Below are 57,671 nucleotides of genomic sequence, written 5' to 3' on the forward strand. Positions count from 1 at the left end.
GCCTGCTTGGGCGTCAGCGGGGTGCTGGTCTGGCTGAAGATCACGTCCAGGGTCGGCACCAGCGGCGCCTCGTCGTCGATCGCGAAGCCCACGCCCAGGATCAGCAGGCCGTGCACGATCAGCGACAGCACCAGGGTGGCACTGAGCCGTTCGCGCTCGCCGATGCGCGGCGCGGGCGTCGCGGCGGCCGCGCTCATCGCGCCGGGTAGGCCTCGATGGCGTCGAACAGCAGCCCGGCGATGTTGAGCCCGAACTGCGCGTCCAGTTCGCGCACGCAGGTGGGACTGGTGACGTTGACCTCGGTCAGGTAGTCGCCGATCACGTCGAGGCCGACGAAGCGCATGCCGCGCCGCTTCATCTCCGGGCCGACCTGGGCGGCGATCCAGCGGTCGCGCTCGCTCAGCGGGCGGCCCTCGCCGCGGCCGCCGGCGGCCAGGTTGCCGCGGAACTCGTCGCCCTGGGGAATCCGCGCCAGGCAGTAGTTCACCGCCACGCCGTCGACCAGCAGGATGCGCTTGTCGCCGGCGCTGATGTCGGGGATGAAGCGCTGCGCCAGGGCCAGCTTGCGGCCGCCGTCGGTCAGCGTCTCCAGGATCACGTTGAGGTTGGGGTCGCCGGTGCCGCTGCGGAAGATCGAGCGCCCGCCCATGCCGTCCAGCGGCTTCAGCACCGCCTGCCCATGCTCGAGGACGAAGGCCTTCAGCGCGGCGGCGTCGCGGCTGACCAGGGTCGGCGGGCAGCACTGCGGGAACAGCAGCGCGGCCAGCTTCTCGTTGAAGTCGCGCAAGCCCTGCGGATCGTTGACCACCTGCGCGCCGGCGCGCTGGGCCACGGTCAGCACGTGGGTGTCGTACAGGAACTCCGAATCGAACGGCGGGTCCTTGCGCATCAGCACCACCTGCCCGGGGCCGAACGCCAGTTCGGCGAAGGCGCCCAGTTCGAACCAGCCGGCCTTGTCGTCGCGCACCGTCAGCGGCGTCGCCTGCGCCAGCGCGCGGCCTTCATGCAGCGACAGCCCGCCGGGCCGCACATAGTGCAGACGGTGCCCGCGACGCTGCGCTTCCAGCAACATCGCGAAGGTCGTGTCTTTGGCAATCTTGATGCTGGCGATGGGGTCCATCACCACGATGACATCGAACGGCATGGCGGCACCTGGGGGGTCGAGCGGAGGATGGTAGCGGGTCGGCGGCGCGCGCGCGCAAGGGCGCGGCGACGGGGCCGCGCGGCGCGCTGCGGCGGCAATCAAACTGTGACATAGTTAGCGCTGGAAAGTAGCCCAGCGCAGCGCCGTGGCGGCGGCCTTGACAGGCTGGGCGGGTCTTGGGATACATGTCGTTTCGCAGCGACGTCGGATCCGATGAAGCGTCGCGCGCCTGGGGGCAAGTGAATGAGTGAAAACACGACTGCGGGTGGGGAACTCGCAGGACTGAGAGTCATGGTGATCGATGACTCGAAGACGATCCGCCGTACCGCCGAAACGCTGTTGAAGCGCGAGGGCTGCGAGGTGGTCACCGCCACCGACGGCTTCGAGGCGCTGGCCAAGATCGCCGACCAGCAACCGCAGATCATCTTCGTGGACATCATGATGCCGCGGCTGGACGGCTATCAGACCTGCGCGCTGATCAAGGGCAACCAGCTGTTCAAGGCGACCCCGGTGATCATGCTGTCCTCCAAGGACGGCCTGTTCGACAAGGCGCGCGGGCGCATCGTCGGCTCCGAGCAGTACCTCACCAAACCCTTCACACGCGAAGAACTGCTGGGCGCGATCCGTACATACGTCAACGCCTGACCAGGGGGAAAGGCAGCATGGCTCGAATCTTGTTGATCGAGGACTCACCGACCGACCGGGCGGTGTTTACGCAATGGCTGCAGAAGGCCGGGCACGAGGTGCTCGCCACCGACAATGCCGAGGATGGGCTCAAGCTCGTCCGCGAACAGGCGCCCAGCCTGGTGCTGATGGACGTGGTGCTACCGGGGATGAGCGGCTTCCAGGCCACCCGCGCGCTGTCGCGCGACGAGGCCACCCGGCACATCCCGGTGCTGATCATCAGCACCAAGAGCATGGAGACCGACAAGGTCTGGGGCATGCGCCAGGGCGCCACCGACTACATCGTCAAGCCGCCGCGCGAGGACGAGCTGATCGCCCGCATCAACCAGCTGGTCGGCTGACGTGCGCTCGCCCTTCGACATCCTCGAGGCCTACGAGCGGCGCAGCCTGGCGCACGCGGTGCAGATGCCCGAGCGCGAGTTCGACGAGAACATCTGGCGCGGGGTCGGCTTCCGCGTCGGCACCCGCCATCTGGTATCGGATTTCCGCGAGGTGGTGGAAATCGTGCGCATGCCGCCGATCACCCCGGTGCCCGGCGCGCAGCCGTGGCTGCTGGGCGTGGGCAACCTGCGCGGCAACCTGTTCCCGGTGGTCGATCTCAAGCAGTTCATGGAAGGCCAGCGCACCTCGCTGCTGGAAGGCCAGCGCGTGCTGATCATGCGCCAGAGCGGCGGCGACGTGGCGCTGACCATCGACGAACTGTTCGGCCAGCGCAGCTTCACCGAGTCGCAGGCGGTGGAGCCGGGCGAACTGGCCCAGGGCCGATACGCCCACTTCGTCGACCGCGCGTTCCGCGGCGACAGCAACGACTGGGGCGTGTTCTCGCTGTCGCTGCTGTCGCGCACACCCGAATTCCGTCAAGCCGCCGCCTGAGCGCGCGGCCTGCCTCCGCATCGAAGACCGAGGTCGCATCATGAGTACTGCTCCGGACGCCCGCAAGGCCAGCAAGCTCGGCAGCGTGGGCACCAGTTTCTGGCTGGGCCTGCTGGCATTGTCGCTGATCGTGTTCGGCGCCAACACCGGCGTGGCCACCTGGCAGGGCAATCGCCTGGCCGGCGCCAGCACCGGCGCGGCCGACCTGCAGGTGCTGTCGCAGCAGCTCGCCAACCAGGCGCGCGACGCGGTCTCCGGCAACGCGGCCACCTACAAGCAATTCAAGCAGACCAAGGCGCGGGTGGAGAGCACCGTGGCCGAGCTCAATGCGCGCTACGCCAACGAGGCCGGCATCTCCGGCCCGCTGGAGGCGCTCAACCGCACCTGGGCGCCGCTGGGCAAGAACGCGCAGCAGGTGGTGGACAGCGAGCCGGCGGTGCTGGCGCTGGCCGGCAACGCCGAACGCTTCGTCGGCGGCGTGCCGCAGCTGCAGGCGCAGTTGAACGAGGTGGTGCGCGCGATGACCGTCAGCGGCGCGCCCGCCGCGCAGATCTACAACACCCTGCAGCAGGTGGTGGTGGCCGGCACCATGGCCCGCCGCGTCACCGAGATGCGGGCGGGCGGCAGCGGCGCGGCCAGCGCCGGCGACGCGCTGGCGCGCGACTCGGTGGTGTTCGGGCAGATGCTCGACGGCCTGCGCAACGGCAACGAGGAACTGGGCATCGCGCCGGTGCGCAACGCGGCCGCGCTCGGCGCGCTGGAGCAGTCGCAGGCGCAGTGGGCGGAGATGAAGAAGGACCTGGACGCGTTGCTGGCCAGCTCGCGCAGCCTGTTCGCCGCGCAGTCCTCGGCCGCGGCGCTGACCGCCGGTTCGGACAAGATGCTGGACGACAGCAAGAAGCTGTTCGATGCCTTCTCCGCGTTCGGCTCGGTCCGCGATACGCGCCTGTTTCCCAACTTCTGGCTGGGCGTGGTGTCCGGCGTGCTGGCGCTGCTGTCGATCATCGGCTTCGTCTGGACCTCGGTGCGCAGCCGCGCGCGCGAGCAGGAAATCCGCTACCAGACCCAGGTCGAGTACAACAGCCGCAACCAGCAGGCGATCATGCGCCTGCTCGACGAAATCAGCTCGCTCGGCGAAGGCGACCTGACCGTCAAGGCCTCGGTCACCGAGGACATGACCGGCGCCATCGCCGACGCGATCAACTACGCCGTGGACGAACTGCGCCACCTGGTCACCACGATCAACGACACCTCGGCCAAGGTCGCCGTCTCCACCGAGGAAACCCAGGCCACCGCGCTGCAGCTGGCCGAGGCCGCCGGCCACCAGGCCGAGCAGATCGGCTCGGCCTCCGAGCGCATCAACGAAATCGCCGCCAGCATCGAGCAGGTCTCGCGCAACTCCAGCGAGTCGGCCGAGGTGGCGCAGCGCTCGGTGGTGATCGCCGCCGAGGGCGCCGGCGTGGTCCGCGAGACCATCCAGGGCATGGACCAGATCCGCGACCAGATCCAGGAGACCTCCAAGCGCATCAAGCGTCTGGGCGAATCGACCCAGGAGATCGGCTCGATCGTGGAACTGATCAACGACATTTCCGAGCAGACCAACATCCTGGCGCTCAACGCCGCGGTGCAGGCCGCCTCGGCGGGCGAGGCCGGCCGCGGTTTCGCGCTGGTCGCCGACGAAGTGCAGCGCCTGGCCGAACGCACCTCCGGCGCCACGCGCCGGATCGAAGGCCTGGTGCAGACGATTCAGGCCGATACCAACGAAGCGGTCAGTTCGATGGAGCAGACCACTTCCGAAGTGGTGTCCGGCGCGCGCCTGGCCGAGGACGCCGGCACCGCGCTGACCGAGATCGAGCGCGTCTCCAACGCGCTCAACAACCTCATCAAGAACATCTCCATCGCCGCGCACCAGCAGTCCGCGGCGGCGACGGACATCACCCAGACGATGGACGTGATCCGCCGCATCACCGGACAGACCTCGCAGGGCGCCGGCCGCACCGCCGAGTCGATCGGCCGCCTGGCGCAACTGGCGGCGGACCTGCGGCGCTCGGTCGCCGACTTCAAGCTGCCGGCGTGAGCCGACCGGACCCGGGTGGAAGGACAGCGCACATGACGTACCGTGATCACTCCCTGCTCACCACCGCGCCGTCGTGGCGCGGCGCGTGGCCGTCCGCGGGAGCGCCGCGATGAGCGCGCTGCGCGATGCGATGAGCCACGCCGCCCTGGGCTGGGTCAAGCCGGAGCTGGACGAGACCCTGCGCCAGGTGCGCGGCGAAATCGAGTACTTCGTCGAGGACCCGGCCGACACCAGCCGCATGCGCTTCTGCGCCGGCTACCTGCACCAGGTGCAGGGCACCTTGCGCATGGTCGAGCTGTATGCGCCGGCGATGGTCGCCGAGGAACTGGAACTGCTGGCCACGGCGGTGCAGAACGGGCAGGTCGCCGATCGCGACGAGGCCTGCGCGACGCTGATGCGCGGCACCGTGCTGCTGCCCGATTACCTGGAACGCCTGCAGGACGGCCATCGCGATATCCCGATCGTGCTGCTGCCACTGCTCAACGAGATCCGCGCCGCGCGCGGCGAGCCCGGCCTGAGCGAAGGCGCGTTGTTCGCGCTGTCGCCGGACGCGGCCAGTGTCTCCGAGGCCGAACTGGACCATGCGCGCGGCAGCCTCAGCGGCCGCAACCGCGAGTTGCTCGACACCGTCGGCACCGCGATCAAGGAGGAGCTGCTGCGGGTCAAGGACGCGCTCGACCTGCACCTGCGCACCGGCGGCGACGTCGCCGCGTTGCAGACCCAGGTGGACGAACTCGGCAGCGTCGCCGACACCCTCGGCGTGATGGGTCTGGGCGTGGCCCGCGGTGTGGTGGTGCAGCAGCGCGATGCGCTGCGCAGCATCGTCGAGGGCGAACGCCAGGCCGACGAAGGCTTGTTGCTGGATATCGCCGGCGCGCTGCTGTACGTGGATGCCTCGCTCGACGACCAGGTCGCCTATCTCGGCGCCAGTGCCGGCGTGCACGACGATGCCAGCGCCGCCGAGGCGCGGCGCACGGTGGAGGTGCTGGCGCACGAGGCGATCGCCAACTTCGCCGCCGCGCGCGAGCATTTCGTCGCCTTCATCGAGACCAACTGGGACCACGAACGCCTGGCCGACGTACCGCGCCTGCTCGGTGACGTCGCCGGTGCGTTGCGCATGCTGGAGTTGCCGCAGCCGGCCGATTACCTGGAAGGCGTGCGCCGCTACGTCGCCACCGAACTGATCGGCAAGCGGCGCGTGCCCAGCGGCCGCCAGCTCGACACCCTGGCCGATGCGATGGCCAGCCTGGAGTACTACCTGGAGGCGCTGCGCGAGCGCCGCCCGGGCCGCGAGGAAATCCTCGACATCACCCGCAGCAGCCTGGAGGCGTTGCGCTACTGGCCGTTGCCGAGCGAGACGCCGGCGCCGCAGGGCGTGGTGCCGGAGACGGCCGCGTTCGCGCCGTCCGCGCCTGTCGCGGTAGGGCTGGCCGCGCCGAGCGAGGCCGCGGCGCCGGTCGCGCTGCCTGCGACCCCGCCGCCGGTGCCGTCCTGGGACCTGGCGCCGGTCGCGGATACGCCGGTTGTCGCAAGCACGCCGCCGCCACTGCCTGCGCAGACGCCACAGGCGCCGCAATGGACGCTGGACGGTGGGAACGACCTCGCCGCGGACGCTGGCGACACCGCGCTGGGCGAGGGCAACGGCGCCGACGCGGATGTCGCGCCGCTCGCCGCCGAATCCGATGCCGCCGATCGCGAAGACACCATCGTCGTCCCATCCGCCGCTGCCAGTTTCGATCCGGTCGCCGCGGAGCAGGACGCATGGTCGACGAACTCCGAACCGCTGCACATCCGGATCGATCCCCTGGCGTTGGAAGGCGATGCGTTTCGCGCCGAGCAGGCCGATGCGGCGCCCACGCACGCCGAGACGCATGACGATGCCGAGCCCGATGGCGAGACGGCGGCGCCGGCCGGCTATGGGTTCGACCCGGTGGCCGCCGAGTACGCGACGTTCGAGCCGGGCGCTGGCGGCGCGCATGACGATGCCGCCGTGGCGCCTGCCGCGGCCGACACCGAAACCGCGGCGCCGGCCGGCTACGGGTTCGACCCGGTAGCCGCCGAGCACGCCGCGTTCGAGCCAACCATTGGCGACGTGCACGACGATGCCTCCACGTCGCCTGCCGACGCCGCCGATATCGGCATCGCCACCTGGGACGGCGACACGTTCGACCCGATGGCCGCCGAACCCGTTGCCGGCGATGCGCACGACGACGCATCCCTGGTCATCGTCGACGAACCGGTCGCCACGCGCGTGGACGCTGCCGACGCCGACGTCCTGGTGATCGAACTGGAAGACGCGCCGGTCTTCGCCGACGTGCCGCTGAGCGCATCCGACGACGACCACGGCATCGTCTGGAACGACACCCCGGCGACCCTGGTCGATGACGAGGGCGTTTCGGTCGCCGAGCCGTCGCACGCCGATGAGACGACCGCGCATGGCGTCGCCGACGGCGACACGCCGCCGGTCCGCGCCGGCGTCGAGGAACACGCCGAGAGCGACGCCGGGCACAGCCCGTTCGTCGATCTGGACTGGCCCGAGCCGATCTCTGCGCCGGAAGCGCCGGTGCCTGGCGTGCACAAGGCCAGCATCCAGCCGATCGAACTGGACGAGGCGTCGGCGGCCTTCCTCGCCGAACTCGATGCCGCTGCCGCGCAGTTCGACGTGGAGGCCGTGCCCGCCGCGGCCGACCCCGTCGTCGCCGCGGCCGGCACCCCCCAACCGCAGCCGGTACACGAGGCAGGCGAGCCGAGCGGGACGACCGCGCCAGCCACCCTCGATGGCGGCTTCGTCGACGATGGCGAGATCGACGCCGACATCCGCGAGGTGTTCCTCGAGGAATTCGACGAGGAACTGGTCAACCTCGGCAACCTGCTGCCGGCATGGCGCGCCGCGCCCGCGCACATGGAAAGCCTGCGCCCGATCCGCCGCGTGTTCCACACCTTGAAGGGCAGCGGCCGGCTGGTCGGCGCGCGCGTGCTCGGCGAGTTCAGCTGGAAGATCGAGGGCATGCTCAACCGCGTGCTCGACGGCACCCGCCCCGCCAGCCCGGCTGTGGTGACCATGGTCGAACTGGCCTACGAGGTGTTGCCGCAACTCAATGCCGCCTTGCGTGGGCACGGCGCCATCCATGCCGACCTGGACGCGATCCAGGCGATCGCCGAGCGCATCGCCGCGGGCGAGGACGCCTACTACTTCGCCGCCGCATCGGCGCCGGCCGCCGCCGCGCCGCGCGCCGGCACGCCGGCCTCGGTGGACAGCGTGCTGCGCGAGATCCTCGAAGCCGAGGTCGCCACGCACCTGGAGACCGTCCGCGACTGGCTGCAGCATGCGCCGCAGCCGGCCACCGAGGCGCTGCTGCGCGCGCTGCACACGATGAGCGGCGCGTTCGCGATGACCGATGTGCCGGAGATCACCGCGGTCACCGGCCCGGCGGAGAGCTACGTCAAACGCCTGCTGGCTGCCGACGCGACGCCCGGCGCCGATGGCGTCGATGCGCTCGACGCCGCCGCCGGCGCGATCGCCGCGACCATCGAGGAATTGCAGGCGCCGTCGCCGGTGATTCCGCCGTTCACCGAGTTGGCGCAGCGCCTGCAGGCGCTGGTCGCCACCTTGCCGGAAGTGCAGTGGCCGGTGGTCGGCCACGACGAGGACGACGAGGACGCGCCGACAGGGTCTGTCGACGCGCCGCTGGATCCGGCCTTGCTGCAGGCGGTCGAACTCACCGCGGCCGACGACCTGTCCGCGTACCTGGGCGATGCCAGGCATCTGGATGCCGCCGGCACCGACGCGGCGCACGCGGATAGCGCGTCCGACGCCGCGGCGGCCGACGCGGTTGGCGCTGCCGAGACTGCGGACGCCGTCGAGTTCGGCGAGCCTCTGAACACCGATGCACCTGCTGCACAGGTGGATGGCCTCCCGTCGTCGTTCGACGCTGCGCAGTTGCGCGACGACCGCGAAGCCGATGCCGAAGATCGCCTGTCGGCAAGCGCTGCCGACGAGACCGCGATGGCGCCCGACAGCGATGGCGCTGTGGAACGCGAGGACGCCGCGGAACCCGGCGACACACTCACCACGCCGTCCGCCGACAGCGACGATGCGGCGGCCGCGACCGATGCCGAAGAGCAGGCGTTCCTGGCTCAGGAGGGCAAGCTCGACGAACTGACCGTCGAGGCGCCCCTGGCCGACGAACGCGTGTCCCCGGACAGCGCACTGCCGCCGCCGGAATCCGTGGCCGACGTGCAGGGCGAGATCGCCGACGCCGCGCCTGCGCACGGCGCATCTGGCGAGGGCGAGGGCGAGGGAGAAGTGCTGCAGGACGCGCACGACGCGGATGCCGGTCAGGATGCACTCGCCGAGCATGCGCACGATCAGGAGCAGGATGCGCAGGGATACGCGTTCAGCACCGACGCCGCGCAGCCGTCCGCGCATTGGCATGGCGCCGAACCGGCGTCGGCGAACGACGATGCCGAGCCGCCGACCGCGGACGACATCGCGCCGAACGCGCAGGATGACGCAAACGCCACGGCCGACAGGGGGCCGGACGCCAGTGCCGACGGCGAACGCCACGCCGCGCAAGCCGATCTCGAATCGCATTCGGCTACTGCCGTCGACGCCGCGCAGCCGCCCGCCGACGTGCTGTCGGATGCTCGCGAAGGCGCCGGCATCGCAGCCGACCAACGGGCCGACGCGGTGGCCGACGATACCGGCCATCACGCCGCACAGGTGGATGCAGAAGCGCATCCGGCCGATGCCGATGCGTTCGACGCAAGCGACCATCTGACCGCGCCGAACGCCGAGGACGAGCCCGTCTCGTTCGACACCGCTGCTGCAACTGCAACGGATAATGCCGAGGCAACGCCTCACATCGAGACCGGCGATGCGTGGCGCGACACTGCCACCGACGCCGAAACCACAGCATCGTCGGATGCGCACGCGCCTTCCGCGGAAGCCACGCACGCCGATCCGGTGGGCGCCGCACACGCTACCGATGCTGATCCCGTGCATGCAGATGCTGCACATGCCGCGGATGCAGAACCGGCGCATGACGAGGCCACATCTCCTGCGGATGCGGATGCGGATGCCGCACAAGCTGCGGATGCCGATCCTGCGCATGCAGACGCCGCACACCCGGCGGATGTCGAGCCTGGGCTTGGAGATGCCGCACATCCAGCGGATGCCGGCCTCGACCACGCGGACGCCGCACACTCTGCGCATGTCACGTTGGCGGACGAAGACGTCGATGCCGCTGCCACCGAAGCCGCGCCGCAGGCCGACTTCGACCTGGGAGCCGCAGACGCACCCGCCGACGAGGCGATAGCCCACGACGTCCACCACGTTTCCAGCGAGACCGCGGCCCCGGCCGCGTTCGCCGATCCCGTCCAGCGCGACGCCAACGCCGACCTGGCCGCCGTCGATATCGGGCCGCTGGATTTCGCCGATCTGGACCGCGAACTCGTCGATATCTTCGTCGAGGAAGGCAAGGACCTGCTCGACCATTGCGACCGCCTGATCGCAGAGCTGCGCGCCGCGCCGCAGGACCGCGACGCGCTCGCCGGCCTGCAACGCGACCTGCATACGCTCAAGGGCGGCGCGCGCATGGCCGGGATCAACGCCATCGGCGACCTCGGCCACGGCATCGAGTCGCTGCTGGAAGCGGTGGCCGCCAATCGCACCGAACTCGATTTCGGCGACGTGCAGTTGCTCGAACGCGGCTTCGATCGCCTGCACCAACTGCTCACCCTCACCGGCGACCACCGCGCGGTGGCGATGCCGGCCGACCTGATCGGTCGTTTCGACGCGCGCACCCACGGCCGCAGCGTGCCGACGGAAATCGGTACCGAGGCGCACGAGGACGTCGCCGCCATGATCCAGGCCGTGGTCGACCCGGCCTCGGTGCCCGCTTCGGCGCCGGCGCCGCTGTCGGCGCCGTTGCCGGTGGACGGTGCCCTCGACGAGGAGTCGATGATCGCGCGGCCGATGCAGGAACAGGTGCGCGTGCGCGCCGACCTGCTGGACCGCCTGGTCAACCACGCCGGCGAAGTGGCGATCTACCGTTCGCGGCTGGAGCAGCAGCTTGGCGCGTTCCGTGGCGCCATGGCCGAACTCGATCGCACCAACGCGCGTCTGCGCGACCAGTTGCGGCGTCTGGACCTGGAGACCGAGGCGCAGATCGTCGCCCGCTACCAGCGCGAACAGGACCAGGCCGAGCAGAGCTTCGATCCGCTGGAACTGGACCGCTTCTCCACGTTGCAGCAGCTCAGCCGCGCGTTGAACGAATCGGCGGCCGACTTGGGCGGCCTGCAGGGCGTACTCGACGACCTGGCGCGGCAGTACGACGGCCTGCTGCAGCAGCAGTCGCGCGTCAGCTCCGAACTGCAGGACGGCCTGATGCGCGCGCGCATGGTGCCGTTCGACGGCCTGGTGCCGCGCCTGCGCCGCGTGGTGCGGCAGGCCGCCAGCGAGACCGGCAAGCAGGTGCATCTGAGCCTGGAAGGCACCCACGGCGAACTGGACCGCAACGTGCTCGATCGCATGATCGCGCCGCTGGAACACATGCTGCGCAACTCGGTCGCGCATGGCCTGGAAACGCCGGAACAGCGCCGCGCCGCCGGCAAGCCGGAGGAGGGCAGTATCGCCATCCGCCTGCGCCGCGAAGGCTCGGAAATCGTGCTGGAAGTGGCCGATGACGGTGCCGGCCTCAACCGCGAGGCGATCCGCCACCGCGCCGAGCAGCGCGGCCTGATCGCGATCGGCGCCGCCCTGTCCGACGAAGAACTGGATTCGCTGATCTTCGCCCCGGGCTTCAGCACCTACGACCAGGTCAGCCAGCTCGCCGGCCGCGGCGTGGGCATGGACGTGGTGCGCAACGAAGTGCGCCAGCTCGGCGGCTCGGTGGACATCCACTCGGTGTGGGGCCAGGGCGTCACCTTCACCCTGCGCCTGCCGCAGACGCTGGCGGTGACCCAGGCGGTGTTCGTGCAGATCGGCGAGACCACCTTCGCCGTGCCGGTGGCCTCGGTCAGCGGCATCGGCCGCATCAGCCGCGAGCGCTTCGAAGCCGCCGCCGGTGGCTACCACTACAGCGGCGAGGAATACGCGCTGCACGACCTCGGCTCGCTGGTCGGCCAGGCGCCCGCACGCGCCGAAGGCCAGGCGCAGGTGCCGCTGCTGCTGGTGCGCGCCGGCGACCTGCGCGCGGCGGTGGCGATCGACCAGGTGCTCGGCAACCGCGAAATCGTGGTCAAGCCGGTCGGCCTGCAGATCGCCTCGGTGCCCGGCATCTACGGCGCCACCATCACCGGCGATGGCCGCGTGGTGGTGATCCTCGACGTGGCCCCGCTGGTGCGCCGCTACCTGGCGCAACCGGCGCGGCCGGTGGTGGAGGCAGCGCCGACCGAACAGCGGCGCGTGCCGCTGGTGATGGTGGTCGACGATTCGCTGACCATGCGCAAGGTCACCGGCCGCGTGCTGGAGCGCCACAACTTCGATGTGATCGCCGCGCGCGACGGCATCGAAGCGCTGGAGCGCCTGGAAGAGCGCGTCCCCGATCTGATGCTGCTGGATATCGAAATGCCGCGCATGGACGGCTACGAACTGGCGACCGCGATGCGCGCCGACCCGCGCTACGCGGCGGTGCCGATCGTGATGATCACCTCGCGCAGTGGCGAGAAGCACCGCCAGCGCGCCTTCGAGATCGGCGTGCAGCGCTACCTGGGCAAGCCTTACCAAGAGTTGGATCTGATGCGTAACGTGTACGACCTGCTGGGGATCGCCCGTGTTCGTGAGTGACGGCGAAGCCGGCGGCACCCCGGTCGCGCTGCTGGCGCGCCCCGGCCAGGCGCGAGAGCGCCTGCGCGAGGCCCTGCACCTGGCCGGCGCGGCGATCGTGCTCGAGGACGACCCGGGCGCGATCGACGCGCAGACCCTGGCCGACGCCGCGCCCGGCGCGGTGCTGATCGCGCTGGAGCCGGCGATCGAGGATGCGCTGGAGCGGCTGGATGCCGCACTCGACCTGCCCGGCGTCACCGTGATCTTCGACGAGGCCGAGCTGGCCGCGCGCCGCGAGGGCTGGGAGACGCAGCGGTGGGCGCGGCACCTGGCCGCCAAGCTGCAAGGCCACCAGGACGTGCTGCCGCCCGGGCGCGAGACCGACACCGGCCTGCACCCCGAACCGGGCCTGCCGGCCACCCCGGCGCAATTGCACGACGGCGCGCCGATCGGCTTCCACGTGGAGGAAGCGGCCAGCTTCGCCAGCACCGTGCCGGGCGACAGCTTCTATGCCTGGCAACCGCCGGCCGATGCCGCGCCCGGATTCGAGGACCTGCAGTTCGCACGCGACGAAGCCGCCGCCGGCGCTGCGCGATCGCAGGTTGCGGTGACCGAGCCCGCGCCGGACACCGCTGCGGCATCCAGTGCCACGCCAGCCAGCACGCCACCGCCGCTGCCGGCCAGCGCCTGGTCGCTGGTGGACGACGACGCGGCGTTGGTCGTGCAGGCGCGCGCGCCGCTGAACCAGATGCAGATTTCCACCGAAGGCCTGTCGCTGGTCGCGCTCGACGGCGACGATGCCGCCGCCATCGATGCACCTGCGGCCGCGGCATCCGTCGCCGCACAGGGCGCGGTCCTGGTCATGGCCGGCATCGGCGGCCCCGATGCCATTCGTCGCCTGCTCGCCGCCTTGCCGCCTGACTTCCCGCAGCCGCTGCTGGTGCAGTTGCGCCTGGACGGCGGCCGCTACGGCAACCTGGTCAAGCAGATCGCGCGGGTGTCCACCTTGCCCGTTCTGCTGGCCGAAGCCGGCGAACCGGTGAGCGCCGGCAACGTCTACATCCTGCCCGACGATGTCGGCGTGCGCGGCCATGACGGCGCCGGCCTGCGCTTCGTCGCCCAGGACGCCGGCACGGCGGTGGTGGGCGGATTGCCGGCCGCTCACAGCGCCGTGCTGCTGCTCAGCGGCAGCGACCCGCAGCAGGTCGACGACGTACTGGCCCTGGCCGCGCAAGGTGCCTGGGTCGCCGGCCAGACCGGCGACGGCTGCTACGACCCGGCCGCCGCCGTGCAACTGATCGGCCGCGGCCATCCCGGCGGCGACCCGTTGCAACTGGCGCAAGCCTTGTCCGCGCGATGGGGCGGCTGAGCCGTCACGTTCGCGTTTTCTCCGATTTCAGGATGACGTAAATCCATGAGCAGCTACGCCAGCAACGACGAACTCCGCGGAGTCCTGATCCAGGCCGGCAGCGAGCGCGCACTGCTTCCCAACGCCACCGTCGCCGAAGTGATGTCGCGCGTCCCGGTCGAACCGTTGCCCGACGCCCCGCACTGGCTGCTCGGCCAGGTCGCCTGGTATGGCTGGAAGGTCCCGCTGCTCTCCTTCGCCCGCTTGACCGGCCTTGGCAGCGAGACCGTGGCCGCCAACAACAAGATCGTCGTGCTGAAAGCGCTGGGTGGTAATCCCGACCTGCCGTACTTCGCCTTGCTGACTCAGTCCTTCCCTCAGTTGATCTCGGTTCCGCGCGATGGTTTGCTCGCCGACGCCTCCGAGGAAACCTTGCCGGCCGGTGTACACATGCGCGTGTTGCTGGGCGAGCAGAGCGCGTTGCTGCCGGATATGGAGGCGATCGAAGGGATGATTGCGGAGCGGTTTTCGGCGGTCGGTTAGTTCTGCCCCCCGTCTTTCGACGGTCTTCCGCTTGACTGCGGATTGCAACCGTCCTGGTCGATGCTATGTATGCCTCAGCGAAATGGGCCGCGTCCGATTGCCAACGGCTGTTGCGTGGTCTAGCATCTGACTCAACGATGACAAGGATGGTCATATGCGCAACGTGCGTTTCCCGTTTGCGGTAAGTGCTGTCAACTTGCAGGCGCAGCCACATGGGCTTGGCGACAAGCTGCTGGGGCGACCAGCGATACAGAACCAGATCGCCACGTACGCTCTGAAACAGAGTACTGCCCTCTACGAGCCTGGGCTTGCGGCCTTAGGCGCTACGACACTGCCAATAGCGTTTGCCCGAGAGGCTGGCAGTGTACGCAGACCCGTTCTAGCCCAGCCCTTCATTCGACAGGGTGAACGTACTTCGTCCGAGTCGATGTGCAATACGGTGGACGTTCACACTGTCACCGAGCTGGAACTGCAGAAACGCGCGTTCATCGGAACTCGTGATGACTGTCGTGCTTTTTCAAGCCTACACCCTGTGTAATCGCAGGTGTCGCACTTTAAAACTGAGCCTAAGGAATAGGTTCCGTATTTTCATTCGCTTCTGGCGTTATGTGCTTATCTGGAAAGGAGAGCAGGGATGTTCGAGCGGTTGCTGAGAATTCTATCGTGCGGCGCGCTGGCGTTGTTTGCGCTCGGCTGCATGGGCTTTGCGGAAGCGCAGGAAGTGAAGAAGGAGTGGGCCGTCGTCGCTTCCAGTTCTCAGAAGCTCGCCACCGAACGTTTGGCGCAGGAGCATATTGAGTCGAACCTTTCCACATATCAGGAGTATGGTGCTTTCGAGTGGACGGTGCGAAGCACGACAGTGCTGCCCGATAAGGTGATCTATGACTACAGCCTAAAGCCCGCCAAGCTTGTCAAGACGGATTGGGAATACCAATACGATGGTCAGTACTATGACTCTGAAGAGGCACTCTTCTCGGCGATGAAGGCTGGAGCCACACAGGATCCACCTTGTCCGGCCACGGAGTTTCCGGTCACTCAGCCGTGGACGGGGATCCCTGGCGGGGGAACTGGTGATGATGGGAGCGATCTCGATGAGGACATTCTTATCGGGGTTGTCAATTTTTACTTCGATCCGTCTACATCCCAGTGCCATTCTAGAAATGATGGCAATCTATATGCTCAGCGCAGCCGTCAGGCGCACTGCCCGAATCCGATTGTCATGGAGTGGCAGGATGATCTGGGTATGTGTGTTATGTCGCATTTTTTTGAATCCAGTGGGAATCAGTACTTCAGTAGCGTATTGCCAAAACAGTGTGACGCTGCCGGAAACCCCTGCGACCCCACCACCGGTGACAAGCTGCAGCCCGAGCCCGACTTCGATCTGGGATGGATCAGATTCGACCGCACCTATCATTCTCTGACCAGTACGGCTGGTGGCGCTCTGGGGGTAGGCTGGACGCATTCGCATAATCTGCGTCTGAGTCTTGGCGTAGACAGTACATCCTCTTCGCCGGGAACAGAGCTGAAGGTGGGGCTGATTGGGACGGATGGCACCCAGACTGCCTTCGAAAAAATTGGTGGCTACTACGAAGCAAATGATGGTAGTGGCGACAGGTTGGTGCAGCAAGAGACCGGTTGGCAGCTGTCGCGTGCTCAGGAACGGATTCTCTTCAGCGCATCGGGTTTGATGCAGCGCCGCGATTTCGAGGATGGAACATCGTTGGCTTATGCGTACGATCGCCGCGGGCGTCTGCTCAGTATTACCCATTCGACCGGTCGCCGACTGGACTTCCAATACCTTGCGTCTGGTGATGACTCCCTGATATCGGCAGTTCTGGTGGGCGGCCAGGCATTAGCGGCCTATGCCTATATGCAGACCGGAGAACTTGCTAGCGTCACCTACGCCGATGGTGGCGTCAGAACTTATCACTATGAGGACACGCGATTCCCGGGCTTCCTGACCGGAGTGACCGCCGAAGACAATCGCCGCTATAGCTGGTTCGGTTATGACGCAGCGGGGCGTGTGATCTGTAGTCGCCATTCGGGCGATTGCGCCCAAGCCGATGTCGGCGTCGATGGCGTGCGCCTGGAATACACTCAAACTGGTACGACGATTGTTACCGATGCGTTGGGCAAGCAGAGTACCTATGCGCTGACCGATAGCGGTGCAAGCGGTCTTCCACGCAAGGTCAACGATATCGCCGAAAGCAATGGCAGTATCAGCCGGACCTATCTTCCTGAAGGCACCGACTTCCGTCGACGGCTGCAATCGGTGACGGATCGTCGCGGCATTGTGACGAACTACGCTTATGCCGAGGCCGACGATCCGATCGCAGGTGCTATCAGCATAACCAGCACCACCGAGGCAACCGGCACTGCTGGGCAGCATGTCACTGAGAGGCGTGTGGCGGTAGAGAGCAACCGCTTGGTAAAAAGGACCGTAGGTAATCGGGAAGCCAGCATCGCCCGTAATGCACGTCTCCAGCCCAGCAGCATTACGGTGCGGGACAACGCCACCGGCGACACGCGTGCCACCACGCTGACCTACTGCGAAGCTGTGGGGCAAGACTGCCCGCAGGTGGGCCTGCTGCGCAGCGTTGACGGACCGCGCTCGGATGTAGCGGACACTATTACGTACGCCTGGTACACGGCGGACGACGCCGGCTGTGCCACCGGCGGGATCTGTGCTTTCCGCAAAGGCGACCTGCACAGCATCGCCAACGCCTCGGGTCATGTCACCGAATATTTGGCCTATGACGGCGCCGGACGCGTGCTGTCGGTGAAGGACGTCAATGGCGTGATCACCGACTACAGCTACCATCCACGCGGCTGGCTGACGGCCAGCAAGATCCGCGGTGCCGACGACGGCGGTGAAAGTGACGACCGCATCACCCTGATCGACTACTGGCCGACTGGCCTGGTCAAGCAGGTCACGCAGCCGGACGGTGCGTTCATACGCTTCACCTACGACGCTGCGCAGCGACTGACCGATGTCGCCGACAACGCTGGCAATATGATCCATTACACCCTGGACAACGCTGGCAATCGTGCCAAGGAAGACACCAAGGACGCATCGGGCACGCTCAAGCGTACCCTCTCGCGCGTGTACAACCAGCTCGGCCAGCTGGCCACGCAGGCTACCGCCCAGGGCGATCCGACCGACTTCGGTTACGACGCCAACGGCAACACCAAAACCGTGACCGACGCGCTCGGTCACATCACCCAGAACGACTATGACCCGCTCAACCGCCTGGCGCGCACGCTGCAGGACGTGGGCGGCATCGCGGCGGAGACCAAGTTCGGCTACGACGCGCTGGACAACCTGACCCAGGTCACCGACCCCAAGGGCCTGGACACCACCTATGCCTACAACGGACTGGGCGACCTGACCAAGCTCACCAGCCCGGATACGGGCGTCACCACCTACACCTACGACAGCGCCGGCAACCGCGCGACCCAGACCGATGCGCGCAACGTCCAGACCACCTACGGCTATGACGCGCTGAACCGGTTGACGCAGGTCACCTATCCGACCAGCAGCCTCGACGTCACCTACACCTACGACGTCAGCCAGGCTACTTGCGCCAGCGGCGAAACCTACGCGGTCGGCCGCCTGACCCGGATGCAGGACGGCAGCGGCAGCACCGACTACTGCTACGACCGCTTCGGCGACCTGGTGCGCAAGGTGCAGACCACCAACGGCAAGATATTCGTGCTGCGCTACGCCTATACCAAGGCAGGACAGCTGAGCCGGCTCACCTATCCCGATGGCGCGGTGGTGGATTATGTTCGCAATGCGCAGGGCCAGGTCACGGAAGTGGGTGTGACCCCGGCCGGCGGCACCCGGCAGGTGCTGCTGGGCAATGCCACCTACTATCCGTTCGGCCCTGTGGCGAATTGGACCTACGGCAACGGCCGGCCGATGCATCGCGTGCTGGACCAGGACTACCGTCCGCTGGCGGTCAGCGACATGCGCAACGACGGCCTGAGCACCGGCTTCGCGTTCGACCCTGCGGGCAATCTCAGCGCCCTGACCGCGGCCGGCAACACCGCGCCCGTCGTCAGCCTGGACTACGACGCCCTGGGCCGGCTGACCGCGTTCAAGGACGGTCCGACCGGGGCGGTGATCGACGGCTATAGCTACGATCCCACCGGCAACCGGCTCAGTGCCAAGGTCAACACAACGACGCAGACGTATACCTATCCGACCACAAGCCACCGGCTGGATGCGGTGGCGGGGACTGCACGCACCTACGACGCGAGCGGCAACACCGCCTCCATCGGTGGTACCGCACTGCAGTTGGTGTACGGCGCGAGCGGCCGGCTTGGGCAGGTCAAGCGTTCCGGCACCGTCGTGATGAACTACGCCTACAACGGTCGAGGCGAGCAGGTGCGGCGGGTCGGTACGACTGATATCTACACGGTGTACGACGAAAGCGGCCACTGGATCGGCGACTACGACGACGACGGCGCCCCGCTGCAGCAAGCGATCTGGCTGGACGACCTGCCGGTGGGCGTGCTGGCCAAGAACAGCCTGCGCTACGTGCAGCCGGATCATCTTGGCACGCCGCGTGCGGTGATCGATCCGGTGCGCGACGTGGCGATCTGGACGTGGGATATGAAGGGCGAAGCGTTCGGCAACACGTTACCGAATCAGGATCCGGACGGCGACGGCACTGCGTTCGTGTTCGACATGCGCTTCCCGGGGCAGCGCTACGAGGCCGCAACCGGATTTAACCAAAACTACTTCAGGGATTACGACCCAAGCACAGGACGGTATGGGCAGAGTGATCCGGTTGGGCTGGCTGGCGGCATATCTTCCTATGCTTATGCTGGAGGTAACCCTGTTTCGTTTGTTGACCCGCTTGGCCTGCGACCAGGCGATTGCTATCCAACGATAGACATCGCAGGCGCCAATGCAGTTAATGACATCAATTATACTTCAATTGTAGAAGGTGCTGAATACGCGGGCAGAATTTTCCGTAATCCCAATGGAACTTTTTCATATACGGCTCCACGAAAAGGCTCTATGGCTGGGTCCAATCCAGGGCCTATCGGGCCAAATAATGTCGGCGATTACCATACTCACGGCGCCAATGATCCTGGCTATGATAACGAAAACTTTTCGGGTCAAGGGGGGGGGATATAACGGGAATTGCGGCGGATAATGCTTTATCTCCAGGTGGTAACATTGGTTATCTAGGTACCCCAAGAGGGGTTATTAAAAAATATGATCCTAACTCTGGCAAAGTCAGTGTTTTGCCATACCCAAGTCCTAATAACGGCGATGCTTGTGGATGCAAATGACTAATGGAGTTCCTATGTTTAAATTAAGGCAGTGCGCAGTCTGCAAAATTTTTCTTGCTGCGGCGATCGGAGTTATAGCTGGGGGGGGCATGGCGAGCGAAAGTAAAAGCTCGTTGTCGCTTAAAATTTTCTCTGCCGGCGAAGTCGCGTATCGTGATTTTTCGCAGAGCATCAATGGGCGAGTTGATATATCTTCTGAATTATCTATCTATCTTGCGGATATAGATAATTATAGGATCACTCTTCTGGCGGGGGATGGGGATTACTATGTAGTAGAGTTTCTGCCGAAGCCATACAAAGGGCAAACTTTGCGTGGCGGTGGCGTGCAGTACAAGATCGCCAACGAAGACCTTCATGTGATCGACATAGTTAAATACAAATAAAAATTACAGATCGATTTAGCCAAAATGCCGAAGTAATGGCGTGCCGCTACGACAGGCCATCTGGCTGGATGATCTGCCGATGGGTACTGGCCAAGAACAGCTTGCACTATGTGCAGCCGGACCAACTTGGCACCCTCGCGCGGTGTGCGTGACGTGGCAATCTGGACCTAGAACCTGAAGTGCGAAGCTTCGGGCAACACCCGCGAACCAATACCGGGACAAGGACGGAACCGCCTTTGTGTTCGACAAGCGCTTCCCGGGGCAGCGCTACGATGCGGCGACAGGTTCAATCAGAACTATTTCAGGGATTACGACTCAGCACAGGGCAGTATGGGCAGAGTGATTCAATTGGGCTGGCAGGGGGGGGCAGCATATTCGAATACGTTAGTATGGAATGCGTTCGGTGCAGTTGATCCATTTTGGATTGGCACATAGCTCATTCCCTTGGTCTGTAGGCTTCGGGCGGCGCACTAGCTTTAGGCTTCGACACCATTGCATCGCTGAAGGTCATAAGGGCCAATGTCTGAAGTAACCCATATGTTTGACTTGAAGTTTGACTTGTCTCAATGCGGATATGAGAAATGAGGAACTTATTTGCCTTTATCGCTATTGGATTGATTTCTAATTGCGGAAGGTCTGGGTCGGGGGATAGTATTTCTGGAGTCTGGAGTAGTAAGCAGTCAAGTGCGAAGACCAGGGAATTAAAACTTGGCGTCGATGGAAAATTTGAGGCCAAAGGATTTCCGTCATCTATAGCGTGCTCTGATTCCGCGGCGGTCGGCGATGTCGATGGCATTGGTAAGTGGGAGTATGAGGCGGAAGATGATCGTGTATTTATTAATTTTTATAGGATAGCGAATGGGAAGTGCTCAACTCCATATGGGGTGATGATTTTTCATCATCCTGGAAATAAATTGGTGGCTTTCCCAGACGTCGAAAAGCCGTCGGGTGCCGTGGTTTTCGATTTTGTGGCCGATGGTAAGGGTCGGTGATTTGCAGTTTCTTGCATCGTCTTTGGGTTTGTGCATGACGATCTAGTGTGGCGTTCCGCATGTAACTTTTCTTATCTGGCATTGTCCAAGGATGACCTTTGGAAGCTGGAGCGCTCGCTCATGGGACGACCCGCCAAACCGTTGGTTGTCAGCGCCGACGATCGTGTGCAACTGGAGTCGATAGCCCGATCGCAAAGTTTGCCGGCGGCCTTGTCGCGCCGCGCACAGATGATCCTGCGCATGGCCGACGGTGAACCGCAGACGACGATCGCGCATCGCTATGGCGTGAGCCGTCCGACGGTCACGTTGTGGCGTACCCGTTATCGCGAGCGCGGCATTGCCGGCCTGCATAACGAACTCAAGCCCGGCCGGCCGCGCACGACCAGCGATGAGAAAGTGGCTGAACTGGTCAACACCGCCCTGACGCGCAAGCCGAAAGGTCACACGCACTGGTCGCGCCGCACGCTGGCGGTGGAGACAGGACTTTCCACCACCACCGTCCACCGCTACATGACGCTGTTCGGCCTGCAGCCGCATCGCTCCAAGAGCTTCAAGCTCTCCACCGATCCATTTTTCATCGAGAAGGTGCGTGACATCGTCGGCCTGTATCTGAACCCGCCGGATCATGCGTTGGTGCTGTGTGTGGACGAGAAGAGTCAGGTACAGGCCTTGGAGCGTACCCAGCCGGTGCTGCCGATGGGGTTGGGGTACGTCGAAGGCATCACGCACGACTACGTGCGCCATGGCACCACGACCCTATTTGCCGCGCTGGACATCGCCAACGGCAGCGTCATCACCCAGTGCAAACCCCTGCACCGACATCAGGAGTTTCTCTCATTCCTGCGACATGTAGACGAGCAGGTGCCGCAGGATCTGGACGTGCATCTGATCTGCGACAACTACGCCACCCACAAGCACGCCAGGATCAAGGCATGGCTGGCCAAGCGGCCGCGCTACCACATCCACTACACGCCGACCTACGGCTCCTGGCTCAATCAGGTCGAGCGCTGGTTCGGCCTGATCACCCAACGCGCGATCAGGCGCGGCTCTTTCGACTCGGTGGCCGATCTAAAGCGCAAGATCAACGCCTTCGTGGAGCACTACAATCAAAACCCGCGACCGTTCAAATGGACTGCGACCGCCGCCTCGATCCTCGCCAAGATCGAACGGCTCTGCAAAGTTATCAACGGAACGCCACACTAGAGGCTGTCTGAACCATAGCTCGTAAGAGGTTCAGTCTCGAGAGCGGTGCCCCTGAAGTATGCGGCGATATAGAGACAAATGCTCCGTCAAATGGTTTGCCTTAATTTTTACGTCTGCTCTGCCGCTTGATGCAATGCCAAGCGTGCGCTACTTTGTGGTGCTCGCTCCTCCCGCGCCGTAGGCCCCTTTCATGTCGAACTAAGTGAATCTGTTACGCCAGTGCGAATGCAAAGCGCAACCTTCTTGAAGCAACCAGGCGCCGGGAGGATAGAGAGTGCGAAGCCTATGGATTCTAATATTTTTGGCGTCAATGATTTCAGCCGTTTTTGCGGGGGAGCCTTGCAAGCATTTTCCTGGAGTAGATCACAAAGTGCCGGCCGTAGTTAAAGAGAAGCTTAGGGGGGAGGGGATGGAGGGATTTCAGCTGGTTAACCGAGCCGTGTGCGGTGCCAATGTAACTTGGTATGCTTTGCCGCCGGATTTTCCGCCTTCGCAAACCTGGCCGCCCGGTGTTATGAAGCTTGTTTCATGGGATGTAAAAAAGAACGAGGTGGAACTTCTTTAGTGTTCAAATTCTGCTTCGATAGATAAAAGCCTTATCAGTGGCAATGGTGGAAAGTAGTTGCGTAGGTTTTTCTGACAGCGCTGGCGAGGCCGGAAAGCTACCCGACTGAATGGCCCAGGCAATCGGGACCAACCTGTATGTACATCTTTGCTGGGCCACGATACATCGGGTGATGTGCGGCCCGACCTCCGTCTGCTGGAATATCTACCTGATGGGCGGTGCTGGACCGCGCCCGCACGATTCGGCGACCGTTCTGGTACTGTGACCTGGATCTGGAGCTTCCACACCGCTAGATCGTTTAAGTAAAGTTGTAGTGACGTGGGGGACAGAAAATGCGATGCTTTTGGATATTGATTCTATCGACAAGTCCGACTCTTGCTCTTGCAGAAGACTGTAGGATTAGTCTTGGTGTTGATAGAAATCCTCCGGCTGAAGTCAAGCTTCAGATGGAGGTGCGTGGGTTGAGTGATTTCCAGCTTATTGATCGGAAGGATTGCAAAGATACGACTAGCTGGTTTGCTATATCGAAAAAGTATCCGGCAAATGCCCCTCGGCCCCCGGGGGTAGAGCATTGGTTAATTCTTGATTTAAAAAGCCGGGTCGTTGACTTCATTCCGGCACCTGGCTAGGGTGTGCTTTATCTGGATGCCGAAATATAAAGATTGGCCTTGCCCGCCTCGCGGAGGAAGAAATATGGCTGCGAAAATGAGTGCTAAATTCATCGCTGTCGTCGGTGCTTTGCTAATTTCGGTCATCGCAACAATGGCGAAAGGAGAGCCTCTTGCACCTGCTCCAAAATGCCAGGAGGGGGGAATAGTCCGAGCTATCGATCAGTCTTATCAGGACTTTTCTACGTTCTTGTCCAAGGTGTCTGCGCAGCCTGAAAGTAAGCCGATGAGGGAATTTTTAAGGAAGATAGAGAGTTACCAGGTGATCGCTGTTTTGGAGCGGGATAACTATACGGTTAAGTTCTTGCCGTACAATTACCCTGGTGGGACTATAAAGGGTGCTGGTGCTAAGTATTCGGTCAATAAATGCACTTTTCGGATCGAGGATATTCAGGGGCGAGCACCGCTGGAGTAGCTACAAGCCATCCTCTGAACGCGTTGGGGGACCTCGCTGACCTACGACGCGATCAACAGTATGAGCTTCAGCCGTGGTAGAAGTATTGATGGAATTCGGTATGCCTATTGGTGCGTTAATGACTGCTTCGATTAATCTGGCGGGAAAGTCGTTTGATGAGTTGATGGGCTTGTTCTTTTGTGAAGTAATAGATGACGACGATTTCTATGATGTGGTCGCTGCTGAGCTGGCAAATGATTATCGGCATGCATTGGAGGCGATGTTGGATGTTCTCTCCAGTAAACGTTTGCGTGCCGGGATCTGCGGCTTGGGAATGGCCTCCTCTGCTGATAGTGGGTTGGTGATCAAAAAGTTTCTTCATCATGATGATGCACTAGTTGTCGCTGCTGCTATTGATGGGCTGAGATGGATCGGTTCACTGGAGTGGCCGATCATTTCCTCACAGCTCAATCATCCTTCCCCCTATGTCAGGGGGCAGCTCTCAGGTACGCGAAAAGTGCTCTTGGTAAGGGCGCGCTTTCGCTGTTGCTGGCTAGTCTAGATGACGAAGACTCAATTGTTCGAGAAAACGCAATCGACGAACTGGATGGGCTTATATCCGTTGATAATTCTTATCTGGTAGCGCCTTATCTCGATGATCCGGCTGCGCATGTCAGGCAGGCAGCCCAAGCGCTGTTTGATTCACTTCGATAGGCTGCTTCTACACCTGGCCGGCGCCATGATCGAGCCCGACTCAGAGCAACGCAGGTAATGTAGTTCACCGTCACTCTTACCATCCCAACATGCTCTGCCGCATGATGTAAGGCCGGCCGCGCTCTTCCTTGCGCGGCATCCATCCTTCCCTGCGCCGGAGCCACTCATGCACGAACGCCGCCACTTCCTGAAGACTGCCGCTTTCGGTGCCATCGCCACTGGCCTGGCTACCGCGTTGCCGCGCGCGCGGGCGGCCGCCAGCGGTGGCGTCGCACCTCTGCCACGCGGCGCGGCCCGAGTGATCTCCACCTGGGACTTCGGCATCGCAGCCAACCAGGCCGCGTGGCAGGTACTGGCGCGCGGTGGTGCGGCGCTGGATGCGGTGGAGGCCGGGGTGAAGGTGCCGGAAGCCGACCCCAACAATCCCACCGTTGGGCTCGGCGGCTATCCCGATCGCGATGGGCGGGTCACGCTGGATGCCTGCATCATGGATCACACCGGCGGCTGCGGGTCGGTGGCGGCGCTGGAGGACATCGTGCATGCGATCTCGGTGGCGCGGCGGGTGATGGAGAAGACGCCGCACGTGATGCTGGTCGGCGACGGCGCGCTGCAGTTCGCGCTGGCGCAGGGCTTCGAGCGCACCCGCCTGCTCACGCCAGCGTCGGAAAAGGCGTGGAAGGAATGGCTGAAGACTTCCGAGTACAAGCCGGAAGCCAACATCGAGAACCGCGCCTACCAGAAGGGCACGCTACCCGGCGGCAAGGACAACCACGACACCATCGGCATGCTGGCGCTGGACGCGCACGGCAATCTGTCCGGGGCCTGCACTACCAGTGGCATGGCGTGGAAGATGCACGGTCGGGTCGGCGACAGTCCGATCATCGGCGCCGGGTTATATGTGGATAACGAGGTCGGTGGCGCGACCTCCACCGGCGTCGGCGAGGAAGTGATCCGCAATGTCGGCAGCTTCGCGGTGGTGGAGATGATGCGCCAGGGCAAGAGCCCGGCCGAAGCCTGCCGCGAGGTGGTCATGCGCATCGTGCGGCGCAAGCCGGAGTTGACCCGCGACCTGCAGGTCGGGTTCCTGGCGATGAACAAGCGCGGCGAGGTCGGCGCGTTCGCGATCCAACCCGGTTTCAGCTATGCGGTCTGCGATGCGCAGCGGCAGGATCTGCTGCTGCCCGGGCAGAGCCATTTCGCGAAGCCCGCCGCATGAGCAAGGCGATGACGATGGGCCTGGAAGTGGCCGCCGATTCGATCGGCTCGGCGCTGGCGGCGCAGGCCGGCGGGGCGATGCGGGTGGAGTTGTGCGGCGGCCTGGATGGCGGTGGCCTGACGCCGTCTTTCGGCACGCTGGCGGTGGTGCGCGATCGTCTGACGATTCCTCTGTACGTGCTCATCCGCCCGCGGGTCGGCGATTTCGTGTTCGACGCGGCGGAAGTGGAGGCGATGCGCCGCGACGTGGAGCAATGCGTGCGGCTGGGCTGCGACGGGGTGGTGCTGGGCGCGCTGGATCCGGCCGGCGAGGTCGATATGGCGACGATGCGCGTACTGATCGCGGCCGCCGGGTCGCTCGGTGTCACCTTCCATCGCGCCATCGATGTCAGCGCCGATCCGCGGCGTGCGTTGGAGGATGCGATCGCGCTCGGTTGCGAACGCGTGTTGACCTCGGGTGCGCGGGAGACCGCGGAAGAGGGAGCCGGGCTGATCGCCGAATTGGTGCGGCAGGCCGGCACGCGCTTGAGCGTGATGCCGGGGTCCGGGGTGTCCGATGCCAATCTCGCGCGGCTGCGTGCGCTGACCGGTGCGCGCGAGTTCCATGGGTCGGCGCGTGGGGCGCTGGCATCGCGGGCGCTGACGTCGCATCCGCATGTGCGCAGCCTGGGGGGCGATCGCATGCAGACCGATGTGGAGCGGGTGCGGCGGATGGTGGCGTCGCTGGCGGAGTAGCGGATGCGGGCGGTTTTGTGTGATGTGTTCGCGGTGATGGTATGGCGCTGGAGTGGTCGTGGGTATCGCTGGCAGTGGGTGCAGTAGGTGCGATGTTGTAGGAGGATTCCGTCCCCGGTGGTGCGCAAGTTGGGGAGGTGGGCGGGTTCGCTCGTCGCGACCGAAGTCGTTCCCACAGGTGCATGAGGTCGGGTTGCCTGTGTGTTGTGGCAGGAGTTCCCAATGCTGCTGGAGTTCGCTATCGCGTTGTGGGTTGTGTCGCGGCTGAAGCCGCTCCTACAGGGGGCGGGCCATGCCTGAGGGCGTGCTGTGGTCGGGGCTTTAGCTCCGAGTGCCGTTGCGGATGTCGCCTGTCTTGGCGCAACCTTTTCGCCTACGCCAACTGGAGCATCGTGGGTGCCTGCGCTGTCGGGCTAGGCATTCACTCCAGGCACGAATCCGATACGACGCCGCAGTGAACGTCGCAGCAGCGCCGCGGTCCCTGGCAACGCCTCAGCGCTTGCCGTCAGGCGCAGCCACGGCGGCGCTCAGCCGCTTCGGGTCCAGCACCACGTGCTTGATGCGGGCGCGTTTCCAGGTGTAGCTGATGTGCACCAGGCCGTCGCGAGTCTGGATCACCGCCGGGTAGGAGAATTCGTATTTGGGGCTGTCTTCCAGGGTCAACACGCGCGTCCAGTGCGTGCCGTCGTCGGACAGTGCCACCGCCAGCGTGCCGCGGCCGTCCCACCAGTCCTTGCCGGACGCGGTGGGGTTGTACACCAACAGCGCACGGCCGTCGGCCAGCATCACCGCGTCGGTGCCGGAGTTCGGGTTGGCCAGGTCCAGCAAGGTCATCGGTTCCCAGTGGCGGCCGCCGTCGCGCGACCAGGTGCTGAACACGTGATTCTGCCGGCTGCGGCCGATCGCCTGGATGCGACCGTCGCGGTGCACGAGCAGGCTGGGCTGGATCGCGCCGATCCTGGCCGGGTCGTTCAGTGCCGGGCCGCGGGTCCAGTGCACGCCGTCGTCGTCGGACCACTCGATGTGCGCGACCCAGCCCGCGTCCTCGCTGCTGCTCGGGCTGAAGATGCGCCCGTTGGCTAGTTGCACCGGCTTGTTCTTGATCGGGCCGAGGATGCCGTCGGGCAGGCGCACCGGCGTGGACCAGTGCGCGCCGCCATCGGTGGAGGTGATCTGCATGCCCCACCAGCGCTTCGGGTCGGGGCCGACCTTGTAGAACAGCCGTAGCGGGCCGTGCCTGGGCTGGAACAGCACCGGGTTCCATGCCGGCAGCGGTGCGCCCTGCGGCTGAGTGCCGTCGGCCACGCGCTGCGGTGGTGCCCAGCCGTGCGCATCGCGGCGCGCGACCCAGATGCCGACATCGTCCGCGCCTTCGTGGCGCCCGCCGAACCATGCGGCGAGCAGGCCGTCGCGGGTTTCCAGCAGGGTCGAGGCGTGGCATTGCGCGGTGGGCGCAACGGCGTTGACGAGTTCACGGTAGACGATCGGCGAAGGCGTGACCGGGGTGGGCGCAGCCGGCCCAACAGGCGCGGCGATCGCGCGGACGGCCCATAGGGACAGCAACGGCAGCAGGGGGAACAGCAGGGAGCGCAGCATGGTGGTCCGGTCCTATGCCGGCATTGAAGATACCTATTTATTATGAATTAAATACCACGTGCTGGGGTCGCTGGCGGCAGGATGGCCTTGCGGACGGCCGCGAGGATCCACGGTACCGAGTCATACCCTATCTCCGATTTGCTTGCCGGCCGCTCTCGGCTTGGCCGTGCTGGCATCGCACCCGCCTGTCGGAAAGCTTCTCGGATGTACAGCCGTCGCGGCCGCAGGTCGTCTGACGGGACTGGATTTAGGTGTGATCGTGCATCGGGACTGATCCCTATCCGGATCGTGAGCGAGGCAATGGCGCCGTCAGTCGCAAGGCGTGAAATCCGGATCGGATGGGCCCTCGGCCGTGGGCGCGCCCAACCACGACCTGGAGCGCGCCCAGCTTGCTCGCTCCGTCGCCACCCTGGAACTGCAATTCAGATAGTCGGTGACCTTCAATACCGTGACGGCGATGGAGCGGACGACGACTGCCCGTTGATGCGGAGGTTCGCGGTTAGGTGTTCCGCGACCGTGCGTGGTTCAGGGGCGCGCAGGCAGCCGATCGGGCCCATGAAGATCGGCCACTTCCGGCGGTCAATGCTTCGTTCGTGCGCCTGAACTTCCTGTCCGGTCACCGGCGCCGCCCAGATCTGCGAGCTTCAAATGCTCGAAGTGAGCGCCGGTGCGGCACGCTGAATGCACGAGGTCGTGCCGCTGCCGCCACGTTGCCGGTGCTGCGGGCGCGGCGCCCTGGCCGATGCCGGCGCCGAACGCATCGGTACGTCGGCTTGTCGCCTACCGGCGCAACCATCTCAGCGACGCGGCACCCACGCGACCGCCAACCGGCGCGCTACGCGAACAGCTCCACCGCCGCATCGCTCCACGCATGTCCGTGCACACCCCACGGACTGTCTTCCGGTGCCGGCGGGAACCCGGTCCGGCAGTAGCCGCGCTTCGCTTCGAAATCGAAGATCGCATGCGGATGGCCGTTGATCAGCAGGACCACCTTCTTGCCGTCCTGCGACCAGCCGATCTTGATCTCGGACGGCCGCTGTTTGTCGGCGACGTCGGCGGCGTTGTAGATGTGCAGCGCGTCCTGGATGGGGTTGTCGTCGACCGAGGTGTCCAGCGCATAGAAATACCCGGTGTCGCCGTCGTCTTCGAACACGGCAACGAAGGGGGGTTGTGGAGCCTGCGCCTCCACGACCAGCGCGGTGCCGACGATCAGTTCGCTTTCGGCGGTGATGGTGATGGGCATAAGCGATTCGCGATCAGGGAATGGAGAAAGCGCGCCGCGGACCGGCGCGCTTCGCGCGTCAGACGGTCGGTCCGCCGCGACCGGACGCGTCCGCCTGCCGCTGCATGGCGTCCTGCGCGAGTTGCTGATCCTGCGCGCGATTGAAGGCCAGCGCTTGCTGCGCGGTTTCCTGCAAAGGCGGAACGGCCTGGTTGGTGTCCACCGCCACCCGGAAACCCGGCGTGGTTCCGGTCACCCACAGCGTCTCGCCCGACAGCTTCACGCTGCCGATCATGCCGACGTCCGTCATGCCTTCCTTCTTGCCCAGCAGCATGGCGTGAGCCACATGCGCGTCCGAGACCTGTGGCGGCGTGTCGCTCCTGAGCTTGGCGAAGAGCGCCTGATCGTTTGGCTGCAGTCGCAGCGCGTGTTCGCCGCCGGATGCGGCCGCCGGCACGATGCTGGCCGTGGCCGCGCCTGGCGCGGCGTTCGCCGGAAGCGGCGCCTGCGAATGCTGAGCCGGCTTGGCGTCGCCGGCGGGGGTTGGGGCGGGAGCGGCCGGCCGCGGCGATGCTGGCGTTTGCGCCTGCCGGATCTCGTCCGCGGTGGTGATGGCCTTGGGCACCATCTTGCTGTCGGACAGGAAGCCGTCGCGGCCATCGTCCATCATCGTTACGATCGCGCTGTTCGGCCCGGGACGGCCGGTCTTGGGATCGGGCTGCAGCATCAGCGAGTAGGGCTTGCCGGCATCCAGCCCCTGGCGCGCATGGGTGCTGGCGACGGCCGCGGTGGCCGCGTCGATCTCCGCGTCGGTGCGGGCGATGCCGGCGCCGGCGTAGGCGCTGGCCACCATGCCGCGCATCGGCATGGGTTTCGGCAGCGTCGGATTGGCCTGCGCCTCGGCGGCCATGGCGGCATAGTCCTGCAAGCCGGCCTGCTGGCTGCGATGCACCTCGTTGAGCTCGTTGCGGATGTTGCCCTCGGCCTGGTTGGTGCCGTAGATCATGCCGGGCGTCGTCCACTCGCCATTGGCGCCACGCGTGTAGGTGTGGCCATCGGAGGCCTGCAAGGTGTCCGTCTGCGCGCTGGCGTTCTTCACCGCCGCGGGCACGTCGCCGTACTGATGCCAGCCGAACTGGTTGTACGCCACCTGGTAGCGGCCGGCGATCGCCGCCGGCGTATTGGCCGCGTTCTGGGCGATGATCAACTTCGAGGCCTGCTCCAGTTCGGCCGCGCGCTGCGGCGTGGCGACTTCGCCATGGGTGACCTTCATGCCGTGCTCGATGTACTGATCGACCACCGTCCGCGACCAGGCCTGGGTCTGCGGATTGCGGATCCAGGGACCTTCGCCATCCAGGCTGCGGGTGTCGCCTTTGCCGGCCGGAATCGAATAGGGATCCTGCGGCTTCGAGACATGCGCCAATCCCAACTCGTAGGAGGCGTTGGCGGACTGGTAGTTGAGCTGGTTGGCTAGCACATCGCCGGCCACGTAGCGGACCTTGCTGTAGGTGGGGCTTCCGCTCTCCGGTGCCGCGGTGGTGGACGCGTTGAGCTGTTGCGTTTCGGCCACTCGCGACCAGGTGCCTTTCGGATCGTTCGGGTCGCGGCTCCATTCGTTGCCGTCCCGGTCCTTCTGGGTGAAGACCCGCTCGATGTCCTTCTGTTGTGCCCATTTCTCGCCAAGGAAGGCACCGCCGACGCCGCCCGCCACACCGCCGATCGCCGAGGTGACCAGCGCACCCGGACCACTCGGCGAGCCGCCCGCCAGGCCATAGCCGGCGCCGGCCAGGAAGCCGACCGCGATGCCGCCGCCGATCCCGCCGACGTTGCGGCCGATGAAGTGGGTCTTCGCCGACTCTGCTCCTGTCGTGTTGCCCTGCGCCTCCAGCTTCACTACCTGATGCCCGGTGGTGGTGAAGTCGTAGGCCAGCGCGGCCACCGCGATCACGGTGCCGCCCTTCGAGAGCATGCCGGGACGCAGGCCACCCTTGGACGCTGCCACCGCCTCGCCGGTGATGGCCGCTTCGCCGACCGCCGCCGCTGGAGCAGGGGCGTTCAAGCCGGTGGGCGCACGGGGCAGGCCGGCATTCGCCAGTTCGGCGGCGGGGGAGAACTTGGTGGCGTCGGCGCCGAGGGTGGCGGCCGCCTCTTGCGAGAGCGTGACCTTGTTGACCTTCGGCCCGACATTGTCGGGCGACACGAACACGCCCTTGGGAACCGCCTCGATGAATTGCGCCTGCACCTTCGGCAGCACGGCATCGGCGCCGCCCTGGGCGTAGAGCACTTTCAGCTCGCTCACCGGTTGCCCGCCCAGAGTCCTGACGTTGGGATTGTCCAGAACGGCGGGCAGTTCCACCTTGCCGAACACGCGCTCGATGTTCGCGTTGGTGGCGACCACCTTGATGTCGCCGCGCAGCGAGCCGGCGAATTCATGGGACGCCTCGCCCCATAGGCAGCCTTCGAGCGAGGTGGCGCTTCTGGCCACCGCCTTTGGATCGCCAAAGAGGAAGCTGCTGGCCGACTCTCCGGCTTGCGCGAGGGTCTGCCCTTGTCCCATGAAGACGCGTTCCGCGGCGCCGCGAATGGCCTTGGTGACGTCGGGATCGGCAAGGAACTGCGCCCTCGGCGTGTTGTTGATGACCGGCAGGCCGGTCTTGCTCGACAATTCCAAGGCGATCGCCTCGGATGCGACTTCCCCGACCGGCCTGCTGTAGAGGATGCCCCCATCGGCCGTTGCTTTGGCAGGATACTGCCGCGCGACCGCCTGGATTTCCTCCAGTGTGGTCGCCCTCTTGATCTGTTCGATTTGCTTGGAGTAGTCGTCGCTCATGACGTGACCGCCTCATCCGCCACCAACGCCCAGCCGTCCCGGAAAATGACCTGACCCATGAAGTGGGCGTTTGGATATTCCGTCAGCAGCGACGGCCTATCCGAAAACTGCGCGCCGGCCAGGATCAGTTGAACGATCAGCGCCTGAACCTTATTGATTTGGGCTTGCGAGAAGACCTGACATCCGGCAAGCATCGGCATCCCAAGCGACTTCTCGCTGCCGTAGCCGAACGAGACCACCTCGATGTTGTAGTCGTTGTCATTTGGCAGGAACGCTCTTTCGATTTCTCCAAAGAACTCGACGCCATCCACCTCGACCGCGAATGTCTCGTGCCCCAACTCGTCGACGCCCCGGACCAGGCCGGAAAACCGTGCTCGCCCTTCGGGGAACTCCAGCCAGGCGAACGTGGGGTGGTCATGTAGCTCCATGTCTGTCGCTCCCTATCGAATGATCGTGAATTTCGGCTATTCGGCGGATTTTCCAGCATTGGCGTCAACGCGTGCAATCGTGTCGCTCTTGGCGTGTGATGATCCATCCAACCTTGAAGAAAATCTGACCCATGAGGTGGGCGTCCGGGGACTGCCTTAGAGCGACTGGCCTGGTCGGATAACGCATGCCGGCAGCAACCAGTCGGGCAAACAGTGCTTGAGTGGTGCGTGTTTCCGCCGCAGTGAAGACGCGGCATGCTCCTGGCATCGCATTCCGATGTCGCCATCGCGGCCATGGCCGAATGAGCGTACTTCGATGTTGTAGTCCTTGCCCTTGGACAGGAACGCGTTTCCAACTTCGCCAAGGTATTCCTCGCCATCCACCTCGGCGGCGAATGTTGCATGGCGCTGCTTCTCCATGATGCCGCGGACGCCACCCGAAAATCTGGCGCGTCCTTCCGGGAATTGCCGCCAGTCGAACGTGGAGTGGTTGGATAAGTCCATGTCTGTCTTCATCCTGCCGGTGTGCGCGGCGCTGGATCCGGTGAGGCGATTCCCTTGCCTTTGCCCAGGTCCCGTTTGTACCGCCGTCTAGCTTCCGCCATCACGACAGGGAATTCAAATGAATGCGCGGGAGAGGGAAGCCGGAGGTGATCCGGCCTGGTCCGTTACGTGGCGCGGTCATTTATGAAGCTGACCCGGGTCCATGGAGCGAGCAGCCGCTGTACTCAGCCAAACAGCGGAGAAATCTTCCTTGACGGTCGAATCATCAGCGGCTGAGCGACGTGGATGTCAGCATGTGTGCAGCGTCGGCCTGCACACGTCTGTCAGGCGGCAAGCCCGGCCCACCGCAGGAAGACGTCGACGATCTCGTCGAGCTTGAGCGGCCCGCCCGCGGCACTGAACCGATTGTGCTCGACCTTGCAGGAGATCCACTCGTTCCCGCTGGTTTCCGCCTGTTCGAATAGGCCGTAATGGACAGGTGTGAAGTGCCGGCCCTCGAGCGAGGTGCCCGTAAGGTTGATCTCCAACTTCCAGCCTGGATTGTCCAGCGTCTCGATTCGCACGCCCCAGGAATGCTCCCAGTCCCCGTTGCACTGCTGCAGGTACCACTGCTGGAGAAGGGCGATGCTATCCATTGCGGCATGTGGTCCGGGTCAGCGATGCGACGGATGCGTTCCGCCCACGGGTGCGCTTGGATGTCATTTGGCGTATGCGGCATGTGGTCCGGGTCAGCGATGCGACGGATGCGTTCCGCCCACGGGTGCGCTTGGATGTCATTTGGCGTACTCCGGATTGAACACCACGAAGTGCGGAGACGATTCGAACGAGGGGTCCCGGTCGGACAGGTGCTCATGCTCCCATGAGCGACCTCGCGCCTCCATGTCGTGCGCACAGGACTCGAGAAACCGCGCGATGCGGCGAAGTTCTTCCGGCGTGGCAACCAGAGTGACTTCGGCCAACTCGGCAGGAGCGATGTCCTCGATCGGGAGTCCTTCTTCGGCGTATCCGTGTAGCTTCACTGGAACCTCTAGCTAGCATTACTAAAGCGGCGGTTAACAGGACTGTCGCGAGGCGTTGCGGCTCCGGTTAGGCGATGAACGCCACATTGGCCATTGCGTATAGCCTGCCGTATGAAAGGACCAGCTACCGAAGGCTTGATCAATGGCGTGGGAGTGCTGCGCCGCTATTTGGGTCCTAACCTTGTCACTGCCCGTTGGTTTTTATGGCGACCGTCATGTGTCAGGCCCCATCCGGATAGTACCGGTAGTGGCCCGTGATCGGATAAGCGAACAGCACGTCGTCCTCCGACGTGCCGGCACCGATGTTGTGCAGGATCAGGGGTCTATCGGTTCCAGGGGCGACGCGATCGGACACAATGCCGATATGCGGCAGGTTCCTGGGCAGGGTCCATGTCACGAGATCGCCTGGCCTGTAGTCGCCTGGCGACGCGGTGACGTGGAGGGATGCCCCCGCTCTGGTGAAGAAGGTGCGGAGGTTGGGAACGCGGCGATGGTCGATGTTCTTGTCGGTGCGCGTCAGGCCCCACATCTTCGGATAGGCGTTGAACGCGCGGCTCATGTCGTCGTGCACCAGGACCTGCAGGTCGAGTCCAATCGCTCGATACGCGCGCACGACGACGTCGGAGCAGACACCACGATCGTTCGGGACATCGCCGCCCGGGAATCCGATGGTGAAGTAGCTGGGATCGTAGCGCTCGCCAAGGCGAGTCCGTTCGCGGGCGGCGTCCACCACGGCTTTGGCTTTGGCTGGTATTGGACGCTCGTGGGCGGATGGCGCCCGTGGCGCCTCGACTGGAGGCTTTGCAGGGGGCTGCTGCTCGCCTGGCTTGCAGGACACCAGCATCAACAATGCCGCCGTGGCGCATGCTGCCAAAGATAGCGAAAGTGCGGGTTTCATGTAGTGATCTTCCTTGGGCGAAGCGCCTCTGGCGGGGCACTGGAATCAAGCCAATCCTCGAAGCGAGCGGCTTGCATGAAATGTTAGATCGGGCCTGGGGCGCATGAACAGGCCTAGTTCTCGCCTCAGCTGCCTCCGGCGTGGAGTCTGTGCCTCCTGGATCAGGTGGCGTGGAGCGCGCCAGGACATGGGTTAAGGGTAGGGGCGGCATCGACGCAGCCGATCAACACAATTCGTGATCCAAAGTCGATGGCGCAGTCGTTCGACGCGGTATGCTCAACTTCACACGCGTGGCTCGTCCGCGTCGCGGCGCATGCGGTCGAGGCGACGCACATCATCCTGCCAAGCCCATGCGAGGAGAACATGATGCTGCCGAATGCAAGCGACGAAACCGCGGGGCAAGCCACCGTACAGGCAACCGAGGCCGCCGAGCGGAGCGACCGTCGCGACGATCGCGTCACAGAGATCGTCGCGTTACCGACGGCGGCCGGCGCTGCATCCGAGTCCGCGCCCGCCGCGACCCACGCTGAAGCAACCGTACCGATCGGGGAGGGCGTTGCGATACGCATCAGCCATGCGTCGGGCCTGGCTGTGCTGTCGGCGGACACTTACTTCGGCGAGGACAGCAAGACCGCCTTGGCGGCGCAAGCCGCCTTGCTCAAGCAGATGGTGGCGACGGCCGACGATGCCCCGCAACTTCAAGGAATCGACCTGCCGGCCGATGCCATCGTTGCCGTGTCGGCGGTTGCACCGGGTAAGGGGGACGGGCAGGACGGCAACAGCGACTACGCACCGACGCATTCCGATGCCAGGTAGCCGCTAAGCGCACGCTGCATAGGCGGCCGCGCGTCGCCGCATGACGGCATCCACCACATCAACGATCGCAGGGAGCAGCGCATGACCGAAACCCCGGATACGAAGACGCAGGCCTTGTACGACTTCACCCGCCAATGGTTGGGCCGCGACTTGTCCGATGCCGAGCGCGCACAATTGCGCGCATTCGCAGTGGCGACTCAGAGCGCATCGCAGGGGACAAGCGAGGCGCTCCGTCCGGCTGCGTCGTCACACGCTGCCGAGATCGAGCGCGCGCGGCAGCGGATCGATGCGGCGGGGCGCAGCGTCGATACCGCCATGCGCGAGGGCGACCAGGCAGTGCATGATGCGATCGCGTTAGCAGCGGCGCAGGACATGGGCTTGCCGAAGGGACACGCGGGTCTGGATCTAGATGGAAGGCCGTCGGTGGACCCCCGCGCCGACCTGCTGGCCGAAACGATCAGGCGCGAGGTGCAGGCGCAGTTCGATCGTCATTTCGCCGTGCTTGCGCAGCAAATGCAGGAAATGGTCGACGCAGCGCGTGCGCAGAACGTGATCGCGTCGCCGCCATCATCGGCCGACTGAGCCGCCGCCCCCTTTGCGACACCATGCACGTCATCCACGAGCGAGGCATGGCGCTTCCCACAAGCGTCGACGCGCAGATCACCGATGCGGTCACCCAATTCAAGATGAAGGTCTTCAGCGAAGCGCCGGTACAGGCGGTGACGTCGCTCCACGAGAGCTTGGCGCATTGGGTCAGCCCGGTTGTCGAGCATGCTGTCCCCACGCCGCCATCTCCGTGTTACGTGATCGAGGAGGACTAGCGGTTGAGCTACCGAAGGCTGGGCTGACAGAGAAGCAAAGGGCGTTCCGACGCCCGCGCTCCTTGCGGTCGTCTATTTTCGGAGTGCCAGGACCACAAAGATGATGCTTAACGCGACGGACATGTTGATGTGCTGGTTGATTACTTCCAGAACTTCGGTGTGGCCAATGGATTGCCGATCCAGAACGGAACTCGCATATCGCTTGATCTGAAGAATGACAGCAAGATCGATGGCGTACAGCGCTGGAACCATCCAGAAGTACCGGGCCAATCGCGGGTCATGCCACAACAGCAGCAAGCCGGCCGCCATGATCAGGTAGGCGGTGCAGCAAACGAAGAACTGCCTGGCCTTTCCTAGCCGGTCCCATGCCTCCTGCAGCGAGTGGAGTTTTGCGATCTTGGCCCGATCTCCTGCGGCTCGAGAGATGAAGGCAGGCGAATCCACTCTGATGAAGCAGCCGACAAGAAAGACGGCGCCCATGAAGGCACAGAGAAGTGCTAAAGCTAGAATCACGAGCGTGTTTCCCCTGGAACATTCCATTTGCCTAAGCGTTGGTCGCTGGCACGTTCGCTTAGGCGAAGATTGGTGTGGTCGCGCGGAAAGTATCGCAAGATCTGCGTCGGTGGGCATCGTCCAGCGCCTGCAAAGGCGTTTGGGGGGGGCGCCACGGAGCGCGGGTGCGTCTATCCTGGCGTTGCGCTAGGAGGTGGGCATGGAGGGAGTACCCATCGGTAGCAGGGAGGCCTTAGTCAGTACAGCCGGCTTCCCGCTAGGAGCGGGCAAACATCGAAGAAGCGGTTAAGTAATGAGCGGTATCAGCCCTGTCTCTGCGCATTGACCGCTCTGCTCAGCATGATGTCGGACATGAGAGAGGGCCTGCGTCGATGTGACTGCTGCAATGCGGGGACATAGTCCAGGGAGAGTGCTTCGACGCCGTGCACGATGGACCAGAGTACGCCTGCGCCATCGTCTTCCGGAAAGCGCTCGAAGATGCCGAACACCACAGGCAGCACTTCCGGCGGCAAGTCGCTTGATGCCCATACTTCCTCGAGAAGCAGATCCAGTGGGCGCCAATCGCCATCGCGAGACGAGAAGTTTTCGATCTGCTGCAGGGTTTCAGAAAGGGAGCGCATGGTCATACTCGGAAAGTCGGTCTGGCCGCTTTCTGGAGGCTCGTGTGCGACGTCAAGTCACGTCGCCATCGCTTCGCCACGCGCGCATGTCGGGGCCGCGGACGCGCGCGGCATCTCGCTGCTGCGATACGACTCGCCCCATTCGCGCAGGCTGATCAGGACTGGCGCGAGGGATTCGCCCAGCGGCGTCAGCGCGTATTCGACCTTGGGCGGCACCTGCGGATAGACGTGCCGGACGATGACCCCGTCCTCCTCGAGCTCGCGCAATTGCAACGTCAACATGCGCTGCGTGGCGTTGGGGATCAGGCGCGTCAGCTCCATGAAGCGCTTCTTCCCAGGGAGCAGGTGGAACAGGATGACGGGCTTCCAGACCCCGCCGATCACCGACAGCGTGACTTCGACGGCGCAGCCGCTCTTGCCATCCGAACGTTTCAGACGCATGGTTGTACCTACAAAATTGATAGTACCTGCGGAAATTGTACGTTCTTGCGATGCAGGAAGTGCGTGCTGACAATGCCTGCAACGCGGCCTCGCCGCAACTTCCGTCCCGCCTCCATTTCCGCTAAGGATGTCTGCTCATGAAAGCCATCACCCTGCGCCAGCCCGCTGGTCTAGAGAACCTCCGCCTCGTCGATCTGCCCGACCCAGGCCAATCGGGCGCCGGCGAAATCCGCGTGCGCGTGCATGCAAGCTCGCTCAACTTCCACGACCTGGGCGTGGTGACCGGACGGATGCCCAGCGCCGACGGCCGCATCCCGATGTCCGACGGCGCCGGCGTGGTGGAGGCGGTGGGCGAAGGCGTGGACGAGTTCGCCGTGGGGGACGCGGTCGTCTCGACGTTCTTCCCGACCTGGCTGGATGGCGGACCGACCATCGCCGACTTCGCGACCGTGCCCGGCGATGGTGTCGACGGCTATGCGCGCGAATACGTCGTTCGCCCCGCGCATTGGTTCACGCACGCACCGCGCGGCTACAGCCACGCCGAAGCGGCGACGCTGACGACCGCTGGGCTCACCGCGTGGCGGGCGCTGGTGGTGGACGCGCGCCTGAAGGCCGGCGACACCGTGCTGGTGCTCGGTACGGGCGGCGTCTCGATCTTCGCGTTGCAGTTCGCCAAGCACATGGGCGCCACCGTGATCGCAACGTCATCTTCCGACGAGAAGCTGGCGCGTGTGCATGCACTGGGCACCGATTTCACGATCAACTACCGGCGCGATACCGATTGGGCGGCGAAGGTGCTCGACTATACGAACGGCCGTGGCGTCGACAAGGTGATCGAAGTGGGCGGACCCGACACGCTGGGGCAATCCATCCAGGCCTGCCGTATCGGCGGCCATATCGCCTTGATCGGCGTGTTGACCGGGATTGCCGGGCAGGTGCCGACGGTGGCGCTGATGCAACGCCACCAGACCCTGCAGGGGCTGATCGTCGGCAGCCGGAGCCACCAGCGCGACATGGTCCGCGCCATCGACGCAACCGGCATCAAACCGGTGGTTGACCAGACATTCGCGCTGGAAGACATCGCCGATGCGTTTGCGCACCAGGCGGCAGGCAAGCATTTCGGCAAGCTGTGCCTGTCGATCTAGGGCTTAAGCGAACCTGATGGCGTTACTGGGCCCGTGACCGACTGATACTTCCTCTGGCCCGTTGTTCTTCGGATTGCTAGCGTATGGCATTGAGGTGAGCCGCGGCGGGTATATGTTCCGCCGCTCTGCTGATGCGCTGTGCGAGGGATGGAAGCTGGCAAAGCGCTACGCCCTTTTTGGGGTGTCGTAGCAGAAGCAGCGCACAATGGCGAGGTCGTGCACCGTTTTTCGTCTGCCAAGCCGGCGATGGGCGAACACTATGCCCATCGCTTGAACGAGTGCTTTAATGCCAGCGTCGCCATCGGTTCTACCGTCCTGGAGCAAACGCCTTGAACGCCCATCGATTTTTTGTCGCCGCGTTGTTCGCTTGTCTGACCGCGTTGCCCACGCTCGCTGCCGCCGCGTCGCAGGCGCCTGTCGCCCCGGCGAACGTGATGATGCTTGGCTCGTTCCACTTCGAAAATCCGGGGCGGGACATGGTGAAGTTCAAGGTCTCCGACGTCATGTCGAAAGACAATCAGGCCTACCTCGCAGGCCTTGCCGCACGGCTCGCGGCGTTCCGCCCCACCGACGTGCTGGTGGAATGCGAGCCGTCCGAGCAGGCGAAATACGACGCTGCTTTTGCCCGCTATCGCGACGGGCAGTCGACCTTGCCGGCTAACGAAATCCACCAGATCGGCTTCCGCGTCGCCAAAGCCTCGGGAATTGCCGGAGTGACGTGCTTCGACGAGGGTCAGGTCGGCTGGGAGTCCGATCCCATGTTCGAGTACATCAAGGCGAACGACCCGGCCATGCAGGCGACGATAGATGCCGCGTTCAAGACGCTTTCCGCGCGCGCCGAACGCGAGCAATCGACTTTGCCACTGGCCGAGCTGTTGCGCCTCACCAACGATCCCGCGCGCGACCGCGAAAACAAGAATCTCTACATCAGCACCAATGCCGTGGATGCCGGTGGCAGCTTTGCCGGTGCCGATGCCGCGGCCAGTTGGTGGCACCGCAACTTCCGCATGTATGCCAACGTGCAGAAGGCCGCACAACCCGGCCACCGCGTGCTGGTCATTGCGGGGTCCGGCCACACGGCGATCCTCAAGGACCTGCTGGCGATCGACATGCAGCGCACTGCCGAGGATGTGAGTGGGTATCTGGCGCCGTAAGCCGACTGACGTTAAGGACCACAGCGAGACGCAACAGTGGGCAGACGGAATAGGTGTTGTAAATTGATATTTCCTCTTGCCTCGTTGTAAGCGACCTTCTTGTGCGGTAACCGTGAAGACGCACTACGCGCGCAATTTCTGCAGGCCAAAGTCGCTGCACAATGTTGATCGTCAAGAACTAAAGCCGGGTCAGCGTCGGAATTTTAGCCCTGTCTCCCTGCTTCATCCCCGACACCGACCACGCCGACCTCCAGCCATGACCAAACTTCTGATTCTCAGTGTAAGCGCCGGCAATGGCCATGTGCGCGCAGCACAGGCGCTTGCTGCCGCCGCACACGCGGTCGCTCCCCCGTGCACGGCTGTACATATCGACACCATGGCCAATGTGTCAGGGGCATTCCGCAGGATCTACACCGATTGGTACATCCAACTTGTGAATCGCGCGCCCGAACTCTGGTCGTATCTGCATCAGCGTAGCGACACCACGCCGCACCACGCGGCGTCGCAGCGCTTGCGCCGCGGCATCGAGCGGCTGAGCACCGGCGCGCTGCTGCGCGAGATTCGAAACGCGAAGCCCGATGCCGTGATTTGCACCCACTTCCTGCCGGCCGAGTTGCTGATGCGCGAGCGCAGAAACGCTCGCCTCGACTGCCCCGTCTGGTTGCAGATCACCGACTACGACCTGCACAACATGTGGCTCGTTCCCGAGATGACCGGTTACCTGGCAGCGAACGAAGAGGTCGCATTCCGGCTTCGCGCACGCGGCATTCCGGCCGACCGTGTGCATATCACAGGAATTCCGGTGATGCCGGCATTCTCGAAGCCCGACGCGCCGACGCTGGAGCGCGATGCGTGCGCGGCCGCCTTAGGTCTGGATCCATCGCGCTCCACGCTTCTGATGGCATCGGGTGGCGCTGGCGTTGGCGATCTTGCGAGCATGGTCGAACGTGCACTGGGCATGGCAAGCGATTTCCAGGTCATCGCCGTGGCGGGCCGCAATGCCGAAACGCACGCCAGACTGGCGGCGCTGGCGCTTCGCCATCCGGGCCGGATGATTGCGGTGGGCTTCACCGACGAGATGCACAAGCTCATGGCCGCTGCCGATCTGGTCGTCACCAAGCCCGGCGGCCTCACCGTGTCCGAGTGCCTGGCGCTGGGCAAGCCGATGCTGCTGATCTCGCCGATCCCAGGCCAAGAAGAACACAACGCCGGCTTCCTGATGGAAGAAGGCGCAGCATGGCTGGCCTACGATGCCATTGGCCTTGACTACAAGATCCAACGGCTGATGGCCGATCGGCCGAAATTGCAAGCCATGGCCGCTCGCAGCCGTGCACTCGGCAAGCCCCAGGCCGCAGCGACGGTGCTCCAACGTGTGCTGCAGAGCATGCCCGCATGATGCGTGCCGCGTGTGGAGCGCCCATCCGCCGCACATTGGTCCACTAGCCCGGATACTTGCGATGGCGGTCTCTTTCGCCAGTGGCGCGGTTCAGATCGAGGGGCTGTAGCGACCCCGTTTTCTGCGCCGTTTGACTCTGGCAGAGTTGGGTACACTTCAAGGCGGCCGCATCAATAGATCCGACGACACAGCGATGCGCACCGCACATTTTCAGCACACCCAAAGACCCAAGTTTCTCCAGGGCTGCTTCTATTGGAAAGGGCGTGGATATCACTATTCCAGTCCTGTCCCCGACGGAGTCCTGTCGCCTGATGGATGCACGAGCGACGATCCCTGGATCGCGCTCGCCTCGATCATGGAATGCGCGAAGCGTGGGGACTACAGCCGCATCGCCCAGCTGAGGAAGTGGATCTTGGATGCGCGTAGCGCCCCGACACTGGTGTCGGCCTGCCTAGGGCTGACCGCCGATGCGGGACTCGACCCGGACCTGGAATTCCTCGCCGAGCTCCTGATCGATGGACCCAACTACCTGCGCATCGAGGCCAGCCTGGCAGCGCAGTGGTCCGGCGTTCTTTGGCTGATCCCCTTCATGGTCGAGGCCTGGTGTGCGCTTGATCGTCGCGCCGACCGGAGTTCCGTCGAGGCGGACATCTCGAACCTGCTGGATGCCCGCGAAGGCGAACCCGCGTTCTTCTACACCGGTCTGGGCAAGGCCGACTACAGGAAGGCCGTCGAGGCGCGGCTCGCCGACCTGAAGGAGACCTGCGGCACCGACAGGGTCGCGATCCTGGCGGGAGAGCCCGTCGATGTGGACAAGCATGTCTGGCGGATGCGAAAGGCGCTGGTCCCCAAAGGCACCGACGAGTGGATCGACTGGAGTGACTTCCTGCTGTGGCGACGGAAGTTCGAAGCGTACTCGGGCGTCGATTGTTCCGGATTCTACGACGAGCGCGCCGAGTTCCAGCCGCGCAACGCGGCCGCCATCTTGGACAGGTACATGGCCTCCCCCCGGCATTTCGACGTGGGCGAGCGCTACTTCTTTGGGAATCTGGTTCGGTAGCAAGAACGACGGCGCCCTCGCGTCTGGCATCGATTCTTGGAGCGTGGGGCGTGCTGCCAAACCAGGGTCGGAGTTGGCCGGGCCATTCCTGCAACGGAATCGACCAAGCTAACAACGTCCTGATGTAGGCGCAGCCGTCGAGCACGCATACACATCGAGCTTCGGCTTGGTCGTCGTATCGGGCCAGCCGCCCGAATGAGTAGTCGGACGAAGGTCAGACTCACAGGATTGGAAAGCGCATTCTGATCCCTCTCTTTCTGTTTCCCGTGCATCGTAAAGCTAACTTGACCCCGATGCTGCTGCTTTTTACCACTGTTTTTCCACAATGTCGTCGGGTAAGAAGCCAATTGCACAGCTTTCACAGTAGTAGCCATTGACGAACTGCTGCAGTGGTGGTGTTTGCAACCTTTCGCCCTTGCATTCATCAACGGCAAGTTGATCTTTTCGCTGGTACCCCGACCGCTCTTCATCCCTTCCAAAGAGTTTTCTCGGACTTGCGGATCCAATGAGAAGTGTCTTCTCACGGAGGTGAAAATTGCTCAAGCACTTTGGGCATACGGTTAGGTTTCTAGCGTGATCCATATTCGGGTCGAGCGCACGGTAAGTTATTTAATTGAAGAGCAGGAGCGGACGTATCTTGCCTGCTCATGCTCACGAGGCTACAAGATGTCGCGCTCGGTTGGATGTTGACGATAGAAAACTGGGGTCGAGAAAACTGGAGTCAGAGTGCACTTCCCCTACGCAGAATCTCGATGTTACCCGATGGGGCTGCTCGTTTGGATGCACGACCCTGTACACACCACAGAGCGAAGGATCGCACATGCCACGCCGTCCCCGACTGGATCTCCCTGGTGTCGCTCAGCATATCGTGCAGCGGGGTAATGACCGGCAGCCATGCTTCTTCACCGATATCGACCGGATACGCTACCTGCAGGATCTGCACGAACTGTCGCTCAAGCTCAGCATCGCCGTGCATGCTTATGTGTTGATGACCAATCATGTGCACTTGCTGCTCACTAGCCAGCAGATCTGTGCGGTGTCAACGCTGATGCAGTCACTCGGTCGCCGCTACGTGCGCTACATCAATACTCAGTACAGTCGCACCGGCACCCTTTGGGAAGGCCGTTACAAATCGTGCCCGGTACAGCAGGAGATCTACCTGCTCCGCTGCTACCGCTACATTGAACTCAACCCGGTACGGGCTGCAATGGTTATTGATCCGGCGGACTATCGGTGGTCGAGCCATTCTTGCAACGGACTCGGCCAAGCCAACGCGCTGGTGCAGCCGCACGGGAGCTATCTAGCCATTGCGCCGGCCGCCGAGCGCACACACCGCTATCGTCGCTTCGTCCTGGATGCCATCGACCCGGACGAGACAGCTGCCATCCGTCTCAACCTGCAGCGCCAACACGCGCTGGGCAACGAGCGTTTCCGCGCGGCCATCGAGCGCCAGCTTGGCCGCCGTGTCGGACCCGCTGCGCGAATGGGTAGGCCGCTAAAGGTCAGGCCGACAGGGGAGGAAAGTGCACTCTGACCCCTGTTTTCGACGGGGCGACGCCGCCCTGGCAGTGGCGTTACCTGCTGGTCGGCGAGAAGTTCTGAGCTCCGCGCGTTTTTCGCCACTGGATCCACGCGATCGCGGCGACGAGGAAGACGCTGCACAGGTAACTGCCTTCCGGCCCTTGCGCGCCACCGGTCAGGGTGTCGAGGCCTTGCGGGCGCAGCGCCACCAGCAGCGCCGGCAAGTGCGCATCCATGCCGGTGACGGGCAGTTCGAAGCCGGTCGCGAGCAACCAGTTCCACCCCGCGTGCCAGCCCATCACGCCCCAGATATTGCCTGTCCGCAGCGCCCAGGCGCAGGCGAGTAGCGAGAACAGGAACGTGCCGAGCATGACCCGGGGCGGCTGGTGCGGACTGAAATGCAGGAAGCAGAAAACGAGCGACACCAGCAGCGCTGCCACTGCGACATTGGTCTTGCGCGCCACCACCGACAGCATCCAGCCGCGGAAGATGACTTCCTCCACGCTCGCCTGGAACATGAAACTCAATAGCAGCAGCCCGATGTGCAGCAGACTGACGGGCGACCGCCAGGCCTGCCCCAAGCCCGCCACCTGCATGCCGCCAGCCATCCAGATCGCGACTACGACCAGCGCGACCGTGCCGAATCCAACGGCCAGTCCGCGCAGGAAGGTTTTCAGCGGCGCCGGACCGGTCAGCCCGATACTCGCCAGCGAGCGCCCTTCGACGAAGCGTACCCAGGCGAGCACGGCCGCCAGCGTCGGCGCGAAGCCGATCCACAGCAGCGCATACAAGCCAGCGAGGCCGATCGGATCGCCGCGCGGCGTCGACCAATGTAGCGACTGCATCCACCCGTCCAGGGCGATCACCGGTACCGCGTTGAACAGGATCATCAGGATCGGCGTCAGCCAGGCCCAGGGCAGCCAGCCGCGGGCCGGATCGGGCGAATACAGGGCAACGGGGGTCATGCGGGGCTCCATGTCGACGTGATGGCCGCTGCAAGTTGCCATCCGCGCGGGGGCGTGACCACCCGTTTGCGACCAAGCCACAGAAGCCGCCGATGAATCACCCGGATCGCCGACGAAATGGCGCTGAGTCGTCGCCCGTGGTGTCCGCTTTGGGTGGCGGTTTCATATGTTCGATGAAACACTAAAATCGGGGTCAGGAAAATCGGGGTCAGAGTGCACTTATCCCACCTAAGCATAGGAGGTTACTCGTGGCGGAGCGTTTAGATGCACGACGCTCGTCTTAGCTCAGAGCGGAGAACCGCTCAGGCGACGTCAACCCCCAAAAATACTTCTTATAGGAAAGTACACTCTGACCCCTGTTTTCCCGCATTGGGACGCAGCCTGGCAAGCACGTAGCCGACCAGTGCGTCACCTGAGGTAGGTCGCCAAAGGTCGGACCGACAGGAGAGGAAAGCGTACTCTGACCTCTGTTTTCGGCTCTCCCCCGTTTGCAGATCAGGCTGCAGGTTATGCGGATTGCCGGCCCTTGCTCAATTATCCAGCTGGCAATTAGAGACGTCTTCGTAGCCCAGTACCAGATTTTTTCCCTGCGTCAGTGCAACATAGTTATTGAGAAAGTCCCTCAAGTCGTCCTTGAAAATTCCGCTATGCTTTATGATTACTTTGCCGCTTACAGATGCAACAATGAAAGGGCTGTATGGTTGGCTTGATCTATCCAAGGGGGTTAGTTTGATTTTTCCAATTTCCGGAATATTGGTAAGGTCGAACTTTGCGATTTCGCATCGCGCTTTATCATATTTTTCTGGATCGAACTTTAGGGTGCCGCCGTTTTCTATTGTCTCAACCGCATGCGTTACCTGTGGAGCATAAGAGCCCAATGCTTGATTGTCGAGGTCATTATTCTTGCCCCAGAGCGCAGGGCGAAAAGTCGTTCTTAAGAGTCGTGCGATTGGAAACCAAAAAATGCGAGCGCTATCGGTTTGCGATGACAATGTGAGCATTACTGGTGTCTGTTCGTGATCATAGGGCAGCTTGCGCGACAGGCTGTCGATCGCCTCATATTGCTTTGCTTCAATGGCGGGATTCAACAAGACAGCTAGCGTTCCGAAGCCGACTATTCTTCGCGTTGGAACGTCCGGATCCCCGGTCCGCTGAGTTGCCGCAATAAGCTCGCGCTCGATCTGTGGTGACACAGCCCTAAAAAGTACCTGCCCGCCAAAACTATGGCCAAAAGACACCAGCCCCATGAAGGGCGCTTTTTCGCCACCATTTATCTTGAGTCTATCTTGATAGATGTCGTTAAGTTCAGATAAAAATCTACCAATCTCTCCATTCCCTACACGCTCGGCGGCCGATTTTCTACCCCAGAAAGTAAGGTAGTCTAAAGGCATGGGTAACGACTTCCCGCGCCAGCCAACGTAAACGCCGATAACCTTCACGTCGCCGTCCCCGGTCAATACCTCTCTGGACTTCCGATATATTCCTGATTCGCCGTTTTGGCGATCATCCAAGGTATCCCGGATTTTAACAAGGGAATCTGCAAAATCTTTTACATTTTTGTCTTTGGGTGAGGCGTTATGGTGCCAGCCGTGGATAAATATAACAACAATGGTATTGTGGTGCTTTGAAATTTCTCGTATTGTACTCACCGCATTAGCTGCAACATTGGGCTCTCTAAATTTTCCTGCGTCGTCAATTTGTATGACGTAGTCAAGCTCCTTGTCGAAAGGGCTGCTTGCTTGAGGGAAGGTGCAATCATAAGTGGCACAAGATAAGATGCTTAGTGAAGCAAGCGACGGAATGAACCAGCGAAGATATTTTTCCATGGATCAGCTCCTGTGTAATTTTTGCTGGCGTCATGCAGAATTCTAGAAAGTTATATCGTTTGAACTCAGGTCGAGAATGTCACTTCAAAGCTGTTTGTCTTAAGTGAGCTTGGGGCAGGGGATTCGGCACGTTACGATGCATGACTGCGACCTATTCGCCAGGAAAAAAGACGTGTGCCCAACTCGTCGGACAGATAGGTTGGTCAAAGGTCATGACGTTTTCCCGTGTAAATGAGTTGCGATCCTTACGGAAGGAGATGTGTAGCCCGCTGTTCTATCGCCTCTTTGGTGAGGTAAGGCTCCCGCTTTTATCCGCCCGCTCCCCTTATCGCATGGTTCCCAGGCCAATCTCATGGCCGTTCAACAGCGGATGTCAGCACGAAACCGACGCTACTACTTAGTGACCTTCGTCACAAGTTGGGTGGGGTCGTCATTGGCACTAATTGGTAGACAAATTGCGGTATCGCGTGGTCAAGATATCTCGGGACGATGCATCCAAGAACAACTCAACAAACTGGAGAAATTGCACTTAGACGTGCACAGTTTTGTTCGCTTTGACTATTCCATGCCCTTGAGCGCTTGCGCGCCCACCTGGTCCAGGATGCCGCGCGCCGCGCGGCCGGCGGTGTAGATGGCCTCTCCCAGCGCGGGCAGCGTGCGGGGATCCAGATAGGGCGCCGTGCCGGCGGCGAGGATGTCGCCATGCGCGGTGATGGTGCGGATCAGGCCGGCGAGCGCATCGGCCTGGTCGAGCGTGATGCCGAAGACAAAGCGGTTGCACGCCATCTCAGCGATCCTCCGGTGCGTGGTGGGCGGTGGCCGCGTCAGTCCTTGCGGGCCACGCTCACCACCAGTTCGCCGTCGCGCACCTGCACGCGCAGCGTACTGCCGATGGTGAAGCCCAGTGCCTCCATCCAGCGGCCGCCCAGGCGCAGCGCGGGCATGCGTTTACCGCTGGCGGAGTGGCCGCAGCCGACGGTGCACGTCTGTGGCGGGCGAGAGCGGCGGGGTGCGCGTGGCGGCCGGGCCAGTTCGGCGGCGATGGCGGCCGCTGCGTCTTCAACCGACATCATCGGGGTGCACGGTGGCTCGATGTAACGCAGGAATCCGGCCGGCTCGGCCTTAGGTTTGGGCTGCGGCTGGCGCGCTGCACGTTTGCGGGCAGGCGGGGTGCTGGGAGTGGTGGGGCGGGGTGACGGTTGACGCATGGCACAGCCTCCTTGGCAGACAGGAACCCGCGCCGAACGGCGACGGGATGTCGGGAGGTTAGAAACCGCAGAGAGCCGGCGGGCTTATTTCCCCGAAGGGTGTTGTATTCACCGCCCTCCCGACGCAGACAGCGCGTCGGAGTGTGCCTGCGAACAGGCACAAAAAACCCACCGGTTTGACGGAGGTGGGTGCCGCTCTCTGAGGAGTTTCTACGCTCCTTGGAGGGAATGGTGATACTAGTTTTTTGGGCTGTCAACTGGTTTTTTCGGTAAAGCTAAGATGAGATTTCAAGTGAATCTGATCCCGTTGCTTGGCAGGCGTTTACAATGAAATCAATGTAACTCCGGGCGGAGGAAAGGTACTGCCGGATATCGCCGAGCGATAGGTCGGACGCGTCGTCGTTATGGTGAACGATATTGTTGCGCCTAGTAACGATCGTTTGGATCAGCTCCTTCCACATCTCCCAAGTGGCTTTGTCGCTTGCCAAGTCAACCCCTACGTAAGCTAGAGCTTCCTTCGTGCGGTAGACGTTTCCGGACACGAGATCATCAACCTCCTTTCGTGTCATGCCGATCTCAAGCCGCACACCCTGCGCTGATCCGTCGCCCTTCTTCTTCGTGTTGTACCTCCACTCGATGAGAGCGGTGGGAATGGATGCTGCCAGAGCTCGTTCGTCAATATCTTTGGCAATAGCAAAGACGATCTCTTTTATGCACATCTCAAGGTGAGCACACAACGAGATCAAGAATGACTTAGTAAAGAAATTTATGTTGTCGGTGAGAATGGGGGAGTTGCCGTCGCCTCCTACGACTTCCTGCTCAGTGGCACACACCATTGCTTCAAGTTCGGAGAGTCCGAAAATGTATGTCTGCGCTACAGCCACGACTCGTCCGCTCATGATGAAAGAATTGGTTTTATTAGCTTTTCCCACAGTTCACGGCGCTTCAAAATCGATGATTTGTTCTGAATGCCGCCCGACAAAGTCCTTTGAAAATCGGCCTTCTTGCAAAGCTTTTCGAACGCCTTTCTGATCTTTTCTTCCTTGCCGTTGATGTCCGTTTTCTTAACTGGTGCCATGCTGCTCATTAGCAAGTCATAGTGAACGATGCTTTGCCTTGGCTTGTTTTTTGTGGTGTCTGCGAACACGCTTTCGCCAAAGATCTGCTCGCAGGCCGCAAGGGTGGAATTAAAGAGGCTGCGGAGTTTTGCTATTTTTGTATGAGAGATATTTGCATTTTCGCGCATATAGACATCCAGAAATTTCGAGAGCCTCCCTTCGTAGCTTTCAAGATCGTCTTGCAAGGCAAAAAACCGAAGTACGAGTTCTTCTCCTTCTCGAGAGTCCTTCTGTGTATTTCCAAAATTTGCGATTGCTTGTTTCTTTGCTAGTTCGATTAATAGTTCGTTAAGAGGTCCAGGGTAAATTGCGTGTCGAATCTCTTGGTCGGAAAGTCGGACTGCACCTTGGTTCAGTCGAGAAAATATTTCTTGAACTAGATTTGGCGGATTTTCTTTTCTGAGTACGATGCAACGAATGGTTGTGGCTTCTAGTTCAGATCGATACGCTGCTAATTCAGAGAACCTCTTTCCTTCCAGCTCCTTGAATGCACTCATTCCCTCAAGAGCAAATTCGTCCTTGAAGAACTTTTGTATCGTAGTAAGGCGCTGCACGCCATCAATCACAAAGTGGGTGCCGTCCTCTTTTTCAGCGAAGTAGCAGGCCGGCAACGGGATCCTCATTAGGCATGACTCGATAAACCGCGACGCGCGTTCCCAGCCCTCTTTGTCCCATTTGTACTTGCGCTGAAACTCGGGATCGAGTTTTAGCTTCGGTGGTTTCGTTTGAATGCGAGAAAAAAGTGTTTCAAACGGATAGTCAATAGGGAATAGGTTGAGGGTCTTTTCTGATGTGTCTTGCTTTGTCACTTACATCTTCTCCAAAATAATTTTTAATATGGATGAGGGCAGGGTGGCGCTTAAATTTGTTCGTGCCAATTGGCGTTGGCTTGAATTTATTGTGGGTGCTCACCTAAAGGCCAGCCGCTGTAGTGGGCCCTCGTATTGCGCGATGAGTGAGTTTAGCGGATCAGCCCCACGGTAGAACGTGGCTGAATCGACGCCGTACTCTGGCGTCAACTTGGCAGCTTTTCGGACCGTTGCGATAGCGCCCCTTCCCACTTGGCTCTTCCAGCTTGGGAAGCCAATCTGTGCAACCTTGACTAACTTTTGTATTTTTTTTCCGAGGATGCCGAATTCTCTGGATGTATCAATTCGGCAAATATCAATGTAGTTATTCTTCGGGTCGCCGAAACAGTAGCCAAAATCATTAAGGCGCCTTCCAAGTTCATTGTAGGTGATGTTATAGAATCGACCGTCTCTTTCGCGAGAATTGCGTTTCAAGTAATCGGCAATGAATAGCACGTCAGCATCGTCTTCGCGCTTCATTAGGCTCTTCATCCTTCGATATTTAGCCAAGCTCCTTTCAGCGATATCGACCATAAAGTCTTCTAGCTCTTTTTGTCCATTCGTGGGCTGTCGATTCATCTTGTGGAGAGCGAATAGATATGCAAGCAAGCCTGTGCGCTTATTGGCATCATGAAACGGATGATCCGTGACAAGCCCAAATATCAGTGTTGCGGCTTTTTCATAGGGCGTCTTCCACTTGTTTATACCTCCATACGCGACGAATTGCCGGTACACAGCTGAGTGCAGAAGATCGAGGTCTCGGGGTCCGATGCCCCCCATGCCTGCTTCACGCCCGTAGAAAAAATCAGCGATGAGATAGTGCGCGCGTAGTACGTCAAGCAGGCCCACTGTGTCTGCGGTGTCGTACTGATCATCTGGATCAACGTGTGCTGCCCAGCGCTTATATTCGGCATCGATGGCCGTATTTAAGAACTCAACCTCCATGCACTCTCCCCGTGAGCGCTAACTTCTATTCGATGTAAAACTGGTGTGCAAAATAGGTGCATATCCCAGCGGTTCCGTCGCCTTTCGGTAAGGCATGCTTCCTGCTTCCATCTGTCTCCAACCCCGCTGTGGCTGATCCTTGTGTCTAACACATGCTCGTTCTCCAGTGCATCCTGCACAGATGCCGACGGTATCACCGGTAGAACACGGCGACAAGTTAAGGCCGTTCGACGGAGCCAGTGGCCTTAATTGGTAGACAAGTTTGATCCCGCGCCATCCAGATGTGCCGGATGGCGGTTTTTTTGGTGAATGCCTTAGTTACCCGGCGTACTCCAAACCTGGCCCTTAACCCCACGCACGCTCGCATCCGCCGCGCTATCCAGATCAAACACAATCACACTGTTCTCCCCCTTCCGCTGCCAAGGCGCCGGAAAATACAACGCCCGCTGCGGCCCAATCTTCCAGTGCCGCCCCAGGTTATGGCCATTGGCCCAGGCGAAGCCTTTGCCGAAGGCACGCATGTCCAGGAACGTATCGGCAGGCGTGCCGATCTTCAGCGTGCCGCGATGGAAGGCGGGGCCGTCGACCTTGGCGGTGGTCCAGCCGGTGAGCTTGCTCGGGTCGTCCATCGGCAGGGGGAAGGTCTGCCAGCCGGTCAGCGGCTTGCCGTCGAGCAGCACGGGGTCGACCAGGCCGGCGCGGCCGTCGGCCAGGTGGGCGCCGTAGTTGATGCGTCCGCTGTTCTCCACCAGCACGTCGAGGGTGTGGGGGCCGGCGGGGATGTCGACGTCCACGGCCACCTGCTGCAGGCGGCGTTCGGCGCTGCCGGCCAGCTTCCGATCGACGTAGACGCGGGCGTAGTCGCGGATCTCGCCCAGGTACAGGCTGCCCTTGCGCGGGCCGGTGACGGTGGTGCGGTAGAGGATGTAGCCGTAGGCCTGGCCGTAGCGCTCCATCGGTTGCGGGGTTTCGGTGGTGGCGGCCGGGGCGGGCAGGTTGTCCCACAGCGAGGCGGATTCGCGCAGCGGCGTGCCCGGCAACTCGGCGAAGCGGATCGGCTTGGGCAGCGCCGGCGGCGCGATGCCGGTGACGCGCTGGATGGCGTCGCGGAACAGGGTGAACTTGGGGGTGGGGCGGCCGGCTTCGTCGAGCACGGCGTCGTAGTCGTAGCTGGTGGTCTGCGGGGCGTAGTGGTCGCTGGGGTTCTTCTGGAAGTTGGCGCCGTTCATGAAGCCGAAGCTGGTGCCGCCGACGAACATGTAGAGGTTGGCGGAATGGCCCTGGCGCAGGATCCATTCGAATTCGCTGGCCTGTTTGGCCGCGTCGGTGGCGGCATGCTTCTCGCCCCACTGGTCGAACCAGCCGGCCCAGTATTCGCCCACCATCTGCGGTTGGCCGGGACGGAACTTGGCCAGGGTCTGGAACGCTTTTTCGGCGTCGCCGGGGCCGAAGTTCACCACGGCCAGGGTGTCGGGCAGGGTGCCGTTGGCCAGCACGTCGGCGCCGTCGGCGGTGAACAGCAGGGCCTTGTCGAAGCCGGCCTTGACGAACATGGCGCGGTTGGCCTGCATGTAGACGTGGTCGTCGTCGTAGGAGCCGTATTCGTTCTCGACCTGCACGGCGATGATGGGGCCGCCGTTGCGGTTGAGCTTGGGCTTGACCTGCGCGGCGACGGCGTCCAGATACGCCTGGCTGGCGGCGAGGAAGCGCGGGTCCTGGCTGCGCACGCGCATGCCCGGTTCGGCGAACAGCCAGGCGGGGTAGCCGCCGGCTTCCCATTCGGCGCAGACGTAGGGGCCGGGGCGCAGGATGACGTTGAGGCCTTGCGCAGCGGCTTCGTCGATGAAGGCGGCCACGTCGTTGTTGCCGCTGAAGTCGAACTGGCCCTGGTGCGGTTCGACCAGGTTCCAGAACACGTAGGTCTCCACGGTGTTCAGGCCCATGGCGCGCGCCTTTTGCAGGCGGTCTTTCCAGTAGGCGCGCGGGATGCGCTGGAAGTGGATGGCGCCGGAAATGATCTGGTAGGGCTTGCCGTCGCGGGTGAAGTGTTCGCCCTGGGTGGCGAAGGCGGGCCAGGCGGTGCGTTCGGCGGCATGCATGTTGGCGGCAGGCAGGGCGAACGCCAGGGCGAGGACAAGAGCGGCAAGGGTCGTGCGCGGCATGGGGGATCTCGGAAGAGGCGATGCGGGTGCAACGGAACAGACAACATGGAGCGTGCGCCGCAATGCAGCCGGTCGCACGCGCAGGGGCAGCGTGGGCGGGGGATCACCAATCCCGATTCCCCAATCCCCATTCCCGGCCGTCAAACGAACGACGGCGGCAGGTCTTCCTTGGCCGCGCCGAAGGCGGGATTCGGCTTCGGGCCCATCTCCAGTTCCAGGGTGCCGCCGGTGGCGAGGTCGGCGTGGCGCAGCCAGCTGCGCGTATACGGCTTGCCGTTCCAGCGGGCGCGCTGGATGTAGACGTTGGCGGCGCTGTTGCCGTGGGCGACGATGCTGAGGGTGCGGCCGTGGCCGACATCGAGGTCGGCGCGCTTGAACAGCGGGCTGCCGAGGACATAAGTGGCGCTGACCGGGTCCACCGCGTAGAAGCCCAATGCGCTGAGAACGAACCAGGCGCTCATCTGCCCGCAGTCCTCGTTGCCTGAGAGGCCGTTGCGCGCGTCGTGGTACTGCTCGCGCAGCAACCGCCGCACCATCGCCTGGGTCTTGTACGGCTGCCCGGCGTAGGCGTACAGGTAGGCCACGTGGTGGCTGGGCTCGTTGCCGTGCGCGTACTGGCCGACCATGCCGTCGATGTCCGGCGGGGCGTCGGCCGGCAGTTCGGAGCTGGTGGAGAACAGTTCGTCGAGCTTGGCGACGAAGCCGTCGCGGCCGCCGAACAGGTCCATGTAGCCGTACAGGTCGTGCTGGTTGAGGAAGGTGGCCTGCCAAGCGTTGGATTCGGTGAAGTCGCGCCATTTGCTCATGTGGCCCATCGCGCGCGGATCGAACGGCGCGGCCCAGTCGCCGTTGCTAAGCCGCGGTTGCACGAAGCCGCTGTCGCGATTGAACACGTTGCGGTAGTTGCGCGAGCGTTCGCGCAAGGCGCTCGCTTCCTTGGCGGCACCGGCGGCCTGCGCCAGGTGCGCCACGGCCCAGTCGTCGTAGGCGTATTCGAGGGTGCGGCTGACCGCTTCGTCCACGCTGTCGCTGGGGATGTAGCCGCGCTTGCGGTATTCGCCCAGGCCGTGGGTGGTGTCGTCCATCGCGCGCTTGCGGTAGGCGGGCCAGGCGGCGGCGTAGTCGATGCCGGTGAAGCCCTTGGCGTGCGCTTCGGCCAGGACCACGGCGGAGTGGTAGCCGATCATGCAGCCGGTCTCCACGCCTTGCAGCGGCCAGATGCCGACGCCGTCCGGGCATTCGTTGGCGCCGCGCACCAGGCATTGCACCAGGTCGGGCACGCGTTCGGGTTGCACCAGGGTCAGCAAGGGATGCAGGGCGCGGTAGGTGTCCCACAGCGAGTAGGTGCTGTAGTTGTGGTAGCCGGGCGGCGCCTGGTGCACCTGCAGGTCCATGCCGCGGTAGCGGCCGTCGGTGTCGCTGAACAAGGTCGGGGCGAGCAGGCTGTGGTACAGGCCGGTGTAGAAGATGCGGCGCTGCGCGTCGTCGTCGGTGTCGATGCGGATACGGCCGAGTTCCTTCTCCCACGCGGCGACGGCGGCGGCGTGCACGCGTGGGAAATCGAAGTCGGGCAGTTCCGCGTCGAGGTTGGCCAGGGCATTCTCGGCGCTGACCGCGGAGAGGCCGACCTTGACCAGCAGCGGCGCGTCGGCGGCATCGGGGTAATGCAGCGCCACTTTCAGGTGGCTGCCATCGGCGTGGCGCGTGCCGGCCGCCAGCGGCTGGTCGTCGGAATAGAGCTGCGCGTTCGCGAACGGCCGCGACAGGCGCATGGCGAAGTAGAGGTAGCGGCCCTTCGCCCATTGGTACACGCGGCGCCCGCCGGTCAGCGTCCGCGCATCGACGATGCGCAGTTGCGCGTCGCTCACGCGCGTGGGGATTCCGGGTTTGTCCTGCATGCCGTGGCACAGGTCCAGCAGCAGGTGCGCGGGCTTGCCCTTGGGGAAGTGGTAGCGGTGCAGGCCGGCGCGCGCGGTGGCGGTCAGTTCGGCGTGCACGCCGCTGTCCTTCAGGCGCACGCGGTAGTAGCCGGGCGAGGCGGCTTCGTCGGCGTGGTCGTAGCGCGCGCGGTAGCCGGCGTCCGGATCGTCGAGCGGGCCTGGCTGCAGCTTCACCGCGCCGACCGCCGGCACCACCAGAAAATCGAGCATGTCGCCGATGCCGGTGCCGGACAGGTGGGTGTGCGAGAAGCCCATGATCGAGCCGTCGGACTCGTGGTAGCCGGAGCATGAATCCCATACGGCGTTGTAGGTGTCCGGGCTCAGCTGCACCATGCCGAACGGCAGGGTGGCGCCGGGAAAGGTGTGGCCGTGGCCGCCGGTGCCGATGAACACGTCGACGTGGCGGGTGAGCGCGGCCTGGGCGCGCGCGTCGGCCGGCAATGCGTAGCGGCCGGCGCGTGCCTGCGCCAGGCGCGCGATGCCGCTGCCGCCGAACAGGGCCAGGGCGATGGCGCCCTGCAGGAAACCGCGTCGTGTGGCCATGGTGCTGTCCTCGGGGTGTGCGGCGGGGAGGGAGGGTGTTTTTGTAGGAGCGGCTTCAGCCGCGACAGGCAGCGTCGGTAGAGCCTGTCGCGGCTGAAGCCGCTCCTACAGGGAGCGCTAGGTCTTCAGCAACTGCGGCTTGCGCTGGTGCAGGTCGATGATCAGTTCGCCGAACAAGGTGTTGGCCCACGCGAACCAGTCGCGGGTGAAGGTGCTCGGGTCGTCCTTGTCGAAGGCTTCGTGCATGAAGCCGGTGTCGGCGTCGGTGGTCTTGAGCCACTGCAGGCACTGGCGGATCTGCGCGTCGTCGTCGCTGGCCAGGGCGTACTGCATGATCGACATCGGCCAGATCGTGCCCATGCCGCTGTGCGGGCTGCCCACGCCTTCGGCGGCGCGACCGCGGTAGAAGTACGGGTTGCGTTCGCTCCAGGCCAGTTGCCGGGTGCGCAGGAACACCGGATCGCGACGGTCGCAGCAGCCCAGGTAGGCCAGGCTCAGCAGCCCGGGCGCATTGGCGTCGTCGATGAACAACTGGTTGCCGTAGCCATCCACCTCGTAGGCCCAGAACGGCTGGCCGTCGGCGTCGCGCATCTGCCCGAAGGTGCGGGTGGCGGTCTCGACCTCGTCGGCCAGCGTTCGGCACTCCGCGGCGAACGCGGCGTCGTGGTGCAGCGCCTCGCTCATCGCCGCCAGTTGCCGCAGCGAGGTCACCGCGAACAGGTTGGCGGGCACGAACAACGGGTACACGCAGGCGTCGTCGGACGGGCGGAACATCGAGTGGATCATGCCGTTGGGCCGGGTCGGTTGCCCGTAGCCGTCCAGCACCAGGGTTTCGGTCGCCAGCGGCGACGGGCGCTGGAAGTGGTAGGGGCCGCGATCGTGCAGACGCTGCTGCTCGCGGAAGGTGCGCACCACCACGTGCATCGCCGCGCGCCAGTCATCGTCGAACGGCGCGGTATCGCCGCTGGCGCGCCAGTACTCGTGCGCCAGGCGGATCGGGTAGCACAGCGAATCCACTTCCCACTTGCGCTCGCCAACGCCTGGCTTCATCTCGGTGATGTCGGCCACCGACCACTTCAAGCGCTGGCTGGTGCCGTCGGGCAGGAACGCGTTGGCATAGGGGTCGAGCTGGATGCAGGCGGCCTGGCGCTGGATCAGACCATGGAACATGCGCCGCAGCGCCGGGTCGGTCTTGGCCAGCGGGATGTACGGATGCACCTGCGCTGAGGAGTCGCGCAGCCACAGCGCCTCGATGTCGCCGGTGATGACGAAGGTGTCCGGCTTGCCGTTGCGGGTGCCGGTTTCCACCGTGGTGTCGAGGGTGTTGGGGTAGCAGTTCTCGAACAGCCAGGCCAGGCGCGGATCGGCGATGCCGGCCTTGACGGTGCGCAACTGGCGTTCGACCGCGGCGCTGACGAAGCGGCGCTTGCCCGGTGGCGGTCGCTTGCTGGGCAGGCCTGCCGCCGATGCGCCGGACGCGGCGAAGCCGGGCACGGCACCGGCGAGCAGGCCGGCGCCG

46 protein-coding genes and 1 pseudogene (2 of these 47 only partly in view) are annotated in these 57,671 nt (G+C 63.5%); 24 read left to right on the forward strand and 23 right to left on the reverse strand.

The features are described 5' to 3' along the window. Positions 1-197, reverse strand: the beginning of a protein-coding gene (locus AB3X07_RS06705) for an energy transducer TonB family protein (protein WP_369943655.1). The gene continues 685 nt to the left of window position 1, outside the view; 197 of the gene's 882 nt are visible here — the first part of the coding sequence; its start codon is at positions 195-197; the stop codon falls past the left edge of the window. Then, positions 194-1,144, reverse strand: a complete 951-nt coding sequence (gshB, locus tag AB3X07_RS06710; protein WP_369943656.1) for a glutathione synthase — start codon at positions 1,142-1,144, stop codon at positions 194-196. The genes AB3X07_RS06705 and gshB overlap by 4 nt, the downstream gene beginning before the upstream one ends. A 243-nt stretch (positions 1,145-1,387) precedes the next feature. Between gshB and pilG the strand changes: the two genes are divergently transcribed. From pilG to AB3X07_RS06790, 16 genes and pseudogenes are all read left to right on the forward strand, one after another. Next, complete coding sequence (gene pilG / locus AB3X07_RS06715; RefSeq protein WP_003472648.1) at positions 1,388-1,789, forward strand: twitching motility response regulator PilG; 402 nt, start codon at positions 1,388-1,390, stop codon at positions 1,787-1,789. 17 nt (positions 1,790-1,806) lie between these two features. After that, complete coding sequence (locus AB3X07_RS06720) at positions 1,807-2,169, forward strand: response regulator (protein ID WP_369943657.1); 363 nt, start codon at positions 1,807-1,809, stop codon at positions 2,167-2,169. Position 2,170: 1 nt separating this feature from the next. Further along, on the forward strand, positions 2,171-2,701 hold the full coding sequence (locus AB3X07_RS06725; protein WP_369943658.1) for a chemotaxis protein CheW: 531 nt from the start codon (positions 2,171-2,173) through the stop codon (positions 2,699-2,701). A gap of 40 nt (positions 2,702-2,741) precedes the next feature. After that, the gene (locus AB3X07_RS06730) at positions 2,742-4,778 is read left to right on the forward strand and encodes a methyl-accepting chemotaxis protein (protein WP_369943659.1); all 2,037 of its coding nucleotides are present in this window, start codon (positions 2,742-2,744) and stop codon (positions 4,776-4,778) included. A 109-nt stretch (positions 4,779-4,887) separates the two neighbouring features. After that, positions 4,888-12,567, forward strand: a complete 7,680-nt coding sequence (locus AB3X07_RS06735) for an Hpt domain-containing protein (protein ID WP_369943660.1) — start codon at positions 4,888-4,890, stop codon at positions 12,565-12,567. Beyond that, complete coding sequence (locus AB3X07_RS06740; protein ID WP_369943661.1) at positions 12,554-13,915, forward strand: chemotaxis protein CheB; 1,362 nt, start codon at positions 12,554-12,556, stop codon at positions 13,913-13,915. The genes AB3X07_RS06735 and AB3X07_RS06740 overlap by 14 nt, the downstream gene beginning before the upstream one ends. A 45-nt stretch (positions 13,916-13,960) precedes the next feature. Then, complete coding sequence (locus AB3X07_RS06745; protein WP_369943662.1) at positions 13,961-14,437, forward strand: chemotaxis protein CheW; 477 nt, start codon at positions 13,961-13,963, stop codon at positions 14,435-14,437. Between the two features lie 634 nt (positions 14,438-15,071). Continuing rightward, positions 15,072-19,586 (forward strand): RHS repeat-associated core domain-containing protein, encoded by a 4,515-nt coding sequence (locus AB3X07_RS06750; protein ID WP_369943663.1) that lies wholly within the window; start codon positions 15,072-15,074, stop codon positions 19,584-19,586. A 148-nt stretch (positions 19,587-19,734) separates the two neighbouring features. Then, the gene (locus AB3X07_RS06755) at positions 19,735-20,127 is read left to right on the forward strand and encodes a hypothetical protein (RefSeq protein ID WP_369943664.1); all 393 of its coding nucleotides are present in this window, start codon (positions 19,735-19,737) and stop codon (positions 20,125-20,127) included. 31 nt (positions 20,128-20,158) lie between these two features. Then, positions 20,159-20,513: pseudogene (locus AB3X07_RS06760) on the forward strand (RHS repeat protein); the annotation flags it as partial. Between the two features lie 195 nt (positions 20,514-20,708). Then, complete coding sequence (locus tag AB3X07_RS06765; protein ID WP_369943665.1) at positions 20,709-21,119, forward strand: hypothetical protein; 411 nt, start codon at positions 20,709-20,711, stop codon at positions 21,117-21,119. A 120-nt stretch (positions 21,120-21,239) separates the two neighbouring features. Beyond that, complete coding sequence (locus AB3X07_RS06770) at positions 21,240-22,322, forward strand: IS630 family transposase (protein WP_369943666.1); 1,083 nt, start codon at positions 21,240-21,242, stop codon at positions 22,320-22,322. A 1,270-nt stretch (positions 22,323-23,592) separates the two neighbouring features. Next, positions 23,593-23,970, forward strand: coding sequence for a hypothetical protein (locus AB3X07_RS06775; protein WP_369943667.1), 378 nt, complete (start codon positions 23,593-23,595; stop codon positions 23,968-23,970). Between the two features lie 88 nt (positions 23,971-24,058). After that, positions 24,059-24,511, forward strand: coding sequence for a hypothetical protein (locus AB3X07_RS06780; protein ID WP_369943668.1), 453 nt, complete (start codon positions 24,059-24,061; stop codon positions 24,509-24,511). 318 nt (positions 24,512-24,829) lie between these two features. Next, positions 24,830-25,879 (forward strand): N(4)-(beta-N-acetylglucosaminyl)-L-asparaginase, encoded by a 1,050-nt coding sequence (locus AB3X07_RS06785; RefSeq protein ID WP_369943669.1) that lies wholly within the window; start codon positions 24,830-24,832, stop codon positions 25,877-25,879. Positions 25,880-25,893: 14 nt separating this feature from the next. Further along, positions 25,894-26,613 carry a copper homeostasis protein CutC gene (locus AB3X07_RS06790; protein WP_369944679.1) on the forward strand — a complete coding sequence of 240 codons (720 nt, stop codon included), beginning with the start codon at positions 25,894-25,896 and terminating at the stop codon, positions 26,611-26,613. Between the two features lie 492 nt (positions 26,614-27,105). On the opposite strand, the gene AB3X07_RS06795 is transcribed toward AB3X07_RS06790, so the two are convergent. From AB3X07_RS06795 to AB3X07_RS06830, 8 genes are all read right to left on the reverse strand, one after another. Continuing rightward, complete coding sequence (locus AB3X07_RS06795; protein ID WP_369943670.1) at positions 27,106-28,209, reverse strand: sialidase family protein; 1,104 nt, start codon at positions 28,207-28,209, stop codon at positions 27,106-27,108. An 835-nt stretch (positions 28,210-29,044) separates the two neighbouring features. Continuing rightward, positions 29,045-29,452 carry a DUF2251 domain-containing protein gene (locus AB3X07_RS06800; protein WP_369943671.1) on the reverse strand — a complete coding sequence of 136 codons (408 nt, stop codon included), beginning with the start codon at positions 29,450-29,452 and terminating at the stop codon, positions 29,045-29,047. 58 nt (positions 29,453-29,510) lie between these two features. Continuing rightward, positions 29,511-32,261: a hypothetical protein gene (locus AB3X07_RS06805; protein WP_369943672.1), complete on the reverse strand. Its 2,751-nt coding sequence runs from the start codon at positions 32,259-32,261 to the stop codon at positions 29,511-29,513. Continuing rightward, complete coding sequence (locus AB3X07_RS06810; protein ID WP_369943673.1) at positions 32,258-32,689, reverse strand: hypothetical protein; 432 nt, start codon at positions 32,687-32,689, stop codon at positions 32,258-32,260. The genes AB3X07_RS06805 and AB3X07_RS06810 overlap by 4 nt, the downstream gene beginning before the upstream one ends. Before the next feature lie 156 nt (positions 32,690-32,845). After that, positions 32,846-33,193: a hypothetical protein gene (locus tag AB3X07_RS06815; RefSeq protein WP_369943674.1), complete on the reverse strand. Its 348-nt coding sequence runs from the start codon at positions 33,191-33,193 to the stop codon at positions 32,846-32,848. Between the two features lie 323 nt (positions 33,194-33,516). Then, entirely contained in the window at positions 33,517-33,828 is a 312-nt protein-coding gene (locus AB3X07_RS06820; protein WP_369943675.1) for an immunity 53 family protein, read from the reverse strand. 138 nt (positions 33,829-33,966) lie between these two features. Beyond that, on the reverse strand, positions 33,967-34,212 hold the full coding sequence (locus AB3X07_RS06825; protein ID WP_369943676.1) for an Imm32 family immunity protein: 246 nt from the start codon (positions 34,210-34,212) through the stop codon (positions 33,967-33,969). A gap of 220 nt (positions 34,213-34,432) precedes the next feature. After that, on the reverse strand, positions 34,433-35,110 hold the full coding sequence (locus AB3X07_RS06830) for a DUF1287 domain-containing protein (protein WP_369943677.1): 678 nt from the start codon (positions 35,108-35,110) through the stop codon (positions 34,433-34,435). 249 nt (positions 35,111-35,359) lie between these two features. On the opposite strand from AB3X07_RS06830, the gene AB3X07_RS06835 reads away from it, so the two are divergent. The 3 genes from AB3X07_RS06835 (at position 35,360) to AB3X07_RS06845 (ending at position 36,747) form a co-directional block, all read left to right on the forward strand. Next, a complete protein-coding gene (locus tag AB3X07_RS06835; protein ID WP_369943678.1) occupies positions 35,360-35,926 on the forward strand; it encodes a hypothetical protein in 567 nt (188 codons plus the stop codon). Positions 35,927-36,007: 81 nt separating this feature from the next. After that, on the forward strand, positions 36,008-36,508 hold the full coding sequence (locus AB3X07_RS06840) for a hypothetical protein (protein ID WP_369943679.1): 501 nt from the start codon (positions 36,008-36,010) through the stop codon (positions 36,506-36,508). Positions 36,509-36,555: 47 nt separating this feature from the next. Then, entirely contained in the window at positions 36,556-36,747 is a 192-nt protein-coding gene (locus tag AB3X07_RS06845) for a RebB family R body protein (protein ID WP_369943680.1), read from the forward strand. 72 nt (positions 36,748-36,819) lie between these two features. On the opposite strand, the gene AB3X07_RS06850 is transcribed toward AB3X07_RS06845, so the two are convergent. The 3 genes from AB3X07_RS06850 to AB3X07_RS06860 form a co-directional block, all read right to left on the reverse strand. After that, positions 36,820-37,227, reverse strand: coding sequence for a hypothetical protein (locus AB3X07_RS06850; RefSeq protein WP_369943681.1), 408 nt, complete (start codon positions 37,225-37,227; stop codon positions 36,820-36,822). Positions 37,228-37,562: 335 nt separating this feature from the next. Then, complete coding sequence (locus AB3X07_RS06855) at positions 37,563-37,886, reverse strand: hypothetical protein (protein WP_369943682.1); 324 nt, start codon at positions 37,884-37,886, stop codon at positions 37,563-37,565. A 51-nt stretch (positions 37,887-37,937) separates the two neighbouring features. After that, positions 37,938-38,321 (reverse strand): winged helix-turn-helix transcriptional regulator, encoded by a 384-nt coding sequence (locus AB3X07_RS06860; protein WP_369943683.1) that lies wholly within the window; start codon positions 38,319-38,321, stop codon positions 37,938-37,940. Between the two features lie 137 nt (positions 38,322-38,458). On the opposite strand from AB3X07_RS06860, the gene AB3X07_RS06865 reads away from it, so the two are divergent. The 5 genes from AB3X07_RS06865 (at position 38,459) to AB3X07_RS06885 (ending at position 44,610) form a co-directional block, all read left to right on the forward strand. Further along, complete coding sequence (locus AB3X07_RS06865; protein WP_369943684.1) at positions 38,459-39,466, forward strand: zinc-dependent alcohol dehydrogenase family protein; 1,008 nt, start codon at positions 38,459-38,461, stop codon at positions 39,464-39,466. Between the two features lie 329 nt (positions 39,467-39,795). Next, positions 39,796-40,620, forward strand: a complete 825-nt coding sequence (locus tag AB3X07_RS06870; RefSeq protein ID WP_369943685.1) for a DUF5694 domain-containing protein — start codon at positions 39,796-39,798, stop codon at positions 40,618-40,620. Between the two features lie 256 nt (positions 40,621-40,876). Next, a complete protein-coding gene (locus AB3X07_RS06875; protein ID WP_369943686.1) occupies positions 40,877-42,016 on the forward strand; it encodes an MGDG synthase family glycosyltransferase in 1,140 nt (379 codons plus the stop codon). Between the two features lie 193 nt (positions 42,017-42,209). Continuing rightward, complete coding sequence (locus AB3X07_RS06880; RefSeq protein WP_369943687.1) at positions 42,210-43,076, forward strand: hypothetical protein; 867 nt, start codon at positions 42,210-42,212, stop codon at positions 43,074-43,076. Between the two features lie 820 nt (positions 43,077-43,896). Beyond that, positions 43,897-44,610, forward strand: a complete 714-nt coding sequence (locus tag AB3X07_RS06885; protein ID WP_369943688.1) for a transposase — start codon at positions 43,897-43,899, stop codon at positions 44,608-44,610. 40 nt (positions 44,611-44,650) lie between these two features. Here the strand turns inward: AB3X07_RS06885 and AB3X07_RS06890 are convergent, their stop codons facing one another. From AB3X07_RS06890 to AB3X07_RS06935, 10 genes are all read right to left on the reverse strand, one after another. Further along, positions 44,651-45,562: a CPBP family intramembrane glutamic endopeptidase gene (locus AB3X07_RS06890; RefSeq protein ID WP_369943689.1), complete on the reverse strand. Its 912-nt coding sequence runs from the start codon at positions 45,560-45,562 to the stop codon at positions 44,651-44,653. Positions 45,563-46,092: 530 nt separating this feature from the next. Continuing rightward, positions 46,093-47,388, reverse strand: coding sequence for a hypothetical protein (locus AB3X07_RS06895; RefSeq protein WP_369943690.1), 1,296 nt, complete (start codon positions 47,386-47,388; stop codon positions 46,093-46,095). A 558-nt stretch (positions 47,389-47,946) separates the two neighbouring features. Next, positions 47,947-48,174, reverse strand: a complete 228-nt coding sequence (locus AB3X07_RS06900) for a hypothetical protein (protein ID WP_369943691.1) — start codon at positions 48,172-48,174, stop codon at positions 47,947-47,949. 38 nt (positions 48,175-48,212) lie between these two features. Further along, the gene (locus AB3X07_RS06905; protein WP_369943693.1) at positions 48,213-48,332 is read right to left on the reverse strand and encodes a SymE family type I addiction module toxin; all 120 of its coding nucleotides are present in this window, start codon (positions 48,330-48,332) and stop codon (positions 48,213-48,215) included. 539 nt (positions 48,333-48,871) lie between these two features. Continuing rightward, on the reverse strand, positions 48,872-49,495 hold the full coding sequence (locus tag AB3X07_RS06910) for a HEPN domain-containing protein (protein WP_369943694.1): 624 nt from the start codon (positions 49,493-49,495) through the stop codon (positions 48,872-48,874). After that, entirely contained in the window at positions 49,492-50,523 is a 1,032-nt protein-coding gene (locus tag AB3X07_RS06915; protein WP_369943695.1) for a DUF262 domain-containing protein, read from the reverse strand. The genes AB3X07_RS06910 and AB3X07_RS06915 overlap by 4 nt, the downstream gene beginning before the upstream one ends. A 99-nt stretch (positions 50,524-50,622) precedes the next feature. Continuing rightward, positions 50,623-51,507, reverse strand: a complete 885-nt coding sequence (locus tag AB3X07_RS06920; protein WP_369943696.1) for a type II toxin-antitoxin system death-on-curing family toxin — start codon at positions 51,505-51,507, stop codon at positions 50,623-50,625. 314 nt (positions 51,508-51,821) lie between these two features. Continuing rightward, positions 51,822-53,669, reverse strand: a complete 1,848-nt coding sequence (locus tag AB3X07_RS06925; protein WP_369943697.1) for a glycoside hydrolase family 35 protein — start codon at positions 53,667-53,669, stop codon at positions 51,822-51,824. Between the two features lie 140 nt (positions 53,670-53,809). Then, a complete protein-coding gene (locus AB3X07_RS06930; protein ID WP_369943698.1) occupies positions 53,810-56,152 on the reverse strand; it encodes a GH92 family glycosyl hydrolase in 2,343 nt (780 codons plus the stop codon). 117 nt (positions 56,153-56,269) lie between these two features. Continuing rightward, positions 56,270-57,671, reverse strand: partial view of a glycoside hydrolase family 125 protein gene (locus AB3X07_RS06935; RefSeq protein ID WP_369943699.1) — the 3' portion only. 44 nt of this gene lie beyond the right edge of the window; 1,402 of the gene's 1,446 nt are visible here — the last part of the coding sequence; the start codon falls outside the window, past its right edge — the gene reads right to left on this strand; the stop codon is at positions 56,270-56,272.

It is taken from the genome of Xanthomonas sp. DAR 35659 (genome assembly GCF_041242975.1).
Classification (GTDB): Bacteria; Pseudomonadota; Gammaproteobacteria; order Xanthomonadales; family Xanthomonadaceae; genus Xanthomonas_A; species Xanthomonas_A medicagonis.

Coding starts and splice junctions, on each gene's coding strand:
- gshB (WP_369943656.1), bottom strand. CDS start 1,144: ATGCCGTTCGATGTCATCGTGGTGATGGACCCCATCGCCAGCATCAAG.
- pilG (WP_003472648.1), top strand. CDS start 1,388: ATGAGTGAAAACACGACTGCGGGTGGGGAACTCGCAGGACTGAGAGTC.
- AB3X07_RS06720 (WP_369943657.1), top strand. CDS start 1,807: ATGGCTCGAATCTTGTTGATCGAGGACTCACCGACCGACCGGGCGGTG.
- AB3X07_RS06730 (WP_369943659.1), top strand. CDS start 2,742: ATGAGTACTGCTCCGGACGCCCGCAAGGCCAGCAAGCTCGGCAGCGTG.
- AB3X07_RS06735 (WP_369943660.1), top strand. CDS start 4,888: ATGAGCGCGCTGCGCGATGCGATGAGCCACGCCGCCCTGGGCTGGGTC.
- AB3X07_RS06745 (WP_369943662.1), top strand. CDS start 13,961: ATGAGCAGCTACGCCAGCAACGACGAACTCCGCGGAGTCCTGATCCAG.
- AB3X07_RS06750 (WP_369943663.1), top strand. CDS start 15,072: ATGTTCGAGCGGTTGCTGAGAATTCTATCGTGCGGCGCGCTGGCGTTG.
- AB3X07_RS06755 (WP_369943664.1), top strand. CDS start 19,735: ATGCAAATGACTAATGGAGTTCCTATGTTTAAATTAAGGCAGTGCGCA.
- AB3X07_RS06765 (WP_369943665.1), top strand. CDS start 20,709: ATGAGGAACTTATTTGCCTTTATCGCTATTGGATTGATTTCTAATTGC.
- AB3X07_RS06770 (WP_369943666.1), top strand. CDS start 21,240: ATGGGACGACCCGCCAAACCGTTGGTTGTCAGCGCCGACGATCGTGTG.
- AB3X07_RS06775 (WP_369943667.1), top strand. CDS start 23,593: ATGAGTGCTAAATTCATCGCTGTCGTCGGTGCTTTGCTAATTTCGGTC.
- AB3X07_RS06780 (WP_369943668.1), top strand. CDS start 24,059: ATGGAATTCGGTATGCCTATTGGTGCGTTAATGACTGCTTCGATTAAT.
- AB3X07_RS06785 (WP_369943669.1), top strand. CDS start 24,830: ATGCACGAACGCCGCCACTTCCTGAAGACTGCCGCTTTCGGTGCCATC.
- AB3X07_RS06790 (WP_369944679.1), top strand. CDS start 25,894: ATGGGCCTGGAAGTGGCCGCCGATTCGATCGGCTCGGCGCTGGCGGCG.
- AB3X07_RS06795 (WP_369943670.1), bottom strand. CDS start 28,209: ATGCTGCGCTCCCTGCTGTTCCCCCTGCTGCCGTTGCTGTCCCTATGG.
- AB3X07_RS06800 (WP_369943671.1), bottom strand. CDS start 29,452: ATGCCCATCACCATCACCGCCGAAAGCGAACTGATCGTCGGCACCGCG.
- AB3X07_RS06805 (WP_369943672.1), bottom strand. CDS start 32,261: ATGAGCGACGACTACTCCAAGCAAATCGAACAGATCAAGAGGGCGACC.
- AB3X07_RS06810 (WP_369943673.1), bottom strand. CDS start 32,689: ATGGAGCTACATGACCACCCCACGTTCGCCTGGCTGGAGTTCCCCGAA.
- AB3X07_RS06815 (WP_369943674.1), bottom strand. CDS start 33,193: ATGGACTTATCCAACCACTCCACGTTCGACTGGCGGCAATTCCCGGAA.
- AB3X07_RS06820 (WP_369943675.1), bottom strand. CDS start 33,828: ATGGATAGCATCGCCCTTCTCCAGCAGTGGTACCTGCAGCAGTGCAAC.
- AB3X07_RS06830 (WP_369943677.1), bottom strand. CDS start 35,110: ATGAAACCCGCACTTTCGCTATCTTTGGCAGCATGCGCCACGGCGGCA.
- AB3X07_RS06835 (WP_369943678.1), top strand. CDS start 35,360: ATGGCGCAGTCGTTCGACGCGGTATGCTCAACTTCACACGCGTGGCTC.
- AB3X07_RS06840 (WP_369943679.1), top strand. CDS start 36,008: ATGACCGAAACCCCGGATACGAAGACGCAGGCCTTGTACGACTTCACC.
- AB3X07_RS06845 (WP_369943680.1), top strand. CDS start 36,556: ATGGCGCTTCCCACAAGCGTCGACGCGCAGATCACCGATGCGGTCACC.
- AB3X07_RS06850 (WP_369943681.1), bottom strand. CDS start 37,227: ATGGGCGCCGTCTTTCTTGTCGGCTGCTTCATCAGAGTGGATTCGCCT.
- AB3X07_RS06855 (WP_369943682.1), bottom strand. CDS start 37,886: ATGACCATGCGCTCCCTTTCTGAAACCCTGCAGCAGATCGAAAACTTC.
- AB3X07_RS06860 (WP_369943683.1), bottom strand. CDS start 38,321: ATGCGTCTGAAACGTTCGGATGGCAAGAGCGGCTGCGCCGTCGAAGTC.
- AB3X07_RS06865 (WP_369943684.1), top strand. CDS start 38,459: ATGAAAGCCATCACCCTGCGCCAGCCCGCTGGTCTAGAGAACCTCCGC.
- AB3X07_RS06875 (WP_369943686.1), top strand. CDS start 40,877: ATGACCAAACTTCTGATTCTCAGTGTAAGCGCCGGCAATGGCCATGTG.
- AB3X07_RS06880 (WP_369943687.1), top strand. CDS start 42,210: ATGCGCACCGCACATTTTCAGCACACCCAAAGACCCAAGTTTCTCCAG.
- AB3X07_RS06885 (WP_369943688.1), top strand. CDS start 43,897: ATGCCACGCCGTCCCCGACTGGATCTCCCTGGTGTCGCTCAGCATATC.
- AB3X07_RS06890 (WP_369943689.1), bottom strand. CDS start 45,562: ATGACCCCCGTTGCCCTGTATTCGCCCGATCCGGCCCGCGGCTGGCTG.
- AB3X07_RS06895 (WP_369943690.1), bottom strand. CDS start 47,388: ATGGAAAAATATCTTCGCTGGTTCATTCCGTCGCTTGCTTCACTAAGC.
- AB3X07_RS06900 (WP_369943691.1), bottom strand. CDS start 48,174: ATGGCGTGCAACCGCTTTGTCTTCGGCATCACGCTCGACCAGGCCGAT.
- AB3X07_RS06905 (WP_369943693.1), bottom strand. CDS start 48,332: ATGCCCGCGCTGCGCCTGGGCGGCCGCTGGATGGAGGCACTGGGCTTC.
- AB3X07_RS06910 (WP_369943694.1), bottom strand. CDS start 49,495: ATGAGCGGACGAGTCGTGGCTGTAGCGCAGACATACATTTTCGGACTC.
- AB3X07_RS06920 (WP_369943696.1), bottom strand. CDS start 51,507: ATGGAGGTTGAGTTCTTAAATACGGCCATCGATGCCGAATATAAGCGC.
- AB3X07_RS06925 (WP_369943697.1), bottom strand. CDS start 53,669: ATGCCGCGCACGACCCTTGCCGCTCTTGTCCTCGCCCTGGCGTTCGCC.
- AB3X07_RS06930 (WP_369943698.1), bottom strand. CDS start 56,152: ATGGCCACACGACGCGGTTTCCTGCAGGGCGCCATCGCCCTGGCCCTG.